This is a genomic window from Thioalkalivibrio denitrificans, assembly GCF_002000365.1.
GTDB classification, from domain to species: Bacteria; Pseudomonadota; Gammaproteobacteria; order Ectothiorhodospirales; family Ectothiorhodospiraceae; genus Thioalkalivibrio_A; species Thioalkalivibrio_A denitrificans.
In genome coordinates this window covers 17,108-59,937 of sequence record NZ_MVBK01000051.1, presented here as the reverse complement: position 1 = coordinate 59,937, position 42,830 = coordinate 17,108, and the positions used below count along the sequence as shown (strand labels likewise).

At 65.4% G+C, this 42,830-nt stretch carries 33 protein-coding genes; 15 read left to right on the top strand and 18 right to left on the bottom strand.

Going from position 1 to position 42,830, the window contains the following annotated elements:
- Positions 1-150: 150 nt before the first annotated feature.
- The 3 genes from B1C78_RS09440 (at position 151) to B1C78_RS09430 (ending at position 4,001) form a co-directional block, all read left to right on the top strand.
- Entirely contained in the window at positions 151-762 is a 612-nt protein-coding gene (locus B1C78_RS09440) for a YiiX family permuted papain-like enzyme (RefSeq protein ID WP_077278912.1), read from the top strand.
- A gap of 106 nt (positions 763-868) precedes the next feature.
- A complete protein-coding gene (locus B1C78_RS09435) occupies positions 869-3,334 on the top strand; it encodes a Lon protease family protein (RefSeq protein ID WP_077278911.1) in 2,466 nt (821 codons plus the stop codon).
- Positions 3,309-4,001: a hypothetical protein gene (locus tag B1C78_RS09430; protein WP_077278910.1), complete on the top strand. Its 693-nt coding sequence runs from the start codon at positions 3,309-3,311 to the stop codon at positions 3,999-4,001. The genes B1C78_RS09435 and B1C78_RS09430 overlap by 26 nt, the downstream gene beginning before the upstream one ends.
- 215 nt (positions 4,002-4,216) lie before the next feature.
- Here B1C78_RS09430 and B1C78_RS09425 read toward each other — a convergent pair whose 3' ends face one another.
- The 3 genes from B1C78_RS09425 to argS all read right to left on the bottom strand — a co-directional run bounded on the left by B1C78_RS09425 (position 4,217) and on the right by argS (position 7,422).
- Positions 4,217-4,894 carry a protein-L-isoaspartate(D-aspartate) O-methyltransferase gene (locus B1C78_RS09425; RefSeq protein ID WP_077278909.1) on the bottom strand — a complete coding sequence of 226 codons (678 nt, stop codon included), beginning with the start codon at positions 4,892-4,894 and terminating at the stop codon, positions 4,217-4,219.
- A 162-nt stretch (positions 4,895-5,056) separates the two neighbouring features.
- Positions 5,057-5,662 carry an SPOR domain-containing protein gene (locus tag B1C78_RS09420; protein WP_077278908.1) on the bottom strand — a complete coding sequence of 202 codons (606 nt, stop codon included), beginning with the start codon at positions 5,660-5,662 and terminating at the stop codon, positions 5,057-5,059.
- Positions 5,662-7,422 (bottom strand): arginine--tRNA ligase, encoded by a 1,761-nt coding sequence (gene argS, locus B1C78_RS09415; protein ID WP_077278907.1) that lies wholly within the window; start codon positions 7,420-7,422, stop codon positions 5,662-5,664. Before argS ends, B1C78_RS09420 begins: the two co-directional genes overlap by 1 nt.
- Positions 7,423-7,745: 323 nt before the next feature.
- On the opposite strand from argS, the gene B1C78_RS09410 reads away from it, so the two are divergent.
- The gene (locus B1C78_RS09410) at positions 7,746-10,511 is read left to right on the top strand and encodes an EAL domain-containing protein (RefSeq protein ID WP_077278906.1); all 2,766 of its coding nucleotides are present in this window, start codon (positions 7,746-7,748) and stop codon (positions 10,509-10,511) included.
- Positions 10,512-10,538: 27 nt separating this feature from the next.
- On the opposite strand, the gene B1C78_RS09405 is transcribed toward B1C78_RS09410, so the two are convergent.
- Complete coding sequence (locus tag B1C78_RS09405; protein ID WP_483887639.1) at positions 10,539-12,773, bottom strand: primosomal protein N'; 2,235 nt, start codon at positions 12,771-12,773, stop codon at positions 10,539-10,541.
- 469 nt (positions 12,774-13,242) lie between these two features.
- Between B1C78_RS09405 and B1C78_RS09400 the strand changes: the two genes are divergently transcribed.
- Positions 13,243-14,187 carry a GGDEF domain-containing protein gene (locus B1C78_RS09400; protein WP_077278905.1) on the top strand — a complete coding sequence of 315 codons (945 nt, stop codon included), beginning with the start codon at positions 13,243-13,245 and terminating at the stop codon, positions 14,185-14,187.
- Between the two features lie 111 nt (positions 14,188-14,298).
- On the opposite strand, the gene B1C78_RS09395 is transcribed toward B1C78_RS09400, so the two are convergent.
- Genes B1C78_RS09395 through B1C78_RS09385 form a run of 3 tightly spaced genes read right to left on the bottom strand, consistent with a single transcriptional unit; the run spans position 14,299 to position 17,125 of the window.
- Entirely contained in the window at positions 14,299-15,699 is a 1,401-nt protein-coding gene (locus B1C78_RS09395; RefSeq protein ID WP_077278904.1) for an NAD(P)(+) transhydrogenase (Re/Si-specific) subunit beta, read from the bottom strand.
- Positions 15,699-15,992, bottom strand: coding sequence for an NAD(P) transhydrogenase subunit alpha part 2 (locus B1C78_RS09390; protein WP_425443970.1), 294 nt, complete (start codon positions 15,990-15,992; stop codon positions 15,699-15,701). The genes B1C78_RS09395 and B1C78_RS09390 overlap by 1 nt, the downstream gene beginning before the upstream one ends.
- A complete protein-coding gene (locus tag B1C78_RS09385) occupies positions 15,992-17,125 on the bottom strand; it encodes a Re/Si-specific NAD(P)(+) transhydrogenase subunit alpha (protein WP_077278902.1) in 1,134 nt (377 codons plus the stop codon). Before B1C78_RS09385 ends, B1C78_RS09390 begins: the two co-directional genes overlap by 1 nt.
- A gap of 356 nt (positions 17,126-17,481) precedes the next feature.
- On the opposite strand from B1C78_RS09385, the gene B1C78_RS09380 reads away from it, so the two are divergent.
- The 7 genes from B1C78_RS09380 (at position 17,482) to B1C78_RS09350 (ending at position 25,297) form a co-directional block, all read left to right on the top strand.
- Positions 17,482-18,021 carry an HNH endonuclease gene (locus B1C78_RS09380; protein ID WP_077278915.1) on the top strand — a complete coding sequence of 180 codons (540 nt, stop codon included), beginning with the start codon at positions 17,482-17,484 and terminating at the stop codon, positions 18,019-18,021.
- Positions 18,022-18,348: 327 nt separating this feature from the next.
- A complete protein-coding gene (gene hemH / locus B1C78_RS09375; RefSeq protein WP_077278901.1) occupies positions 18,349-19,458 on the top strand; it encodes a ferrochelatase in 1,110 nt (369 codons plus the stop codon).
- A 160-nt stretch (positions 19,459-19,618) separates the two neighbouring features.
- Entirely contained in the window at positions 19,619-20,389 is a 771-nt protein-coding gene (locus B1C78_RS09370) for a competence/damage-inducible protein A (protein WP_077278900.1), read from the top strand.
- Positions 20,390-20,432: 43 nt separating this feature from the next.
- Positions 20,433-20,921 (top strand): hypothetical protein, encoded by a 489-nt coding sequence (locus B1C78_RS09365; RefSeq protein ID WP_077278899.1) that lies wholly within the window; start codon positions 20,433-20,435, stop codon positions 20,919-20,921.
- A gap of 427 nt (positions 20,922-21,348) precedes the next feature.
- Entirely contained in the window at positions 21,349-22,932 is a 1,584-nt protein-coding gene (locus tag B1C78_RS09360; RefSeq protein WP_077278898.1) for a thioredoxin family protein, read from the top strand.
- Positions 22,933-22,938: 6 nt separating this feature from the next.
- Positions 22,939-23,484, top strand: a complete 546-nt coding sequence (locus tag B1C78_RS17860) for a DUF123 domain-containing protein (protein ID WP_077278897.1) — start codon at positions 22,939-22,941, stop codon at positions 23,482-23,484.
- Between the two features lie 55 nt (positions 23,485-23,539).
- Positions 23,540-25,297 carry a patatin-like phospholipase family protein gene (locus B1C78_RS09350; protein WP_077278896.1) on the top strand — a complete coding sequence of 586 codons (1,758 nt, stop codon included), beginning with the start codon at positions 23,540-23,542 and terminating at the stop codon, positions 25,295-25,297.
- 162 nt (positions 25,298-25,459) lie between these two features.
- Here the strand turns inward: B1C78_RS09350 and B1C78_RS09345 are convergent, their stop codons facing one another.
- A complete protein-coding gene (locus B1C78_RS09345; RefSeq protein ID WP_077278895.1) occupies positions 25,460-26,470 on the bottom strand; it encodes a class 1 fructose-bisphosphatase in 1,011 nt (336 codons plus the stop codon).
- Positions 26,471-26,767: 297 nt separating this feature from the next.
- Between B1C78_RS09345 and B1C78_RS09340 the strand changes: the two genes are divergently transcribed.
- Positions 26,768-28,033, top strand: a complete 1,266-nt coding sequence (locus B1C78_RS09340) for a 6-phosphofructokinase (protein ID WP_077278894.1) — start codon at positions 26,768-26,770, stop codon at positions 28,031-28,033.
- A 134-nt stretch (positions 28,034-28,167) separates the two neighbouring features.
- Complete coding sequence (locus B1C78_RS09335; RefSeq protein ID WP_077278893.1) at positions 28,168-28,929, top strand: TIGR01458 family HAD-type hydrolase; 762 nt, start codon at positions 28,168-28,170, stop codon at positions 28,927-28,929.
- A 138-nt stretch (positions 28,930-29,067) separates the two neighbouring features.
- Here B1C78_RS09335 and chrA read toward each other — a convergent pair whose 3' ends face one another.
- The 3 genes from chrA to B1C78_RS09320 form a co-directional block, all read right to left on the bottom strand.
- Positions 29,068-30,429 (bottom strand): chromate efflux transporter, encoded by a 1,362-nt coding sequence (gene chrA, locus B1C78_RS09330; protein ID WP_245795386.1) that lies wholly within the window; start codon positions 30,427-30,429, stop codon positions 29,068-29,070.
- Positions 30,426-31,394, bottom strand: coding sequence for a chromate resistance protein ChrB domain-containing protein (locus B1C78_RS09325; RefSeq protein ID WP_077278892.1), 969 nt, complete (start codon positions 31,392-31,394; stop codon positions 30,426-30,428). The genes chrA and B1C78_RS09325 overlap by 4 nt, the downstream gene beginning before the upstream one ends.
- A 428-nt stretch (positions 31,395-31,822) precedes the next feature.
- Positions 31,823-32,743: a pirin family protein gene (locus B1C78_RS09320; RefSeq protein WP_077278913.1), complete on the bottom strand. Its 921-nt coding sequence runs from the start codon at positions 32,741-32,743 to the stop codon at positions 31,823-31,825.
- A gap of 112 nt (positions 32,744-32,855) precedes the next feature.
- Here B1C78_RS09320 and B1C78_RS09315 point away from each other — a divergent pair, with 112 nt between their 5' ends.
- Positions 32,856-33,428, top strand: coding sequence for a nitroreductase family protein (locus tag B1C78_RS09315; protein WP_077278891.1), 573 nt, complete (start codon positions 32,856-32,858; stop codon positions 33,426-33,428).
- 149 nt (positions 33,429-33,577) lie between these two features.
- On the opposite strand, the gene B1C78_RS09310 is transcribed toward B1C78_RS09315, so the two are convergent.
- The 7 genes from B1C78_RS09310 to B1C78_RS09280 all read right to left on the bottom strand — a co-directional run bounded on the left by B1C78_RS09310 (position 33,578) and on the right by B1C78_RS09280 (position 42,708).
- Positions 33,578-36,286, bottom strand: coding sequence for a cation-transporting P-type ATPase (locus B1C78_RS09310; protein ID WP_077278890.1), 2,709 nt, complete (start codon positions 36,284-36,286; stop codon positions 33,578-33,580).
- 257 nt (positions 36,287-36,543) lie between these two features.
- The gene (locus tag B1C78_RS09305) at positions 36,544-39,255 is read right to left on the bottom strand and encodes a cation-transporting P-type ATPase (protein ID WP_077278889.1); all 2,712 of its coding nucleotides are present in this window, start codon (positions 39,253-39,255) and stop codon (positions 36,544-36,546) included.
- A gap of 393 nt (positions 39,256-39,648) precedes the next feature.
- Complete coding sequence (locus B1C78_RS09300) at positions 39,649-40,182, bottom strand: porin family protein (protein ID WP_077278888.1); 534 nt, start codon at positions 40,180-40,182, stop codon at positions 39,649-39,651.
- A gap of 444 nt (positions 40,183-40,626) precedes the next feature.
- Positions 40,627-40,851 (bottom strand): GDCCVxC domain-containing (seleno)protein, encoded by a 225-nt coding sequence (locus tag B1C78_RS09295; RefSeq protein ID WP_077278887.1) that lies wholly within the window; start codon positions 40,849-40,851, stop codon positions 40,627-40,629.
- An 8-nt stretch (positions 40,852-40,859) separates the two neighbouring features.
- A complete protein-coding gene (locus B1C78_RS09290; RefSeq protein ID WP_425443969.1) occupies positions 40,860-41,873 on the bottom strand; it encodes a PA2778 family cysteine peptidase in 1,014 nt (337 codons plus the stop codon).
- On the bottom strand, positions 41,873-42,259 hold the full coding sequence (locus B1C78_RS09285) for a DUF6627 family protein (protein WP_077278885.1): 387 nt from the start codon (positions 42,257-42,259) through the stop codon (positions 41,873-41,875). Before B1C78_RS09285 ends, B1C78_RS09290 begins: the two co-directional genes overlap by 1 nt.
- A gap of 50 nt (positions 42,260-42,309) precedes the next feature.
- Complete coding sequence (locus tag B1C78_RS09280; protein WP_077278884.1) at positions 42,310-42,708, bottom strand: DUF6627 family protein; 399 nt, start codon at positions 42,706-42,708, stop codon at positions 42,310-42,312.
- Positions 42,709-42,830 lie beyond the last annotated feature (122 nt).

The window sequence follows — 42,830 nt, the reverse complement described above, 5'->3', positions numbered from 1 at the left end:
CCGCGATAGGACTCCGGCGGAAACAGTCTCATGCTGAGGTTGACGACCATTTCAACGTATTCCACCTATGTTTCAGCCTGCTGTGCGGCAGCCGGTGTCCGACCAGTGAGATATGCGGGCTAGCCTGTCAGGGCATAGGCAGGAGTTTTCATGAGCACACGATTGCGTCTTCTCGTCACCGTGCTGGCCGCCCTGTTGAATCTTGCGGCAGGGGGATACGAACCCCGGGACGGGGACATCGTCTTCCAGGATTCCGGGGCGCCCGAGTCCCTGGCCATCCAGCTGGCAACGGACTCTCCCTACAGTCACGTGGGCATCGTATTCATGGTGGACGGTGAGCCGGTGGTCTGGGAAGCGGTGAACCCGGTTCGAGCCACCCCGTTCGATGCGTGGGTGGCGCGCGACCCGGACGGCCATTTCGTGGTCAAACGTCTGGAGAATGCCGACGAGACCCTGGACGAAGAAGGGGCCGCGGCCCTGCGCCGGGCCGTGAAGGCGTTTGCCGGGCGTCCCTACGATTTTCGCTTCAGCTGGTCCAGCGATGCGCTGTACTGCTCCGAGCTGGTGTGGAAGGCCTACGACAAGGGGCTCGGCATCCGGCTGAGCGATCCCCGGCCCATGGGGGACTATGATCTGGGTCACCCCGAGGTGCGCGCCCAGCTTCGTGAGCGCTTCGGCGTCGACGTGCCCCTGGAGGAGCAGGTGGTCTCGCCCGCCGCGCTGTTCCATTCGCCGCAGCTGCGCAAGGTGCACGCGCCTTGACCTGTCACCCCGTAGACGCCCGCCTCCTGTATGGCGCTCATGGAGCGTCTGCTATGTTTCATAAATAGCTTGACCGTCCGAGAACCGAGCAGGGGAGCCTGGGCAGATGCCTGATCATCGCGAGGAGCACGACCGGTCCACCGGCCCGGTGCCGGAGGCACTGGCACCGGAGGCACTGGCACCGGATGCACTGTTTCATGCCTGCGATACGGCGCTGCTGAAATTTGATTCCACCGACGAACTGGAGGACCTGGAGCGGGTGATCGGCCAGGAGCGGGCGCTGGAGGCGCTCAGCTTCGGTATCGGGATGCCCCACGAGGGATACAACCTCTATGTGCTGGGGTCCACGGGGCTGGGTAAGCGCACCCTGGTCAACCGCCTGCTGTCGGAAGAGTCGGCCCGGATGCCGGTGCCGAACGACTGGTGTTACATCAACGACTTCGACTCCCCGCACCGCCCCCGCGCCCTGCGTCTGCCGGCGGGGGTCGGCCAGGCGCTGCGCCGGGACATGCAGCAAGTCATGGAGGACATCATCGGCGCCTTGGCGGCGGCCCTGCAGAGCGAGGCCTATCGCAGCCAGGCCCAGGAAATCCACGATGAATTCAAGGAGCGCGAGGAACAGGCCTTCGCGGAACTGAGGGAAAAGGCCGAGCAGCAGCATGTGGCCATGCTGCGCACGCCGGGCGGTTACACCCTGGCGCCGGTCCACGACGGCGAGATCCTCGACGCGGATGAATTCGCCAAGCTGCCGGAAGATGACCAGAAGGCCATCGAGGCGGCAGTGGAAGCGCTCAAGCGCGACCTCAAGCAGCTCATTTCCCAGATCCCGCTCTGGCAGCGCGAGATGCGCGAACGCCACAAGGAGCTGAATCTGAGCGTCTCCAGCCTGACGGTGGATCAGCATCTGGGGGAGCTGCGCACCAAGTACGGGGAGCTGCCGGCGGTGCAGGCCTTCATCGACGCGCTGCGCAAGGACATCCTGGAAAACGCCGACCAGATCCGCAGCCTCGGGGAAGAAGAGGGCGCCGGACCGAACCCGGCCGGCCAGGCCGCACGCCAGCTCAATCGCTACAAGGTCAACGTGCTGGTGGATCATGCGCACACCGAGGGCGCGCCGGTGGTCTACGAGGACAACCCCACCTACCAGAACCTCGTGGGCCGCGTGGAGCACACGGTGCAGTTCGGCACCCTGGTGACCGATTTCAGCCTGATCAAGTCGGGGGCGCTGATCAGGGCCAACGGCGGTTACCTGATCCTGGATGCGGAGAAGGTGCTCTCGCACCCCTTTGCCTGGCAGGCGCTCAAGCGCGCGCTGCGCGCCCGGGAGGTGCGCATCGAGTCGCTGGAGGCCATGCTCAGTCTTGCCAGCACGACCACGCTGGAGCCGGAGCCCATCCCCCTGGATCTCAAGGTGGTGCTGGTGGGCGACCGGCTGCTCTACTACCTCCTCCAGGAATACGATCCCGAATTCTCCCGCCTGTTCAAGGTGGCCGCCGATTTCTCGGAGGACATCCGCCGTGACGGCGACACCACGGTGCTCTACGCCCGGCTCATTGCCATGCAGCAGCGTGCGGGCGGGTTGCGGCCGCTGAGCCGGGACGCGGTGGCCCGGATCATCGAGCAGGCCGCACGCACGGTCTCCGACGGTGAGCGTCTGTCACTGCACATGGGCGGGCTCGACGACCTGCTGAGGGAGGCCGACTACTGGGCAGGGCAGGCGCAGGCGTCCCGGGTGGAGGCCGTCCACGTGGAGCAGGCGGTGGCCGCCGGCATCCGGCGTGCGAGCCGGATCAGGGAGCGGGTGCACGAGGAGATTGTGCGTGGCATCCAGCTGGTGGACCTGGATGGCGAACAGGTGGGGCAGGTCAACGGCCTGTCTGTGATCTCCCTGGGCGAGTTCAGCTTTGGCAGGCCTTCGCGCATCACCGCCACGGCGCGCCTGGGAGAAGGCGAGGTGGTGGATATCGAGCGGGAAGTGGAGCTGGGCGGTGCGATCCATTCCAAGGGCGTGCTGATCCTGGGTTCCTACCTGGCCTGGCGTTTCAGCATGAACCAGCCCCTGTCGCTGGCTGCCAGCCTGACATTCGAGCAGTCCTACGGGCCGGTGGAGGGCGACAGCGCCTCGGTGGCGGAACTGTGCGCCCTGCTCTCGGTGCTGGCCGATGCCCCGATCCGCCAGTCCCTGGCTGTCACCGGTTCGGTGAACCAGCATGGCCAGGTTCAGGCCATCGGCGGCGTCAATGAAAAGATCGAGGGATTCTTTGACGTGTGCGCGGCGCACGGACTGACCGGGCGGCAGGGGGTGATCATACCGGCAAGCAACAAGCCGCACCTGATGTTGCGCCGCGACGTGGTGGAGGCGGTGCGCGAGGGGCGTTTCCACGTGTACGCGGTCAGCCACGTGGACCAGGCGGCCGGCCTGCTGACCGGCCTGAGCGCCGGCGAACCCGATGCCGCGGGCCAGTGGCCGCCGGATGGCCTCAACGGCCGCGTCCAGGAACGGCTCGCGGCGCTGGCGCGTCTGCGCCAGGCCTATTCGAGACCCAATGATGGCGACCACCGTACTCTCTGAACGGCGCCTGCGCCGTGTCCTGCTGGCGCTGGACGTGGTCGGGGCGCCCCCGGCCATGCTCTCCTTTGCCGTCACGCTGGCGGCGCATTTCGAGGCAGAACTGGAAGCCATGCTGCTTGCGCAGTCGCAATTGAGCCGGGCAGCCACGCTGCCGTTTGCCAGCGAGGTGAGCCTGCTCGCCGGGATGGAACGGCGTCTGAGCGGGGCGTTGATGGAACGGAGCCTGCGGGGTCTGACCGCGCGCATTCAGACCATGATGGCCGAGCTGGCCGGCCCGGCACGCATTCGCTGGACGCTGCAGACGGCCGCGAAGCGGGGATGGGAGGACCTGCTCGCCGAGTTGGATGCAGGCAGTCTTCTGGTGTCGGGGCACGATGGCCGGTATGCGGCGGCGCCCGGCGCGCGAGCAAGCAGCGGCGCATGCGTCGTCTACGACGACACGCCCGCAGGGCAGGACGCGCTGGCGATTGCCGAGGCGGTCGATACGGGTGCGCAGCGCATCGAGGTGACGTCTGCGGAGCCGCAACGGATGGCCCGCGTGGCCGCCCGGTTGCTGTCCCTCAGGCCCGGTACCCTGATCCTGCCGGCCGCAGTGCTCGCCCGCCATGCGCCGATCCTGCACCCGCTGCTGGCACGCCTGGGCTGCACGGTGGTGGTGGTGGGGTAACCTGTAGGAGCCCGGCCCTCCGGGCGAATCGTTGGGTCGTTCGCCCGGAGGGCCGGGCTCCTACAGGGTGACGTTGAGGCAGGAAGTGGGGGTTAAGAAGTAGGAAGTGGGAATTTGGAAGTGCGAAGTGGAAAAGGCCCTGTCCCCAGCACTCCGCGACGCGAGCGCCAGCCGGGCTGAGAGTGGTTTTATTCCCACTTCCCAATTCCCACTTCCTACTTCCCACCCTCCTTCCCCACCAGCGGCACGAACACCACCGGGAGGACGCTGCGTGTGTCCAGTTGACCGTCTTCGGTGCGGATGCCCAGCAGCAGGTCCTGGCCATACCAGCCGGTGTCCACCGGGATGACGATGCGTCCGCCCGGGCGCAGTTGTTCCACCAGCGCAGGCGGGATGTCCTCGGCCGCTGCGGTGACGATCACCGCGTCAAAGGGGGCCGCGTCCGGCCAGCCCCGGCGGCCGTTCCCACTGCGCACGCGAATGTTGTCGTAACCCAACTCCCGCAGGCGCGTCTCGGCCTGCGCGGCAAGCTCCGGCACCACCTCGATGCTGTAGACCTCGCCGGCCAGTTCGCCGAGCAACGCCGTCTGGTAGCCCGAACCGGTGCCGATCTCCAGCACACGGCTCTCCGGCGTCAGCTCCAGGAGCTGCGTCATGAGTGCCACCACGAAGGGCTGGGAGATGGTCTGACCGTAGCCGATGGACAGCGCCGTATTCTCCCAGGCCATGCCCATATCCCGATCCGGCACGAACCGGTCCCGGGGCACCTTGCGGATGGCCTCCAGAACCCGCTCGTCCGGCGCCTCAATGCCGGTACTTCCGGCCGTCTCGCGGAAGTCCCGCTTGAGGGTCTTGATCAGGGACTGGACGTATTGGCTGCGCTTGTCGTTCATGCTTTAAGGGCAGTGGCAAGTTTCAAGTCTCAAGTGGCAAGGAAAACCACCCTCACTCCAGCCCTCTCCCTGAGGGAGAGGGGGTGAAAACCCCCTCCCCCGCTTGCGGGGGAGGGATGGGGAGGGGGCCCTTGCCACTTGAGACTTGCCACTTGCCACTGCCTACCCACTGCCCTCGGGGATTCTCATCAGCAGGGTCTGGATCTGGTTGGAGTGCAGTCGCTCGCGGACCCTGTTGAGCTCGGAGGTGTCGCTGAACGGGCCGACGCGCACGCGGTGCCATGTGTCGGCGTTGACCTGCACCCGCTGGATGTCGGCCTCGATCCCCAGCAACGCCAGGTTGGCCTTCATGCGGTCGGCCTCCTGGAACTGGCGGAATGAACCGGCTTGCAGCATGTAGGTGCCGGGCTCCTCCACCTTCTTGGGTGCGGGTGCGGGCTCGCCGGGACGGGTGGGAACGGTCTCCGGCTCCGGCACCACCACTTCCAGTTCCGGCAGCATGGTGTAGAAGTCGAAGCGCGGACGGGGCGGCGCGGGGATCTCCTCGGGGGTCTGACGGCGTACCTCGCGGGTGTCGCGCGACGCGGGTGCCGGCGCGCTGATGGCACGTGCCTCCGACGGGGCTGTGTCGCGACCGTCCAGATACACCAGAAAGGCGGCGAACAGGCCGACTGCCAGGCCCGTGATGCCCCATGCCCAGCCGGGGAAGCCGGAGCCGCCCTTCTTTCTGCGCCGGGTGCCTGAATGCTTGTAGTCCCTGGTTGCCATTACATCTCCTGCGGCGCGGACACGCCCAGCTGGGCCAGGCCGTTGGCGATCACCTGGCGCACGGCCAGGATCAGGCTCAGGCGCGCGTCGCGCATTGCCGCGTCGTCCACCAGAAACTGGTGGGCGTTGTAGTAGGTGTGAAAGTCGTTGGCCAGTTCGCGCAGGTAGTTGGCCACCTGGTGCGGTTCCTCCACCAGCGCCGCCGCTTCGATCACCTCCGGGTAACGGGCCAGCGTGGCCAGCAGCGCCTGTTCGTGATCCTCGGTGAGGCGTGTGAGGTTCGCCTCGCCGTTGACGGGATCATGCGTGAACCCCTTGGCCTCCATCTGGCGCATCACGCTGCAGACCCGCGCATGGGCGTACTGGATGTAGTACACCGGGTTGTCGGCGGACTGGGACTTGGCCAGATCCAGATCGAAGTCCAGATGCTGTTCGCAGCGGCGCATGACGTAGAAGAAGCGCGCCGCGTCCCGGCCCACCTCGTGGCGCAGTTCGCGCAGGGTCACGAAGGAGCCGGAGCGCGTCGACATCTGCACCCGTTCGCCGCCCCGGTAAAGGATGGCGAACTGCACCAGCAGCACGTCCAGGCGCGATGCGTCTTCACCCAGCGCCTGGAGTGCCGCCTTCACCCGGGGCACGTAGCCGTGATGGTCGGCGCCCCAGACGTCCACCACGCGCTCGTAGCCGCGCTCCAGCTTGTCCATGTGGTATGCGATGTCGGAGGCGAAATACGTGGTCTGGCCGTTGTCGCGCTGGACCACGCGGTCCTTCTCGTCACCGAAGTCGGTGGAGCGGAACCACAGGGCGCCGTCCTTCTCGTACAGATGACCGGCCTCGCGCAGGCGCTCGAGGGCCAGGTTCACCGAGCCCTTCTCCGTGAGCGAGCGCTCCGAGTACCAGGTGTCGTAGGTCACGCCGAAGTCGGCGAGATCGGCGCGAATGTCGTCCAGGATGACGTTGAGCCCCAGCTCGAAAACGAAGCGATAGTGATTGTCGCCGAGCAGTTCCTGTGCGCGGGCGATCATGGCGTCGATGTATGCCTCCTTGTCTCCACCGTCGGCTTCGTCCGGCGGCAGGCCGCGCAGGATCTCGTCGGCCTCGCGCTTGTAGTTGTCGCCATGTTCACGGTGCAGGGTGGCGGCGATGTCGTAGACGTAGTCGCCGCGGTAGGCGTTGGCGGGAAACGGCAGCTCCACGCCCGCCAGCTCCAGGTAACGCAGCCAGACGCTGGTGGCCAGGATATCCATCTGCCGGCCGGCGTCGTTGACGTAGTACTCACGATGCACGTCGAAGCCCACGGCTTCCAGCAGGTCGGCCACTGCGGCCCCGTAGGCGGCACCGCGCCCGTGACCCACGTGCAGGGGGCCGGTGGGATTGGCGGACACGAATTCCACCTGCACCTTGCGCCCCTTGCCCAGGTCGCTGCGGCCGTAACGCGCGCCCCGTTTGCGGATGGTGGCAATCACGGACAGCCGCGCCTGCTCGCTCAGGAACAGGTTGATGAACCCGGGGCCGGCGATTTCGGTACGCTCTACGAGGCCGGATTCGGGCAGTCGCGCGACGATGGCCTCGGCCACGTTCCGGGGCTTGGTGCGTGCCGGTTTGGCCAGTTGCAGGGCGACGTTGGTGGCAAAGTCGCCGTGTGACTTGTCCTTCGTGCGGGTGACCTGCACGTCCACCGGCGTGTCCGCGGGCAGCGTGCCGTCCTGGATGAGGGAGCCGATGGCCTGTGCAATGAGCGCCTGGAGCTGGTCTTTCAAGGTGGGGGAGTCCGGGGATCGGGTGAGAAAGATTGGTGTGCAATTCTAACGCTCTTGAAGTGAGAAGTGGGAATTGGGAGGTGGGAAGGGGGCAACACCACCACGCGACTGCTTCCCCCTTCCCAATTCCGGGTTCCCACTCCAGTCAGGGCACCCTCAAGGTTCGACCGCGTCGGCCGACTTTTAATATACCCACAAACTATCAATGGGTTAGACTTGAGCTGAATCAAGCGGCCCACCGGATACTTTGGCCACTATCTACGAAGGCACTCAAGGATGGTTTGCGCCGAACATAAAAACAGAATGCCGGGGGAGTCGCCATTTTGCCCAGCCCGATCCGCAGCTTTTTCAGCAACAACCTGATCAATGTCGCCGTCGCCATTGCAGGGGTGATGGTGTTCGGCTTGGGCGTGGCGCTGGTTCTACAGACCCTGTCGTCCTACGCGGCGACCTCCCAGGCGCGCCAGGCAAATGAGATCGTGGATGAACTGCTCCGGGCGGCGGCTTTCCAGGCGCGGGAACGGGGGCTGACCTCGGTGGCCCTGGGAGCCCGGCCCGCGCCCGGGACCGTGGAGGAACTGGGTCGGCTTCGGGCGGAGGGCGACGCCAGTCTGGATGCTGCCCTGAACCTTGCGGGGGACCCGTCTTTCGCCGGTTCGGGCCTTGATGCCCATGTCGCCCGGGTGCAAACGGCCCGGGAGGCCCTGCGCGAGGCACGGCAGCGCATTGACCCGGCCCTGGTGAACGGTGCCCCCGGCATCACGGGTTCCCAATGGCTGGCCGTCACCACCGAACTGATTGCGGCGGGTGCCGCGCTCCGCGACGAGGTCCTCATGTCGATGGACCTGCCTGCGGGCGTGGCGCGCATGAATCTGTCGGTCAAGCGCTCCGTATGGGTGATCAGCGAGAATGCGGGCCAGATCCGCGGCATGGTGGCCTTCTATGCGGGCGCCGGAGAGCCGATCACCAGGGACTATCTGGATCAGATCCACTTCAGTCGCACCATGGTCGGCAGGACCCTGGACGAACTGTTGAGGCTGCCCGATCTGCCCGAATTCCCTGAGCAACTGGTGAGCGCCATGGATACCGTGGAGGTGGCTATCAGGGGCGACTTCACGCGGGCACTGGATGCCATGCTGGCCCAGGCGGACAGCGGTTTCTATCCGCTGGATGCCCTGGCGTGGTACGAGGTGGCGACCGCCGCCATCGATACGGTGATCGACCTCTCCGAGGCCGCCTCCCGGGTCACGGTCGCGCATCTGGACCAGCTCGCGCGCCGCAATGCCACCGCGCTGGGCGCCTTCCTGGTGTTTGCCGCGGTGGCCGGGGTGTTGGCGGTGCTCAGTCTCGCGCGCGTGAGGAAGAATGCCAACGCGCTGTTCCTGCAAAAGGAGCTGGCCGAGACCACGCTGCATTCCATCGGTGATGCCGTGATCACTACGGATCGGGAGGGCCGGGTCGAATACCTGAATCCCGTCGCCGAACAGCTGACCGGCTGGACCACCGCCGAGGCGAAGGGGCGGCCCAGCAGGGAGGTGCTGCGCCTGGACAACCCCCTGCATCCCTCGGTCATGGACCCGGTGGGCACCTGCCTGCGCGACGGCCAGGTGGTCGGGCTGACCAGCGGCCACTCGCTCATGCGCCGCAACGGGCCGCCGATCCGGATTGAGGATTCGGCCGCGCCGATACGGGGGCAGGACGGGGCGATCGTCGGCTGTGTGGTGGTGTTCTACGCCACCGACAATTCCCGCCAGGCCGACCATCTGCTCTCCTACCACGCCACCCGGGATGCCCTCACCGGACTGATCAATCGCCGCGAGTTCGATCGTCGCCTTCAGGACGCCCTGGACAACGCGCGAATGTACGGCAGGCAGCACGTGCTCGCCTATATCGATCTGGACCAGTTCAAGGTCCTGAACGACACCTGCGGCCATTCCGCGGGAGACCGGATGCTGCGCCAGATCACCTTCCTGTTGCGCAAGCGCGTAAGGGAAACGGACACGCTGGCGCGCCTGGGCGGCGATGAGTTCGCCCTGCTGCTGAACAGCTGCTCCGTTGAACGGGCGATTGACGTGCTGGATGAGCTGCGCAAGGGGCTGCGGGGGTTCAGGTTCACCTGGGAGGGCAAGACGTTCGAAGTCACAATGAGCATGGGCGTCGTGCCCATCACCGCACTCAGCAGCAGCACGGCGGAACTGTTGAGCGAAGCGGACTCCGCCTGTTACGCCGCCAAGGCCAAGGGCCGCAACCGCATTCAGGTGTATCACCCGGACGACCAGGAGTTGAGCCGACGCCAGGGCGAGATGAACTGGGTCACGGAGATCACCGACGCCCTGCGCGAGAACCGCATGGAGCTTTACTGTCAGCGGCTGATGGCGTTGCGCCCCGGCCAGTGCGACGGCGCGGAGGTGCTGGTCAGGCTGCGTGAACGCGATGGGACACTGACGCCTCCCATGGCCTTCATACCCGCCGCGGAACGCTACAATCTGATGACCGACATCGACCGCTGGGTGATTCGCCACACCTGTGCCGCACTGGCGTCGTCCGGAGAGCGGTACGCGGAGACCGTCTTCAACATCAACCTCTCCGGGCTGTCGCTGTCGGACGACGATCTGGCGGGCTTCATCTGCGAACAGGCGGAGGCATTCGGCATCCCGCCACACCGGCTGCGTTTCGAGATCACGGAGACGTCGGCGGTGGCCAACATTGACACGGCGCTCGAACTCATCGGCGCCCTGAACGAGAAGGGCTTCACGTTCGCCCTGGACGACTTCGGCAGCGGCCTGTCCTCGCTGGCTTACCTGAAGACCCTGCCGGTTCAGCATCTCAAGGTGGACGGCGCCTTCGTGCGCAACATGATCGCCGATGCGGTGGATCGGACCATGGTGCAGTCCGTGGTGCACATCGCGGGTGTGCTCGGGATCACCGTCAGTGCCGAGTTCGTCGAGGATGTCGATACCCTGGAAGCCCTGCGGGAGATGGGCTTCGACTATGCCCAGGGGTACGGCATCGGCTATCCGGTGCCGCTGCGGGACTATCTGGCGGGGGACGTGTCGGGCGAGCGGCCGGTGCCGACACCGCAGTCCTGACAGGCGCGATTCTCGGGTTCGGGCCCGTCAGAGTTCGATCGCGTCCACGTCAACGGCCCAGCGCACCTTTCTCGCCCCCGGCAGGTGCGCCAACTCCGGCACCCAGGCGCGCAATGCGCGGTGCAGGGCGGGGCGCGAGGCGCTCTGCAGCATGAGCTGTGCCCGGTAGCGCCCGGCGCGCCGCTCCATCAGGGACGGCGCCGGCCCCCAGATGTCCACGGAATCCGGGCGCAGGGCCTGCAGGGCTGCGCGGGCAGCCTGGAGGAAGTCGTGGGGCGCGGCAGCGGCGGTGGCCTCGGCGCGCAGCAGGGCAATGTGCGCAAACGGCGGCAGGCCGGCGGCCCGGCGTTCGGCCAGCGCGGCCTCCGCGAATGCCTCGTATCCCCCTTCCACCAGGGTGCGCAGCAGGGGATGGTCGGGGTGATGCGTCTGGATCAAGACCTCGCCGGGGCGGTCGGCGCGTCCGGCGCGCCCCGCCACCTGGATCATGAGTTGCGCCATGCGCTCCGCGGCGCGGAAGTCTGCGCTGAACAGACCCTGGTCCGCGTCCAGGATGCCCACCAGGGAGACCTCCGGGAAGTGGTGACCCTTGGCGAGCATCTGGGTGCCCACCAGGATGCGATGCCTGCCGCTGCGCACGTCATCCAGCACGGATTCGAGGCTGCCCTTCCTGCGCGTGCTGTCCCGGTCCAGCCGGCCGATCGAGACCCCCGGAAAGTGCCGCGCCAGGGCCTGCGCCACCCGCTCGGTGCCTTCCCCGAGTCCGCCCAGCCCGCCGCCGCAGGAAGGGCACCGGGCCGGACGCGGTTTTTCGTGGCCGCAGTGATGACAGCGGATGCGCCCGTCGCCGTGGTGCCAGGTCATGCGCGCGTCGCAGCGCGGGCATTCGGCCACCCAGCCGCACACATGGCAGATCAGCGTCGGGGCATAGCCGCGCCGGTTGAGAAACAGCAGGCACTGTGCGCCGCCCGCCAGGTGCTGTTCCATGCGTTGCAGGAGGCCGGTGGACAGGCCCTCGTCCAGGGTCTGGCGGCGCAGGTCCAGCAGTTCGGCCCGTGGTGCGCTGGCACCGCCGGCGCGCGTGGTGAGCCGCGACCGGCCGTACTGCCCACGCGCCACATTGGCGAGGCTCTCCAGGGATGGCGTGGCGGAGCCCAGCAGGATCGGAATCTCCTCCATGCGCGCGCGCATCACCGCCACGTCCCGGGCGTGGTAGCGAAACCCCTCGTGTTGCTTGTATGAGGTGTCGTGCTCCTCGTCCACGATGATCAGCCCCGGCCGGACCCAGGGCACGTACACCGCAGAGCGGGTGCCGATGGCCACGCCCGCATGGCCATCGCGGACCGAGAGCCAGGCGTCGAGGCGCTCACGGTCGGTCAGCCCGGAATGCAGCACGGCCACGGGGGTGTCCAGACGCCGCCGGAATCGGCGCACCAGTTGCGGCGTCAGCGCGATCTCGGGGACCAGCACCAGCACCTGTTGGCCGGCGTCGAGCGCCAGACAGATCAGCTGCAGGTAGACCTCGGTCTTGCCGCTGCCCGTCACACCCTGCAGCAGGTGGCAGGAGAAGGACCCGAACAGCGCGCGCACCGCCTCGACGGCGGCGGTCTGGTCCAGGTTCAGTTCGGGACCGGTCTCGACGGCGGCCGTGCCGGCAGGTGCCCTCTCCCTTTCGCATGCCTCGACCCAACCCTTGTCACGCAGGGCCCGCAAGGGGCCGTGCCAGCCGCCCGGAGGAACAGACTCCAGCTCTGAGGGCGTGAGTCCCTCGGGGCAATCCTTCAGGGCGTCCAGGAGCGCAGCCTGACGCGGCGCCCGGGACAACGTGGCGGGATCCTGTTCGCGACCGGTCCCGGTCAGTCGATAGCACAGGGTTCGGCCCGGGCGTGCGGGCTTACCCTGTCGGAGCAGCACAGGCAATGCCTGTTGCACCACCTCACCGACCGGATGCTGATAATAATCGGCGCTCCAGCACAGCAGACGGAGCAGGGAGGGGTTCAGCAAAGGGGTGTCGTCCAGCACCTCGCGTACCGGGCGAAGGCGCTCCCGCGCCAGCGTGCTGGTCCCGGCGACGTCGATCACCACGCCCACCACGTCCCGCCGGCCCAGGCCGACCCTCACCCGTTGGCCAGGCCCGGGAGACGGCGAGTTCCGGGGCGGCAGATAGTCGAGCGGTTCCATGAACGGACCCGGTACCGCCACGCGGCAGATCCCGGAGGGGGCGGGCTTCGATGTTAGAGGGCGTTCTTCAAGTGATTTCACAGATTGCACTCTAACCCTCTAAATCACGTGATCTAAATGTGCTTTTCCACAAAACCTGTGGATAACTGTGTGGAAAGCGTGTCATAAACTTGCCATGAGGCGCACGACGACTGGCCGATCATTAACTTGAACAAAAAATGACCACCCCGTAAACGCGTTTAAAAGCAGATGGTTACGGGGATGAAATGATTTGGTCAGGGTGTCCGACCCCGGTCACGAACCGGGTTGCCCCGCCCTGTGAACAACTGTGTATAACACGGTTCCGGAATACCCGGGTGCCCCGTGCGTCGTTCTCATAAATGCACGTGCAAGCGTGATTTTATAGCCATTTCCGGTTCGGGTCTGTTGTGCAGGGTCGGGCCGATCCTGTACAAGAATTGTAAGCAGGCCGGAGTTTCGTATCGCCGGTCCGGGTCCACGGTGGGGAGGATTGACCGCATTGGCTTCTGGCGCCCCTGTTTCCCGTCCGATGGCGTTTCCGGATCTGGAAGGTATCCGGGGGCTGCCGCTGTTTCACGGTGTGGAGTCCGACGGTCTGGCATCCCTGCTGGCCGGGGCCTCCATCCTGGATGTCGAGGCAGGCGACACGCTGCTGGCTCCGGGGAAGTCCAACGACTGCCTGTATGTGGTCCTGAAGGGGCACCTGGCGCTCCATGGCGCCGACGAAGAAGGGCCGTCGCGAACCCTGGGGCCCGGTGATCTGGCCGGCGCGGCCTCCCTGATCGCCAACGCGCCGGTCTTTTCGCGCGTGGTGGCCGAGCGCACTACGCAGGTTCTGGAGATACCGCGCAACACCCTGTGGCGCATGGCCTACCAGGAACCGGTGTTCACCTGCAATCTCCTCCAGTACCTGGCGCGCCGGCTGGCCGGCGCGAACAGCGCCATGAGCACCGCCAGGGCGTTGCAGGAGCGTTACCGGCAGCATGCACAGACAGATCCGCTGACGGCCCTCTATAACCGGCGCTGGATGGACGAGCGCCTGACGTTCGAGATTGCCCGCAGCGAATTGCGCGGCAAGCCACTCTGCCTAATGATGATCGACATCGATCACTTCAAATCCTACAACGACACCCACGGGCACTTGGCCGGAGACCTGGTGCTGCAGACTGTGGCCGGCACCATCCAGAAGGCCCTGCGGGAGAACGATCTCGCGGTGCGTTATGGCGGGGAGGAGATGGTGGTGATCCTGCCGGGTGCGGACGAGACCGAGACCGAGGGCGTTGCCGAGCGCCTGCACCAGGCGCTGGCCGAGGTGGATTATCCGGCCATGGACGACGGTCCGCTGCCGCGGGTTACCGTGTCCATCGGTATTGCTATCCGCGAGTCGGGAGACGACACCGCGAACCTGATCCGCCGCGCCGACAGCGCCCTTTACCGGGCCAAGGCCGCGGGGCGCAACTGTACTTCGATGTGAGGGTTTGGTGTGAGGCGTCAGGCGTCAGGCGTCAGGCGATAGGCGTGATGACTGCCCACGCCTTACTCCTCACGCCTTACCCCTAACACCTCACACCTAACGCGCCAACCCCTAGCCGATCTCCTTGATGGCGGTGATCAGCTCGCCTGCCACCTTCTGGCCGTCGCCGTAGAGCATGCGGGTGTTGTCGGCGAAGAACAGGTGGTTCTCCACGCCGGAGAAGCCCGCGCCCTGGCCGCGTTTGATGACGATGACGTTCTTGGCCTGGTCGGCGTTGAGGATCGGCATGCCGTAGATGGGGCTGTCCGGGTTGGTGCGGGCCACCGGGTTCACCACGTCGTTGGCGCCGATGACCACGGCCACGTCGGCCGTCTTGAACTCGTTGTTGATCTCGTCCAGGTCGTAGATGATGTCGTAGGGCACGCCGGCCTCGGCCAGCAGCACGTTCATGTGGCCCGGCATGCGGCCCGCCACCGGATGGATGGCGAACTTCACCGTCACGCCGCGCTCCTGCAACAGCTGGGTCAGTTCCCAGATCTTGTGCTGGGCCTGGGCCACGGCCATGCCGTAGCCGGGCACGATGATGACCTTGTCGGCAAAGGCCATCATGACGCCCGCATCGGTGGCCTCGATGGACTTCATGGTGCCGGTGATCTCTTCGGCCTCACCGCCGCCGCCGGTGCCGAACTGGCTGAACAGCACGTTGCTGATGGGGCGATTCATGGCCTTGGCCATGAGCTGGGTGAGCAGCGTGCCGGCGGCACCCACCACGATGCCGGCGATCATCAGCGCCGGGTTGTCCAGGACCAGCCCCTTGAAGCCCACGGCCAGACCGGTGAGTGCGTTATAGAGCGAGATCACCACGGGCATGTCCGCGCCGCCGATGGGCAGGGTCATGAGCACGCCGAAGGCGAGCGCCAGCACGAAGAAGACCAGCAGCACGCTGCCGCTCACCTCGGTCCCGCTGAAGGCCAGGATCAGGCCGCTGATGACGGTGATCGCAAACACGGCCAGGTTGACCCACTGCTGGCCGGCGAAGTGCAGGGTCTTCTTCATGATGCCCTGCAGCTTGGCGTAGGCGATCAGCGAGCCGGAGAAGGCCACCGAGCCGATCAGCACACCCAGCACCGCGATGAACTGGATGGTGAACGACATCTCGTAGATATGGGCCTGGAGCAGGGCGATCAGACCGATGCCCGCTGCGGCGCCGCCGCCCATCCCGTTGTACAGAGCGATCATCTGCGGCATGTCCGTCATGGGCACGCGCTTGCCGCTCCACCAGGCGATGGCGCCGCCGATGCCGATGCCGAGAATGATCAGCAGGTAGTTGACCAGCCCGTGCACCTCGGGGTGCACGAAGGTGACCACCGTGGCGATGACCATGCCGACGCCGGCCCACACGATGCCGCGCCGCGCATTGACCGGCGAGGCCATCTGCTTGAGGCCGATGATGAAGAGTACGGCCGCGGCGAAGTAGGCAGAGTTGATGAAGTAGTTGAGGAACTGTTCCATCACTTGCCTCCCTTGCTGCTCTTGAACATCTCGAGCATGCGTTCGGTCACCACGTAACCGCCCACCGCGTTACCCGCGCCGAGAATCACGGCCACGAAGCCGATCAGCTGCTCCAGCGGCGTGGTTGCGTGTCCGAGTGCCACCATGGTGCCCACCAGCACGATGCCGTGGACGAAGTTGGAGCCGGACATCAGCGGCGTGTGCAGGATCACCGGCACCTTCGAGATCACCTCGTATCCGGTGAAGGCGGCCAGCATAAAGATGTAGAGCGCAACGAAACCCTCGATGCCGATCATGACTGACCTCCTTCCACCAGGCTGCGGGTCGCTTCGTGTTTGATCTCGCCGTCGTGCGTCAGGCAGCTCTTGGCGATGATCTCGTCCTCCCAGTCCGGCTTGAACTCGCCCTCGGCGATGTGCGGCGAGAGGAAGTTGAGCAGGTTCTTGGCGTACATCTCGCTCGCGTGCAGGGCCACCTGGGAGGGAATGTTGAGCGGGCCGTGGATGATCACGCCCTTGTGTTCGATGGTCTCGCCGGGTTTCGTGAGCTCACAGTTGCCGCCGCCCTCGGCGGCCAGGTCCACGATCACCGCCCCCGGCTTCATGCCCTCCACCATGGACTCGGGAATCAGCTTCGGCGACGGGCGGCCCGGGATGGCGGCCGTCGTGATCAGCACGTCGGCCTTGCTGATGAAGCCGGCAAGCGCCTCCTGCTGTTGCTGTTTTTCCTCGTCGGTCAGCTCGCGGGCATAACCACCTTCACCTTCGGCCTTGACGCCCAGGTCCAGGAACTTGGCGCCCAGGGACTCCACCTGCTCCTTGGTGGCGGAGCGCACGTCGTAGGCCTCCACCATGGCGCCCAGACGGCGGGCGGTGGCGATGGCCTGCAGGCCGGCCACGCCGGCGCCGATCACGATCACCTTGGAGGGGCGGATGGTGCCCGCGGCGGTGGTCAGCATTGGAAAGAAGCGGCAGGACAGGTCCGCGCCCATGATGGCTGCCTTGTAGCCGCCGATGGCCGCCTGGGAGGACAGCGCGTCCATGCTCTGGGCGCGGGAGATGCGGGGGATCAGTTCCATGGCGAAGCTGGTGATCTTCTTCGCCTGCATGGCCTTGACCACATCCGTGCTCTTGTGGGCGTGGAAAAAGCCCACCAGCGTGGCGCCGTCCTTCATGCGCTCGACGTCTTCGACACCTGGGGGCGCGACCCGCACCACGATGTCGGCTTCGCCGATGAGGGCACCGGCGTCGTCCACCATGCGGACGTCACCGTAGGCATCGTCGGGGAAATGCGCCGAGCCGCCGGCGTCTTTCTGGACAAGGACTTCGAGGCCCAGCTTGGTCAGCTTGGTGACAACGCTGGGATCCAGTGCGACCCGGCGCTCGCCGGGGGCTGTTTCTTTGGGCACGGCCAGTTTCATGGACATGGTTTACTCCGTCAGCCGGCATATCACCGGGGGCGTCTCAAGGGCCCTACGCCGGACGCTTGGCGGGAACAGGAATCTCGGAAAGCCATTCTTCTTGGTGGCGGAAGCCTGGCGCGGTCCGCTCAAAAAAGGCCGTTATGGTATCGGATTCCTGTACATGTTTGAAGCCAAAACCCTTGCACGGGGTGGGGTCAGGCGTCCGCCTGTGCCCCGAAAGACGGGCTTTGCGAAAGAACGGCTTGATAATTGCTTTAAAACCGGCTTCCGGATAAAGTCGATCCGGGACCGCGAGGTCCCGTGAGGATCAAACCGTGTTTGAGTTCAACCAACAGGTGCTTCGCACAGACGCGGCCGGCATGCCGCTGGAGTGGGTCGACTACCAGCAGGCGGTGCGGCTCTATCACGCCGGGCAGGTTGCCTACACCTGCGGCGTCCTGCTGTACCGTGTCCGGGGTGGCATCAATGCCCGGTCCGGCCTTCGCAGTGTGGTGGAGGTCAACTCCATCATCGCCACCTTCGGCAGCAATCGCGCCATCCATGCCGGGTACGTGCCCCCGCTCAACAATCACGCCCTGTTCAAGCGTGACGCCCACCTGTGCATGTACTGCGGGCAGCATCATCCGGGCCAGGAGCTTTCCCGGGATCACGTCACGCCCCTCAGCCAAGGGGGTGCCGATCACTGGCGCAACGTCGTGACGGCCTGCAAGCGCTGCAACAACCACAAGGCCGGTCGTACCCCGGAACAGGCCGGCCTGCAGTTGCTGGCCGTGCCCTTCGTGCCCACCCACGCCGAGTATATCTACCTCCAGGGCCGGCGCATCCTCGCCGACCAGATGGAGTTCCTGCAGTCCCACTTCCCCCGCTCCAGCCCGCTTCGCACCCGCGCACTGCAGTAGGGCCGTTGAAGTCAGAAGTGTGAATCTAGAGGTGGGAAGTCCCCCACCCCAACCCTCCCCCGCGAGGCGGGGGAGGGAGTATTAAGAGGCGATTGCGCCGTTCTCCCTCTCCCTCAGGACAAATCCGCCGGGAGCGGATTTGAACAGCCGACAGGCTGGCCCGAAGGGTGGAGGGCAGGACGCCCGGAATTTGAGGGCCGGGGTGAGGGTGGTTTCATTCCCACTTCCCAATTCACACTTCGCACTTCATATCTCACTTCCCAATTCCCACTTCCCTCTCCAATTCTGTATCCTGCGCGTTTACCCCAAGACGTCGGATCACGACCCATGCGCTATGACGGCGAATCCGATTATCGCCACGGCAGTCCCGAGTGCCTGGGAGTGCTGGTGGTCAATCTGGGCACCCCGGAGGCGCCCACCGCGGGTGCGCTGCGGCGCTACCTCAAGCAGTTTCTCTGGGACCCGCGCGTGGTCGAGATTCCCCGGCCCCTCTGGTGGCTGATACTCAACGGCATTGTCCTGAACCTGCGGCCGAAGCGCAGCGCGCGCCTGTACGAGAAGGTGTGGACGGACGACGGTTCACCGCTGCTGGCCATCAGCCGGCGGCAGGCGGCCGGTCTCGCCGAGCGCCTGGGCAAACGACTTGCGGGCCCCGTGCGGGTGGAACTGGCCATGCGCTACGGGGAGCCTTCCATTGAATCCGGCCTGAAGCGTATGCGCACCGCTGGGGCGCGGCGCATCCTGGTCCTGCCGCTCTATCCCCAGTATTCCGGCAGTACCGCGGGTTCGGCCTTTGACGCGGTCTCCCGCGTCCTGCAGGGGTGGCGCTGGGTGCCACACCTGCGTTTTCTCGGCGACTATCACGCCGACCCGGGTTACCTGGATGCGCTTGCGCGCAGCGTGAATACCTATTGGGAGACCCACGGCCGGGGAGACAGGCTGCTCATGTCCTTCCACGGCGTGCCGAAACGCTATCTGCTCGCGGGTGATCCTTACCACTGCCAGTGTCAGGCCACGGGGCGGCTGCTCGCGGAACGCCTCGGGCTGGCCGACGGGGAATGGATGGTCACTTTCCAGTCGCGATTCGGCAAGGCGGAGTGGCTCAAGCCCTACACGGATGAAACCGTATCGACACTGGCCAGGGACGGTCTCAAGCGCCTGGATGTGGTCTGCCCCGGTTTTTCCGCGGACTGTCTCGAGACGCTGGAGGAGATCGCCGGCGAGAATCGCGAGATCTTCGAGGAGGCGGGCGGCCAGGAGTTTCACTACATTCCGGCGCTCAACGACAATCCGGATCACCTGGACGCGCTGGCCGACCTCGCCATGCGCCACCTCCAGGGATGGCCCGAGGCGCAGCCGGACTACGACGCCGGCGCCCGCGAGGCCGAGGCGCAGGCAAGCCGCAACCGGGCGCTGGCGATGGGGGCCAGGGACTGATTCAGCCACAGAGGTCACAGAGGTAAAAAAGATCGTCAAGAGCGAGGGCCAAGGGGCTCCGGATCTGGCGCACCCCAGTGGATGAAGCTGCTTTCAGGGACGAAGTTTATTGCTCTGTGACCTCTGTGGCTCAAGAACATCGGTACCGACACATTTCGACATGCACATCGGCGCACTGATCATCGGGGACGAGATTCTTTCCGGAAAGCGTCTGGACAGGCACCAGACGTTCCTGATGGGGACCCTTGCGCGCCGGGGGCTGCAGCTGGACTGGGTGCGCCTGGTGGGCGATGACGAGGACCTGCTGGTGCGCAGTTTTCGCGAGACGCTGTCGGGCGGTGACCTGGTGTTCTGTTTCGGCGGCATCGGCGCCACGCCGGATGACCTGACCCGGCCCTGCTTCGCCAGGGCAGCGGGCGTGGAGCTGGCACACCATCCGGAGGCGGTGGCCTTGATCGAGAAGCGCTTCGGCGAATCCGCCTACCCCAATCGCATCCGCATGGCGGAACTGCCGTTGGGATGCGCGCTGATTCCGAATCCGGTGAACCAGGTGCCCGGCTTCAGTCTCAGGGATCACCACTGCGTGCCGGGTTTTCCGAACATGGCCTGGCCCATGGTGGAATGGGTGCTGGATACGCACTACGCGCATCTGGCGTCTTACGTGGTGCGGGTGGAGCATCTGCTGGTGTTGCACGATGCCGCGGAGAGCGAACTCGTTCCGCTGATGGAAGTCATGGTGGAACGTTTCCCGGATGTGCGCCTGTCCAGCCTGCCCAGTTCCCGCATTCCGCGCCAGATCGAGCTGGGCATTCGTGGCGTGGAAGCCCGGGTCGCCGCGGCCACGCAATGGCTGGAGCGGGAACTGTCCATGCGCCACGTGCGCTGGGAACATCGCGAGGTATCCGGCGACGACGTTCCGGGCTCGGCATAGCCCGGACATCGTGCCCTGAAAGCAACGGAGGTTCTGCACAGCCATGTCCGAAGAAAACGGCCGCCACTCACGCACTGCCGAACGCCTGGTATGGGCCGGTTTCATGGTGTTTCTCGTGGTGGTGATGTTCATCTACATGCTGCGCGGCGCGGGACTCGAGCAGGATCTGGCCGCGGCCAACGAGGAGAACCTGCGCCTGCAGATGCATCTGGCCCGCTATACCGACCGCGAGGTCCAGGTGCCGGCGCAGGTGGGCCTGACCAATGCCGATGTGCGTCGTCTGCACCGGCTCGGCCTGAGCAACCCGGCGCAACGCCTGGCGGAGGACCTGGCCGGCCAGCCGGAACTCATTCCCCATGAGCCCGTGCTGGGCGGGCAGATGTACTTCGTCCCCGAGGCCATTCACGTACTCAACGACCGCTGGGTGCTCGCCGTGTTCGAGGATGGCCACATCCGCGGCCAGGCCCTGTTCGAATACGAGGTCGCCTACGGCAACATCACCTGGCAGCTTGTCGATTCGTATCTGGATTGAGGGGCAAGACATGTTTAACCACGAAGCACACGAAGGGCACGAAGAAAAGATCTTGGGCTGTGGAGATTCGGGTTCCGGTTGATGTTGCCGATCCGCCTTTCCGATTGGTGGCCTTGTTGACAATAAATGCAGGGACTCTCGCGAAGCCGCGAAGCCCGCCAAGAAAACACAAGAATTTTGAACTTGTCTTTTCTTAGCGGGCTTCGCGGCTTTGCGAGAGACATATCTCTTGCGCCAACGAAGGCACCGAACGGCGGTGCGGGCCCGCGATGTCAGATAAGTCCCGTATCCCGACAGCCCATCATCTTTTCTTCGTGCCCTTCGTGTGCTTCGTGGTTAAACAGGTCCTTGAACTTCGAAGGCACCGGAGTGCAAGGCCGCAGGCAAACGTGAACCGATTCGGGTGATTTTTGCCTAAACTGAAAGGATGCGACGACATACCGTCATAGTGATCGTGGCCGTCCTGGTGGCCCTTGTGCTTCTGCTGTGGCCCTGGATGACCGAACACGAGGACCCGCCCGAGCCGGCGCCGGATGTCGACGAGGTGCCCCTGGATGACTACCCGCGGGGGTCGGCCATCGACTGGCAGGAATGGGGTGCCGAGGCGCGTGAGGCGGCGGCGCGCGACGGAAAGGGCCTGTTTGTCTACTTTCACGGACAGTGGTGCACCTGGTGTCGCGAGTACCAGGACGAGACGCTGGAGCACCCGGACACCGTGGTCGCCATCGAACGGGATTTCGTTCCCGTGCTCATCAACCTGGACAAGCGCCGCGACCTGTTCACGCGCCTCGGTGGGCGGGGTCTGCCCTTTACCGTTCTGATGGATTCCGAGGCTGAGCCCCTCGGGCGCTTCACGGGGCATGTCGGTCCGGGCGATCTGCAGGGGCTCCTGCGGCAGGTGGCCACCCTGACCACCGCGGGCGCCGTTCCGGAAGGGCTCGAGAGTCTGCTCGATTCCGATCCGGACTCGTTTCTCGCATTTCTCGATGAGACCTACGAGGCGCACACCGGGCGCCTGAGCGGCGCCTCGGTGGTCGGCACGCTGAGCAAGCGGCCCCAGCCCATGACGTACCGGATGCTGCTCCATGAGCCCGAGTGGGCGGAGCGCATTCCCGGAATGGTCGATGTGCTGCGCGAGGATCTATACGATCCGGTCGACGGCGGATTCTTCTTCTTCTACGACCCCGACAACCCCAATCCGGTCACGGCCGTGGAGACCTCGAAGGTGCTGGGGCTCAACGCCATGCTGGTGTGGCTGCTGTCCGATGCCCATGAGGTGCTCGGGCGCGACGTGGATGCCGCTGCCGTACGCAGTGCGTTGTCCTATCTTCGCGATCGATTGTGGGATTCCGAGCTCAATGCGTTCTGGAACAGCCAGTACTCGGATCCGGATTACTACGCCCTGCCACCCGAAGAGCGCGAAGGACTGAGCCCGCCCGCCGTGGAGCGGGTGCAGTACGCGGACGTGAGCGGCCAGGCCATCGTGGCGCTGGTGCGTGCGGCCCGTGCTCTGGACGAGCCGGAGTACCTGGCGTGGGCGGCCGAGGCGCTGGAAGGTCTCGATGAACGCCTGGCACGTGCCGACGGCGGCTATTATCACTTCCGTCCGCACGATGGCGAACCCCAACTGGCGGGGTATCTCCCTGCGCAGGTGTGGCCGGCCGCAGCCTGGTGGAGTTTCTACGAGGCCACGGGCGACGAGCAGGCGCGAGCGCGTGGGCTCGAACTGCTCGAGCGCATCGCCGAGCATCATGTGGAGGAAGTGAACGGCTTTGCCGAGCGGCTCGATCCCGAACTGGAGCCCTGGACCGAATCCCGCACCCACGCCGCCCTCGCCTGGATGCTCACCGGTCCTGCGCGGGTCGGGCAGGTTCCGCAGGAGGCCCTGTCGGACGAGCGCCGCGCACGCTGGATGGATATGGCCCTGGACCAGCTTGAGCTGGTCAGCGGCGGCGATCCCGACGACATGGCGCTTGGGGTACTGGCCCATCGCAGATGGGCCGGCAACTAACCTCAAGTGGCAAGTGGCAAGGAAAATCGTGTAGCAACCTACCAGCTACTGATCGTGGTGGATGAGGCCCTGCGGCTTCGGGTGGGGCGGCTCGGGACTTTCGAGCTTTCCGCCGGTTACTACACGTACACGGGCAGCGCGCGCCGGGGGATGGCGGCGCGTCTGAAGCGGCACCTGTCGCGGGACAAGCGCCTGCGCTGGCACATCGACTATCTGCTCGCGCATCCCCGGGTGACGGTCGTTGATGTCGCGCTGTTCGACGAGGCCGAGTGTGTCGTGAACCGGCGCGTGCCGGGCGAAGTGATCGTTCCCGGCTTCGGCGCAAGCGACTGTAGGGCAGGGTGCGGGGCACACCTTCTTAAAGTGGGAAGTGTGAATTGGGAAGGGGGGTATGAAGTGAGAAGTGGGAATTGGGAAGGGGGAAGTGAAGTGAGAAGTGGGAATTGGGAAGGGGGAAGGCCCCCTCCCCAACCCTCCCCCGCGATGCGGGGGAGGGAGCACAAAAGGCGGTTACGCCGTTCTCCCTCTCCCTCAGGGAGAGGGCCGGGGTGAGGGTGGTGTTATTCTCACTTCCCAATTCACACTTCTAACTTCAAAGGAGTGTCCCATGCGCAAACCCGAACCCGGCACTTTCGAGCTCGGCCTCGTCATGGCGGGCGCCGTTTCCGCAGGTGCGTATACCGCTGGTGTCCTGGATTTTCTGTTCGAGGCCCTGCAGGACTGGGAGGACGCGAAGGCAAAGACGCCCGGGGAGGTGCCCGACCATCGCATACAGATTCGTGCGGTGGCGGGGGCGTCGGCGGGCGGCATCGCCTCGGCGCTGACGGCCATGGTGCCGTTCACTCGCCATCATCCGGTGCGCGATCTGCACAAGGCCACCACGGCCGCGAAACCGGCCAACGCATCACGCAATCTCTTCTACCGGTGTTGGGTGCGCGACGTGGATCTCACGACGATGCTGGACACTGGGGATATCAGGGAGCGCCATGTGCCCTCGCTGCTTAACGGCGACCCGGTTGCGCGCATCGCCGACGAGGCCATCGCCACGGTGCGCCACAGCCCGCCGCTTGGCGGCATGCCCTGGTTCGCCAATCCGCTGCAGCTCTTTCTCAAGGTTACCAACCTGCGCGGCGTGCCTTACCTGATCAACATGGTCACCGACGACGGCATTCGCGGCCACCGCGTCATCAGTCACGCGGATCATGCGCACTTCGCGGTGTTCGGCACCACGGGCGGAGAGGGCGAGGGGCTGCCGCCGGGCGCCACGGCGGTGAATTTCGAAGGCACCCTGGGCACGCCCGACGACGGCTGGGAGGGCGTGCGCGACGCCGCGCTGGCCACCTCGGCGTTTCCGGTGGGTCTGCCGGCGCGGGCCCTGAAGAACGACCTGCGCTGTTACGAGGCCCGGCCGTGGGCACGACCGGCGGGCGTGTCGCTGGATGAGGAGCCGCCGAGCATCCGCCCGGACTGCCCGCCGCACCTGATGCGACCCTACGAGTTCTGGAGTGTGGACGGCGGGCTGATCAACAACGAGCCTCTGGAGGCCGCACGGGTGGCCCTGTCGGGTGCGCCGGATGTGCACAACGAGCGCCACCCGGAGAAAGCCGATCGGGCCGTACTCATGATCGATCCCTTCCCGGACGACATCGGTCCCAGTGTGCCGGAGCACGGTGAAATGCCCGACATCCTGGGCTCTGCCTTCGCGTTGCTGCCGACGCTCAAGAATCAGGCCCGGTTCAAGCCCGAGGAAGTGATGCTGGCCATGCACGAGGACATCTACAGCCGGTTTCTCATCGCGCCGCGCCGGGGCGACCGCAAGGGAATGGAGACCCATATCGCCTCGGGTGGACTGGGCGGGTTTGCCGGCTTCGTGGATGCGCAACTGCGCATGCATGACTTCCAGCTGGGCCGGCGCAACGCCCAGAAGTTCCTGCGCGACCACCTGGTCATCCACCGCAACAATCCCATCGTGCGGGACTGGGTGGTGCGCATGGAGGCCGACGGTCGGCTGGAGGACTACCAGCCGCGACGGCGCGGACCGGGCGGCACGGAGAAGGTGGACCGGGACTTCGTGCAACTCGTTCCGCTGGTGGGCAATGCCCGCCGGGCGGTGCCCGAACGCCCCTGGCCGCAACTCAAGTGGAATGACGTGAAAGCGCGCCTTCAGGACGGCATGGACGCGCGCGCCGAGGTCCTGGCGAGGGCGATGGTGCATCGGGGTCTGGACTTCCTCGGGCTCAAGGACAGACGCCTGCTCAGCCGCCTCATCGACGCCATCGTCACCCGGCAGATCCGCAATGCGAGCCGCAACAAGGCTCTGAGCGCCATCCAGGAGGACCTGCGCACACGGGGCCTGTTGCGCTGACGATCCGGGGAATCGTGTTCAACCACGAAGCAGACGTAAGGCTTCTTTGACAAGACACGACATTCTTCTCTCGCAAAGCCGCGAAGCACGCAGAGAAAGACGAAGTTATTCTCGATCTTTTGAGTTCTTGGCGGGCTTCGCGTCTTCGCGAGAGAACATTGATCAGCTCCGGTGGTAGGCCGTAACCAGGTCCACCTCGTTCTTCGACCCGAGCACCACCGGGACGCGCTGGTGGATGTGCTCGGGCTTCATGTCCATGATGCGCTCGCGCCCGGTGGTGCTGGCACCGCCGGCCTGCTCGATGATGAAACTCATGGGGTTGGCCTCGTACATGAGGCGCAGCTTGCCGCCCTGGCCCTTGGCCTTGATCTTCTCGTCCATGGGATACATGAAGATGCCGCCGCGGGTCAGGATGCGATGCACCTCGGCCACCATGGAGGCCACCCAGCGCATGTTGAAGTCCTTGCCTCGCGGGCCCTCCTTGCCCTGCAGGCACTCGTCGATGTAGCGCTTCACCGGGGCCTCCCAGAAACGCATGTTGGAGGCGTTGATGGCGAACTCCTTCGTGTCTTCCGGGATGGTGATGTTCTCGTGGGTGAGCAGGAACTCGCCGAAGTGGCGGTCCAGAGTGAACATGTTCACGCCCTGCCCGGTGGTCAGCACCATCATGGTGGAAGGGCCGTACAGGCAGTAGCCCGCCGCCACCTGCTCGGTGCCGGGGCGCAGGAAGTCCTCGGTGGTCGGGTCGCCGGGGTGCGGCGAGGCCTTGAGGATGGAGAAGATGGTGCCGACGGAGACGTTCACGTCGATGTTGGATGATCCGTCCAGCGGGTCGAACAGCACCAGGTAGTGGCCCCGGGGTGCGTCCTTGGGCATCCGGCAGATGTCGTCCACCTCTTCGGAGGCCAGTCCGGCCACGTGACCGTTGTGCTGCAGGGCCTCCATGAAGATCTCGTTGGAGATCACGTCCATCTTCTTCTGGGTCTCGCCCTGTACGTTCTCCGAGTCGGCGCTGCCCAGGATGTCCACCAGATCGCCCTTGTTGACCAGGTCGGAGATCTTCTTGCAGGCCACGGCGATGTCGTTGAGCAGGCCGGTGAACTCACCCGTGGCGCCCTTGAAGTTGCGCTGGGTCTCGATGATGTAGTTGGTTAACGTGGTGCCGATATGCATGGTTGCAGACTTCCTAATGTTTAAGGGTAATCCGGGCCTCGCCTGATCGATGGCGGTGCACGTAGCACCTTAGCGGGGCAGGACGGGTGGCGCGATGCCCCGGCTTGCCCGGGACCCGCAAGCTGTTAACCTGAGGGGGCAAGCACTGACATTGCGCCAAGGCGGCCGTCAAATCAGGGCGCGTATCATAGCAAAACGCCCTGACCGGCGCGCATCCCCCTACCGCGGCCCGGATTTTGCCTCGGGAAGCATTGCCGGCGGCGTTCTCCCGCATCACCAACATGGAACCGGATACCGATGCCCAACAACGTGTTGTATGCCCAGTCCGGCGGGGTCACCGCCGTCATCAACGCCAGCGCCTGTGGTGTAATCCAGACCGTACGCCGCTACCCGGAGACCTTCGGCCGCATCTTCGCCGCCCGGGACGGCATCCTGGGCGTGCTCAAGGAGGAACTGATCGATCTTGAACGGGAGAGCGACGCGACCATCGCCGGCCTGCGCCATACGCCCGGCGGCGCGTTCGGCTCATGCCGCTTTGACCTGGGCAATCCCGACACCCACCCCGAACAGTACCGGCGTCTGGTGGAGGTGTTCCGGGCCCATGACGTCGGCTACTTCTTCTACAACGGCGGCGGAGGGTCCATGGACACCGCGCTCAAGGTGGCGCGTATCGCCGACGAGATGGACTACCCCATTCGCAGCATCGGCGTGCCCAAGACCATCGACAACGATCTGGCCTGCACCGACACCAGCCCCGGGTTCGGCTCCGCCGCCAAGTTCATCGCCACCGTGGTGCGCGAGGCCAGCATGGATGTGGAATCCATGGCCAGTTCCGGCACCAAGGTGTTCATCATGGAGGTGATGGGGCGCCATGCCGGGTGGCTGGCCGCGGCCGCGGCGCTTGCCCAGCAGGCGGAGAACACGCCGCCCATGCTGATCCTGTTCGCCGAGATCCCGTTCAATCAGGAGGATTTCCTGAAGCGCCTGAACACGATCATCAAGGCCCACGGCTATTGCGTGGTGGTGGCCTCCGAGGGCCTCAAGGGCCCCGACGGCAAGCTGCTCACCGTGGCCCAGGAACACGAGGTGTTCGCCTACACGCAGCTCGGTGGCGTGGCGCCCATCCTGGCGCGCATGGTCAAGGAAGAGACCGGCCACAAGGTCCACTGGGCGGTGGCCGATTACATCCAGCGCGCCGCACGCCACATCGCCTCGCGCCTGGACGTGGAGCAGGCCTACGCCGCCGGTGCCATGGCGGTTCGTTTCGCGGTGGAAGGGCACACGGGCTTCATGCCCGTGATCAAACGCCTGTGCGATGAGCCCTATCTCTGGACCGTGGACCGGGTGCCGCTGGAGCAGGTGGCCGACATCGAGCAGGGCCTGCCCCGCGAGTACATCACCGAGGACGGTTACGGCATCTCTGCCGCCTGCCGCCGGCACCTCGCCCCGCTCATCGACGGTGAGGACTACCCCCCCTACGAGAACGGCCTGCCCAGTTACGTGCGCATTCGGGGCGAACTGCTGGAGAAGAAGCTGCCTGCGTTTGAAAGCGAGTCGTCGTGAGCTCGCTGTCAACGCAGAGGACGCGGAGACGCGGAGTTCGCAGAGGTTTTCTGGTTCTGGATCTTGCGGCCTCTGCGTCTCCGCGTCCTCTGCGTTGAATGCCTGTAGCCCAATGGGAAGAGGAAGGCGACGGAATGACGACGATCCGAGGTGTCCTGCTGGATCTGAGTGGTGTGCTGTACGTGGGCGATCAGGCCCTGCCTGGGGCGCTGGATGCGGTGGTGCGGTTGCAGGGGTCGGGGATGCCGGTGCGCTACATTACCAACACCACGCGCAGCCCGCGCCGCGCGATTCACGAGAAGCTTGTGCGCATGGGATTCTCCATCCCGGAGGCGGAGATCTTCACTGCTCCCGGTGCCGTGCGGGCCGTGCTGGAGCGCGAGAAGCTCACACCCTTGCTGATCATCCATCCGGGCCTCGAGCCTGAGTTCGCGGACCTTCCCGCGGGCGAACCCGATGCAGTCGTGCTCGGGGACGCGGGAGACAGCTTTACCTACGAGCGGCTGAACCGCGCGTTCCGTCTGCTCATGGAGGGCGCGCCGCTGCTCGCCATGGGCAACAACCGCTACTTCAGGGAGGCCGATGGCCTGAGCCTGGACATCGGGCCGTTCCTCAGGGCCCTGGAATATGCCGCCGGCATGCAGGGCACGGTGCTTGGAAAGCCGTCCGCGGACTTCTTCCAAGCTGCGGTGTCGGACATGGGTCTTGAGCCTGCCGAGGTACTCATGGTGGGCGACGACGTGGAGGCCGACGTGGAGGGTGCCCTCGACGCCGGCCTTCAGGCCTGCCTGGTCAGGACCGGCAAATACCGCCCCAGCGACGAGGGGCGTATCGAAGCCGGTCGTTCCCGAGTGGTGGATGATCTGTCGGCTGTGGTTGATGGTCTGGCTATCTGAACCGGTTAGCCACAGAGGTCACAGAGGTCACAGAGAAGGATCGAAACCAACCTTACTCGACTTCTGGCTCGCCTTGGCGAGCGAGCTCGGATTTTGAAATTCTCTGTGACCTCTGTGCTCTCTGTGGCAAAACGATCTTCAGAGAAGCAGTTGGTAACCGGCCCCCACGGTCGCGCAGGTGATGAGAAGGGGGATGATGCCGACCTTGTACCGGAACAGCGCAATGAAGGCGGCAATGCCGAGCAGCGCCGAGAACCACTCGAAGTCACCTTCGAAGCCCTCCGGCCAGAGCACGTGGTACGCGAAAAACACGGCGAGGTTCAGGATCACCCCCACGACCGCGGCGGTGATGCCGGTCAGCGGCGCGGTGAAGTGAAGTTCATGGCGCGTCGCCTCCACGGCCGGGGCGCCTACCAGGATGAACAGGAAGGAGGGCAGGAAGGTGAAGAAGGTGGCCACCACCGCCCCCAGGACGCCGGCCATCACCAGGGATTCCGTGCCCAGGAATGCGTGCGTCCAGCCGCCCACGAAGCCCACGAAGGTGACGATCATGATCAGCGGCCCGGGCGTGGATTCGCCCAGCGCGAGGCCGTCGATCATCTGGTGCGCCGTGAGCCACTGATAGGTCTCCACACCGCCCTGATAGACATAGGGCAGCACGGCGTAGGCGCCGCCAAAGGTGACCAGCGCGGCCTGGGTGAAAAACACGCCCATGCGCGTGAGGGTGCCGTCCCAGCCGTACAGGGCCAGGAGCATCCCCAGCACGCCCACCCAGAGCAGCAGGCCGATCACCGCGAAAAGTATCACCCGCGGCCAGCGGAACCGCATCCAGGGCTGCACAGGCGTGTCGTCGTCAATGAGCGCGGGGCCGTACCCTGCCTTTCCGGCCGATCCGTGCCCGCCGCCCAGCTTGAAACGATGCGGTGACAGGCGCCCGCCGATCCAGCCTATGATGCCTGCGCCGATGACGATGTAGGGAAAGGGGATGTTCAGGGCGAAGATGGCCACGAACGCCGCCGCCGCCATGGCCCATAGCGCTCCGTTCTTCAGGGCCCGGCTGCCGATGCGCCAGGCGGCGTGCACGACGATGGCGGTCACCGCCGGCTTGATGCCGTAGAGAATCGCCTGAATGACGGGCACGTCACCGAAGGCCAGATAGATCCAGGTCAGCCCGATCAGGATGAAGAGCGACGGCAACACGAACAGCGTACCGGCGATGACGCCGCCCAGGGTGCCGTGCATGAGCCAGCCGATGTAGGTGGCCAGCTGCTGCGCCTCGGGTCCCGGCAGCACCATGGTGTAGTTGAGGGCGTGCAGGAAGCGGTGCTCGGAGATCCAGCGCCGCCGCTCCACCAGCTCCTGGTGCATGATGCTGATCTGTCCGGCGGGTCCACCGAAGCTGATGAATCCCAGTTTCAGCCACCAGCGGAAGGCCTCCAGCAGGCCGACAGGTGCCGGTTTTTCGGCGGGTGATGGTCGCGTGCCGGTGTCGTTGCTCATGGGTTCCGTTCCTGTGTGGGAGAGAAGCTGCGGTGCATGTCGTCCAGCACCGGTGATGCAGCGTCCAGCAGGGCATCATCGTCGGGGCAGCGTTGCTTGGCGCCCGTGAGAACGGCCTCGAAACCGGCAGCTTCGGCGATCGGTGCGCCGCCGATATCGAGAAAGCGCACCAGTTCGCCCAGGCGCACCAGGCCGGGGTCGTCCTCCAGGGAAAATGCCGCTGTCAGGACCTGAAACGTGACGCGGTCGCCCACGTGCGTGAAGGCGGCCCCGTCGAAGTCGAAACCCAGCGCGTCAGCAGGGCAGTCCGCCGGACGGGCCAGCCACAGGAACCGGGCCTCGGGATCGATGAATCTCCTGATCAGCCAGGCACTGGCCACCCGGTCCACCCACAGGGAGGCGCGCGTGGCCCAGGTCCGGTTCCGATACTCACGCACGTTGAGACGAGCGATGGCTTGTTCCGGCGCCTGAGACGGTTCATCAGGAGACAGCCGTCCCTGGACTGCGCCTTCCAGAGCCGCAAGCTGTTCGCTCATGGCGTCACGTTCCGGCCCAGGAAAATAGTCGATTCGGTGCAGGTGATCGGCATCCCGCCGAATCTGTCGCAGTTGCTTGAGCAGCTCCGGCTCGGGCAGGTCATCGATCCGGCCGCACAGCGCCGTTGCGGCTTCCGTGACGGCGCGGTATTCCTCCGTGCGGTCGAACAGTTTTTTGTAGCGGTCGTCTTCGTCGGAGGGCACCGCAAACACCAGGTGGTGGGCCTGCCCGCCCGCGGCACGGATATCCTCCGCAAGGCCCCCCAAGGCCTCGTGCAGATCGGCCCGTTCCGGCAGGACATACACCCCGTCGCGCAGGGTCCCTGCGCCCAGCGCTTTGAGGGCACGCCAAAGCCGCACCCGACTGGTATTCCGGCCTCCGGGGAAGGACAGGATCAGCATTTGCCAGCGGGGCGGCACAGAAGTCATGTAACGAACATTACATTACAGGTAATACCTGTGACAATATGCTGTGTGGCGGGTCAGATCGGCGAAGCGCGATCCGGGGTCACAGAAAATGCTGTTTGAACCACGAAGCACACGAAGGGCACGAAGAAAAAGGGACTTGTGCTGTGGGGGTCAAGGGCTTACCCGGCTCTGCTGACAGACCGCCTGTCCGGTTGCTTCGATGACAAGATGCAGGGACTCTCGCAAAGCCGCGAAGCCCGCAAAGAGGAAATCAGTTCATTGCTCTTAGGCCTTCTTTGCGGGCTTTGCGGCTTCGCGAGAGATATTTCCTTTCCGGCCGACGAAGCAACCGGACCATGGGTCGGAGGCAAGCTCGGATATACCCCGATCCGAACAGCAACAATCTGTTCTTCGTGCCCTTCGTGCGCTTCGTGGTTCAAACAGCCCGGCTATCGCTCCGGCAGGGGAATGAACTCCACTTCGTCCCCCGGCACCTTGGGGAAGGCGCCGTTCTTCCAGTCCGCCTTGGCCTGTTCAATGCGCTCCCTGCGGCTGGAGACGAAGTTCCACCAGATGTAGCGCTCGCCCAGCGCCTCGCCCCCGATAAGCGCCAGTTGGGTGTCCTCCTCGGCCTGGACCGTCACGGTGTGGCCCTTGTGCAGAACGGCCATGCTGTATTGATCGATCAGGCTGCCCAGGGCCCTGAGCTTTCCCTTGACCACGTAGAGCGCCCGTTCATCGACACCGTCGGGCAGTGTCAGGCTCTGACCGGCCTTGAGGGCGGCTTCCACATAGAGCGTTTGGGCGAAGGTCCTGACGGGCGACTGTACGCCATACGCAGCACCGATGAGCACGCGCACCGCAACCCCGTCCACCGTCACCGAGGGGATATGCGCGCGGTCGTAGTGATGGAACGCCGGATCGATCTCTTCATCGGCCTCCGGCAGGGCCAGCCAGAGCTGCAGCCCGTCCAGCATATTGTTGGCGGCCTTCACCTCCTCGCGCTGGCGCTCGGAATGGACGATGCCCTTGCCGGCCACCATGAGGTTGATTGCGCCCGGCGTGATGGTCAGCTCATTGCCCAGGGAATCCCGGTGCAGCATCTCGCCTTTGAACAGGTAGGTCACCGTGGCCAGGTTGATGTGGGGGTGGGGTCTCACATCAATGCCCTTACCCGGTTCGAACATGGCCGGCCCCATGTGATCGAAGAATATCCAGGGCCCGACCATGCGCCGCCTGCCGGACGGCAGCGCGCGGCGCACGGAGAAGCCGCCCAGATCATGTTCTTTGGGGTAAATCATCAGATCAATGGCGGTACATGGGCCCGGCTGCTCGATCTGTTCTTCGTCGACGGTGGTTTCTATGCTCATGGCGGACCCTGCATCACAGTTGACGGCGTTTCTCATCATACACCCGCGCCATCCCTGCGGCCGGATGCCTGATCATGACATGATGTCGGTTCACCCGTACGAGGCCTGATCCATGCGACAGACAACATTTTCCAGACTCGATACGCGCTTTATCGAACGGTGGTCTCCGAGGGCCTTTCTGCCGGACAAGCTCAGCCACGAGGAGCTGATGACCTTGTTCGAGGCGGCCCGGTGGAGCCCATCCTGCTTCAACGAACAACCCTGGCATTTCGTTTATGCGGTGTCGGAGGAAGATCTTAAGCGTTTCCAATCCGTACTCACCGACAAGAACAGGTCATGGGCCAGCCGGGCGCCGGTACTGATCATCGCGTTCAGTCGCAGGCAGTTCAGGAAGAACGGCAAGCCCAACCGCTGGGCGGATTTCGATACCGGGTCTGCGTGGATGGCGCTGGCACTGCAAGCCAACCGGCTGGGCCTGCATTGTCATGCCATGGGCGGCTTTGATCAGGACAAGGCCTACGAAGTCACCGGCGTCGATCCGGATGAGTACAACGCCATCTGCGTGATCGCGCTGGGCCGACGGGCCGATGCCGATGTGCTGCCCGAGGACCTGCGCGAGCGCGAAACCCCCTCGGATCGCAATCCCCTCGATGACATGATCACCGAAGGAAGCATGTCCCGTTGACCAGATGCGGGGCTCGACTGAAAAAAGCCTCGACGCAAAGACGCGAAGACGCAAAGGAACGCAAAGAGTCTGTTGGTCTTTAACCCGAAAAGCTTTGCGCCCCTTTGCGTCTTTGCGCCTTTGCGTCGAAGGCTTTTGACGTTCGAAGCCTACCGATCCGCCCCCACCTCGCGCCATTTGAGGAACGCTTTCTCCAGTTCCACCAGCACGAACAGGGCCACGCCGAAGGCGAGGATGCGGCCCCACTCCTCGAGCCCGAGGGCGGCGGTGCCGAACAGGAACTGCACGGGCGGTGCATAGGTGAACAGGCCCTGCAGTACGATGAGCACGCCGATGGCGATCAGCACAGCGCGGCTGCCGAACAGGCCCGCCCGGTTGAACACGGGCTCCAGGATGTAGCGGCTGTTGAACAGGTAGAAGAGCTGCCCCATGACCAGGGTGTTGATGGCTGCAGTGCGGGCTATCTCCACGGCCACGCCCTGCTGCTCCATCCACAGGAAGTGGCCGAAGGTGCCCGCCACCAGCAGGGCCGAGACGAACGCCACCCGCCAGATGAGAAAACCCGAAAGGATGGGCGTCTCGGGTGGGCGAGGCGGGCGTTCCATTACGCCGGGCTCGGTGGGCTCGAAGGCCAGTGCCAGCGCCAGCGTGACCGCGGTCACCATGTTCACCCACAGCACCTGCACGGGGGTCAGCGGCAGGGTCAGACCCAGCAGGATGGCGGCCACGATGGTGAAGGCCTGGCCGCCGTTGGTGGGCAGCAGGAAGAGGATCGCCTTGCGCAGGTTGTCGTAGACCGTGCGCCCTTCCTCCACGGCGTGGGCGATGGAGGCGAAATTGTCATCGGCCAGCACCATCTCCGCGGCCTCCTTGGAAGCCTCGGTGCCCTTGATGCCCATGGCCACGCCCACGTCGGCGCGCTTCAGCGCCGGTGCGTCGTTGACGCCGTCGCCTGTCATGGCCACCACGTGGCCGTTGGCCTGGATGGCCTTCACCAGCCGCAGCTTGTGTTCCGGTGTGGCGCGGGCAAACACGTCCACCTCGCGCACCGTCTGCTTCATCTCCTCGTCGGAGATCTTCTCCAGTTCGTGGCCGGTGAGCACGCCGCCCGCCGTGTCGATGCCGAGATTGTCGGCAATGGCCCGGGCGGTGACGCCGTGATCGCCGGTGATCATCTTGACCACGATGCCCGCCGACTGGCATTCCGCCACCGACTCGATGGCCTCGTCCCTGGGCGGATCGATGATGCCGCACAAGGCCACCATCGTGAGTCCGCCGTCCTCGATGTCGGGAAACTCCAGCGTGCGCTTGTCCGCTTCCACGTCGTTGACGGCCAGCGCCAGCAGGCGCTGCCCCTTCGCGGCGATCTCGTCCATCTGCTGTTGCCAGCGATCGTTGTCGATCTCCCGGTCGCCGTCCACGGTGCGTTCGCGATCGCACACGGCCAGCACCCGTTCCGGCGCACCCTTGAGATACACGAAGCTGTGGTTCCCCTCGTGGTGATGGTGCAGGGTGGCCATGAACTTGTAGGAGGACTCGAAGGGGATCACGTCGTCCCGGGGATAGAGTTCGTTGGTCTCCTTGTGATCCAGCCCGCCCTTGAGGGCCGCAGTGACCAGGGCACCTTCCGTCGGGTCCCCCTCCAGACGCCATTCGCCGTCGCGCTGGCGCACCTCCGCATCGTTGCAAAGCAGGATTCCGCGCAGCGCCTCGGAGAGCACCGGGTGCTCGTCCGGTTCCAGGTCCTGACCGTCGCGCGAGAACCCGCCGTGGGGCTCGTAACCCACGCCGCCCACTTCGAAGACGTCCTCTGCGGTGACGATGGATTTCACCGTCATCTCGTTGCGTGTGAGCGTGCCGGTCTTGTCGGAACAGATGGTGGTGACGGAACCCAGGGTCTCGACGGCCGGGAGCCGCCGGATGATGGCGTTGCGTGCCGCCATGCGCTGCACGCCGATGGCCAGCGTGATGGTCATGATGGCGGGCAGACCCTCGGGGATGGCCGCCACGGCCAGGCTGACGGCCGCCAGGAAGGTCTCCAGGATGTCGTAATCCCGGAACCAGTAGCCGAAGACGAAGGTGAAGCCGGCAAGCAGCACGATGGCCACGGACAGCCAGCGTCCGAACACGGCAATGTCCCGAAGCAACGGTGTGGTGAGCTGCTCCACCTCGCCCAGCATGGTGGAGATCCGGCCGATCTGGGTCTCGGCGCCGGTGCCCACTACCACCCCGCGTGCCTGGCCGTAGGCGACCAGCGTTCCGGAGAAGGCCATGCTGGCGCGATCGCCCAGGTCCGCGTCCTCGTCCACGGGGTCGGCCTGCTTGTCCACGGCCACTGATTCCCCGGTCAGCACCGCCTCGTCGATGCGCATGTTGTGGACACGCAGCAGTCTGAGGTCCGCGGGCACCTTGTCGCCGGCCTGCAGGAACACGATGTCGCCGGGCACCAGGTCCTCGGCGGGCACGGTATGACGCTCGCCGTCGCGCAGCACCAGCGCCTTGGGCGAGAGCATGCTGCGGATGGCGTCCAGGGCCTGTTCCGCCTTGCCCTCCTGGATGAAGCCGATGACGGCGTTGATCAGCACCACGCCGAGGATCACGCCGGTGTCCACCCAGTGCTGAAGGAAGGCGGTGCCCACCGCGGCCGCGATCAGGATGTAGATCAGCACGTTGTGGAACTGGAGCAGGAAACGCTTCAGCGGTCCGGCCCGTTCCGGCGGCGGCAGTCGGTTGGGGCCGTAACGCTCCAGGCGCGCCTTCACGTCCTCCGTGCCCAGCCCCTTGTCGGAGACCTCCAGCGCCTCCAGTACGTCCTCCACCCCCCGGCTGTGCCAGGCGGTGTCCTGCTTAGCCCGCATATCTCACCGGGATCGCGGGAGCAGGCGAAGGATTCGCGTTCGTAGGCGCCGCTCTGGAGCGAAACCCATAGCCGTAGCTATGGGTTGAGTGAAGAGCAAGCATACGGGCGCGAAGACGAGCCTGAACCGCGATAGGACACCGGCGGGAACAGTCTGTCATGCTGAGGTTGGCGACCATTTCAACGTATTCCACTTATGTTTCCGCCTCTTGTGCGCCAGCCGGTGTCCGACCGGTGAGATATGCGGGCTAGTTTCGTTCATGGAAAGAACTTCCGGATGACGACCTTCTCGGTCTCCACGATGATGAACACCAACAGCCCGAACAGAAGGATACGCCACCAGTGTTCCAGTGGCACCGGGGTGGTGCCGAACAGGGTGTTCATGACCGGTGCGAAGGTGAACGTAAACTGCAGGACGATAAGCACCCCGATGGCGATCCACATGGCCCGGGAGCGGAACACCTCCCAGCCGATGAGCACCGGCTGGTGGATGAGCCGCAGGTTCAGGAGGTAGAAGGCCTGGCCGGCGACCAGCGTGTTGATGGCCACGGTACGTGCGAGTTCGTCGGAGACACCCAGGACCTCTTCCATGTACACGAAGTGTCCGAAGGTGCCGGCCCACAGCAGGATGGCCACGAACGGGATGCGCCAGAGCAGGAAGCCCGAGAGCAGCGGCGCGTCGGGGCGCCGGGGGGGACGCTTCATCACTCCCGGCTCCGCCGGCTCGAAGGCCAGCGCCATGGCCAGCGTCACCGAGGTCACCATGTTTACCCACAGCACCTGCACCGGCGTGAGCGGCAGGGCCAGCCCCATGAGGATGGCCATCATGATGGTGAGCGACTGGCCCGCGTTGGTGGGCAGGGTGTGCAGGATGGCCTTGCGGATGTTGTCGTAGACGGTGCGCCCTTCCTCCACGGCGTGGGCGATGGAGGCGAAGTTGTCGTCGGCCAGCACCATCTCGGCCGCCTCCTTGGCGGCCTCGGTGCCCTTCATTCCCATGGCCACGCCCACGTCGGCGCGTTTCAGCGCCGGGGCATCGTTCACGCCGTCGCCGGTCATGGCCACGATCCGCCCGTCCGCCTGGAGGGCCTGCACCAGGCGCAGCTTGTGCTCCGGCGTGGTGCGGGCGAACACGTCGGCCTCCTGCACCGCCCGGCGCAGGGCCTCCTCGTCCATGTCTTCCAGCTCATGGCCCGAGAGCGCGGCGATGCCGTTGCCCATACCCAGCTGTTCGCCGATGGCCCGGGCGGTGACCAGGTGATCGCCGGTGATCATCTTCACGCCGATGCCCGCTTCCCGGCATTCCTTCACGGCCGCGATGGCCTCGTCCCGGGGCGGATCAATGATGCCCAGCAGCGCCAGCAGAGTGAAGTCGCCTTCCTCGATGTGCGCGTAGGTGAGGTCGCGTTGCTTCGGCGCGGCGTCGCGCACCGCCACCGCCAGAAGCCGCTGGCCCCTTGCCGCGATCTCCTCCATGTGCCGGTGCCAGGCCTCCCGGTCGACGGGCGCGTTCCTGCCTCCTTCCCGCTGGCTTTCGCACAGGGACAGCACCCGCTCCGGCGCCCCCTTCAGGAACACTCGCCCGTGACCTTCGTGGTCGTGGTGCAGGGTGGCCATGTACTTGTGGTCCGACTCGAAGGGGATCACGTCGGTGCGCAGCAGCCGCTCGTGCTGCTGGTGCGGATCGAGCCCCGCCTTGCAGGCGGCGGTGATCAGGGCGCCCTCGGTGGGGTCGCCTTCCATCACCCACTGGCCCGCACGTTCGTAGAGCACCGCGTCGTTGCACAGCAGTCCCGCGAGCAGGGTCTCGTTGAGCGCCGGATGGTCGTCGGGATCCACGTCGTCATCGTCCAGCAGGAATCCCCCGCGGGGTTCGTAGCCCACCCCGGTGACATCGAATCGCTGTTTCGCCGTGACAACCGTCTGCACGGTCATCTCGTTGCGGGTAAGCGTCCCGGTCTTGTCCGAACAGATGGCGGAGACCGATCCCAGGGTCTCCACTGCCGGCAGACGGCGGATGATGGCGTTACGCCTGGCCATCTTCTGCACGCCGATGGCCAGCGCGATGGTCATGATGGCCGGGAGGCCTTCCGGTATGGTGGACACCGCGAGGCTGACCGCCGCCAGGAACATCTCGTCCAGGGGATAGGTGCGCACCCAGTAGCCGAAGGCGAAGGTGGCAGCGGAGATGAAGATGATCACCACGGCCAGCCAGCGGCCGAACTGCTCCATCTGGCGCACCAGGGGCGTCTGCAGGCTCTGCACCTCGCCCAGCATCTCGGAGATGCGCCCGATCTCCGTGTGGGCGCCGGTCCCCACCACCACACCCGCACCCCGCCCGAACGCCACCAGGGTGCCGGAGAATGCCATGCAGGTGCGATCGCCCAGCGGGGCGTCCGCGGCCACGGGATCAACGGCCTTCTCCACCGGCACCGACTCACCGGTGAGCACCGCCTCCTCCACGCGCAGGTTCTTCACCTCCAGCAGACGCAGGTCGGCGGGTACCCGGTCCCCCGCCTGCAGGTACACGATGTCACCGGGCACCAGTTCGTTGGCGGGCACCTCGCGACGCTTGGCGTCGCGCATCACTGCCGCCTTGGGGGAGAGCATCTCACGGATGGCATCCAGGGCCTTTTCCGCCTTGCCCTCCTGGATGAACCCGATCATGGTGTTGATCAGCACCACGGCGAGGATCACGCCCGTGTCCACCCAATGGCCCAGCAACGCCGTGCCCAGCGCCGCCACCAGCAGGATGTAGATCAGGACGTTGTGGAAGTGACGCAGAAAGCGCAGCAGCGGCCCCGCCTTTTCGGGGGCGGGCAGGCTGTTCGGTCCGTAGCGGGAAAGGCGTTCCTTCGCCGCCTCCGCGCTCAGCCCCTGGCGGTCGCTCTGCCAGTGTGACAGCGCGTCCTCGGCGGAGAGGGTGTGCCAGTCCCGGGAGGAGGGTGTCTCACCGTTTGCAGTGTCCATGAATCCCGATTGTTCTGGTTTGCCTTCCGGGGTGATGGTCGGGAATCCGGTGCCTCGGTGCAAGCTGCGGACTTACGCGAGACCCGTAGTTCGACCACGAAGCACACGAAGGATCGTAATGAGAAAAGACATTTCTCTCGCAAAGAGCGCCAAGGACGCCAAGAAGACACAAGTTCTTGATATTGGACCTGTGCGTTCAGGGGCCACAGGGCGGCCCTGGCTGCCGCCGCAGGTGACGCCGTGCGGCAAGGCGGGCGCAGCCCGCCCCACCCATTCATTCACGCCTTCCTTTGCGTGCTTCGCGCCTTTGCGAGAGACATACTTCTTTGGAAGTTCTTCGTGCCCTTCGTGTGCTTCGTGGTGAATGGGGCCTGAAAGTTCCCCGGCGCGGGCTCAGAAATGGATGCCGATCTTGCCGAGGATGCGCAGGTTGTCCGCGTCCTGGTTGCGTCCCTCGAAGCGGGCGCTCTCGGTGAACTGGTAGCGGGCCTCGCCGCCCAGGAACAGGTTGTTGGGGAGGCGCAGGTGCATGTGGGCGCCCAACTGGAACGACCACAGGCCGTGGTCATCGTCGCCGATGTCGGTGCGCGCGTAGCCGATGCCGGGGCCGAAACCGAGGGCCAGGTCGGGCGTGAGGTCCATGGTGTAATGGGAATTGAGTTCCGCGCTGGTCATCCTGAGCGGGCTGTCATCGTAGCGGGTGACGCTTACGAAATGACGCACGCGGCCCTGTGCCGGCCGGAGGATGTGGCAATTCCAGGACAGTTCGAGGCCGTAGATGAAGTCGTCGTCGGCCCCGCGGACGTCCGGGAACATCATGCCGCCGAGCACGGCCACGGCGGGATCCACGGTGGTCTGTTGCGCGAGGGCGGGGCCGCTGGCCAGCAGGGCGGCAGCGAGTGGGATGAAGGTGCGACGCAGTTTCATGGGACGCCTCCTGTGCGTGGCATGGGGATTACCCTCCAAGTCTGGTCAACGCCTGGCCAGGTTTCCGTGAACGGTTCTCGGAAATCGGGAGGGCTGCAGGAAAAATCAAAAGAAGGGTTCTCTCGCAAAGGCGCGAAGCACGCCAGGAAAACATAAGTTCCTGCTGTTGGCCCCGCGTGTTCCGGGGCTACCGGATCCATGGGTGCCGCTGCCGGTAGCGTGGCGTCTGCACGGCGGGCGCAGCCCGCCCCATCATATTTCACGCTTCTCTTTGCGAGCTTCGCGCCTTTGCGAGAGACATGTCCGCATCAAGTGGACGAAGCCACCGGACGAGGAATCGACCGGCATCGGCCAGGCGAGACCCCAATCCCGACAGCAATCATTTTCCTTCGTGCCCTTCGTGTGCTTCGTGGTTAACAAACGCCCATGTATCCCCAGGCACCGTCAGGACGTGCAGCAGGGTGCGCCGGGGCCGGCCTGTTGGACCGGTGGGCAAGGGACGTCGCCGTAAGAGCAGAACACGCAGCAGTCGCCCGGTTTGGGGCGCAGGAGGGTGTGGCATTCCATACACTCGTAGTACCACTGGCAGGCATCCACGGGCATGCGTTCCGTCTTGCGGTGGCCGCATTGCGGGCAGGTGAGGGTGGAGTCGAGGATGGTGTCTGCCATGGCCGCAGTCACTCCACGGGGCAGGTCACCGGTGCGCAGGCGTGCTCCGAGGGTGCGTCGCTCATTGTGTCGCCGGTCTGCCGGTAACGGGCGTTGTCCGGGTCCAGGGCGATGGCGCATCGGGCGGCGGCACGGGCCTCGTCGCCGCAACCCCGGGCCTTCAACACGTGCGCGAGGTTGTTCCATCCGGCGTGTGCATCGGGTTGATGCTCCAGGAGGCCGCGAAAGGCCTCTTCCGAGCCTTCCAGGTCCCGGGCTGCGTAGCGTGTGTTGCCGAGGCCGATCCAGCCCACGGGGTGCTCGGGCCACTCGCGCGTGGCGGTTTCGTAGGCAGTGGCGGCGGGATTGATCAGTCCCGTTGTCTCAAGCGCGTTGGCGGAGCGCAGCCAGGGCAGGGCGCTGGCGGTGGCCGGAGGGGTGTCCGGCGGCACCGTCACGAACGCCCAGCGGTTTCCGCGCAGCCAGGTGCGCTCGAAGCGGCTGAAGCTGTTCACATGCCGTTCGATGGTTCCCGAGCGAAGGTAGATCTCGCGGTCCGCGAGGTCATATCCGATCACCACGGCGTAGTGCCAGCGAGGGATGATGTTGATGCCCAGGTTCTGGAACACCAGCACCGGGTTGCCCGCGGCGACCTCGGCCAGCACATCCTCCAGCTCGGGTTCGAGCACATAGGCCACCAGGCCCCGCGCCCGGGCCGCCGCCAGCATCTCCGTCTGCAGGCTGCCGCGCCGCTCGGGTATGTACACCTCGCCCACCAGCGCGTCCGGGCCGATGTCGATACCCCGATCCGTAAGCAGGGTGGCCAGCGCCGCAGGCCCGCACTGGTAGTCCTCCTGCGGGAAGAAGTCCACGTGGGAAAGCTCGACGCGCTCGGGCAGCCCGGCGGGCGCGCTGCGGGCGATCTCGCGGGTCTGGGTGGGTGTGGCGCAGCCGGCGATGGCCAGCAGTGACACCAGCAGAATGGTCCAGGTGAAAAAAAAAGGGACGCCCGCCGACCGGCGGGCGTCCGGGCTGGCACTCATCATCGAACCGGACGGACGAAGGCGAAGATGTCGGTCACGCCCAGGGCGTCCAGCAGCACGAGCACCAGGAAGATGATGGCCACCACTTCCAGTGTGCCCGCACCGGCCGGCAGTTCGCCGAGGCGCTCGTTGATGGCGGCGACTTCCTCGTCGGTCATGCGTGCCACGCGTTCCTCGGCCAGTTCAGGCGTCACGCCCATACGTTCCATCTGTCGACGCATGTCTTCCCGTGACAGAGTCTTGAGCAGCTGGGCACGATCCGCGTGCGCCTGCTCGGCGGCAAGTATCTCGCCCGTGCCCACCATCGAGGCATGAAGCGGGGACGTCACCAACGCGAACAGGAGCAGGGTGGCGGCCATCACGGTCAGTCGACGCACTGAAATCATCGGTCTGTCTCCTTATGAGTTGTTGTGTCGCGGGACGACCAGGGTCAGGCTCAGTTGACCGGCCGGATGAACGGGAAGATGTCCGTGGCGCCGATCGCGTCGGTAATGACGAACACGATGAAGATGATCAGCAGCGCGCCAAGCAGGGCATTGCCGCCGGCCGGCAGTTCATCCAGGCGTTCGTTGAGCGCGGCCACTTCCGCATCGGTCATGCGCATCACGCGTGCTTCGGCCTGAGCGGGATCGACACCCATGGCAGTGAGCTGATTGCGCACGTCGTCACGGGAGAGGGTCTCCAGCAGGCGTTCACGATCCACCTGTGCCTGTTCCGCGGCGATCATCTGGTCAGTGCCCACCATGCTCGCGATGGCGGGGCTCAGGCTCGCGCCCACGAGGGCAAAGACACACAGCAGGGCGATGAAACGCTTGGTGATTTCTCTTGTTCTCATGTTCTTGCTCCGGGCCGTATGGATGGATAGTCACTCAATTGTCAGCACCCCCGGTGCGGGCGTCAATGATCGGTTTCGCGTTTTCGTGCGCGGGTTCCGGTGTCTAGCAGCCTGTCGGACTT

Bases quoted from the DNA above. Each gene is read 5' to 3' on its own strand.
- B1C78_RS09440 (WP_077278912.1), top strand. From the start codon at position 151: ATGAGCACACGATTGCGTCTTCTCGTCACCGTGCTGGCCGCCCTGTTG.
- B1C78_RS09435 (WP_077278911.1), top strand. From the start codon at position 869: ATGCCTGATCATCGCGAGGAGCACGACCGGTCCACCGGCCCGGTGCCG.
- B1C78_RS09430 (WP_077278910.1), top strand. From the start codon at position 3,309: ATGATGGCGACCACCGTACTCTCTGAACGGCGCCTGCGCCGTGTCCTG.
- B1C78_RS09425 (WP_077278909.1), bottom strand. From the start codon at position 4,894: ATGAACGACAAGCGCAGCCAATACGTCCAGTCCCTGATCAAGACCCTC.
- B1C78_RS09420 (WP_077278908.1), bottom strand. From the start codon at position 5,662: ATGGCAACCAGGGACTACAAGCATTCAGGCACCCGGCGCAGAAAGAAG.
- B1C78_RS09400 (WP_077278905.1), top strand. From the start codon at position 13,243: ATGGCGTTTCCGGATCTGGAAGGTATCCGGGGGCTGCCGCTGTTTCAC.
- B1C78_RS09395 (WP_077278904.1), bottom strand. From the start codon at position 15,699: ATGGAACAGTTCCTCAACTACTTCATCAACTCTGCCTACTTCGCCGCG.
- B1C78_RS09385 (WP_077278902.1), bottom strand. From the start codon at position 17,125: ATGTCCATGAAACTGGCCGTGCCCAAAGAAACAGCCCCCGGCGAGCGC.
- B1C78_RS09380 (WP_077278915.1), top strand. From the start codon at position 17,482: ATGCCGCTGGAGTGGGTCGACTACCAGCAGGCGGTGCGGCTCTATCAC.
- hemH (WP_077278901.1), top strand. From the start codon at position 18,349: ATGCGCTATGACGGCGAATCCGATTATCGCCACGGCAGTCCCGAGTGC.
- B1C78_RS09370 (WP_077278900.1), top strand. From the start codon at position 19,619: ATGCACATCGGCGCACTGATCATCGGGGACGAGATTCTTTCCGGAAAG.
- B1C78_RS09365 (WP_077278899.1), top strand. From the start codon at position 20,433: ATGTCCGAAGAAAACGGCCGCCACTCACGCACTGCCGAACGCCTGGTA.
- B1C78_RS09360 (WP_077278898.1), top strand. From the start codon at position 21,349: ATGCGACGACATACCGTCATAGTGATCGTGGCCGTCCTGGTGGCCCTT.
- B1C78_RS09350 (WP_077278896.1), top strand. From the start codon at position 23,540: ATGCGCAAACCCGAACCCGGCACTTTCGAGCTCGGCCTCGTCATGGCG.
- B1C78_RS09345 (WP_077278895.1), bottom strand. From the start codon at position 26,470: ATGCATATCGGCACCACGTTAACCAACTACATCATCGAGACCCAGCGC.
- B1C78_RS09340 (WP_077278894.1), top strand. From the start codon at position 26,768: ATGCCCAACAACGTGTTGTATGCCCAGTCCGGCGGGGTCACCGCCGTC.
- B1C78_RS09335 (WP_077278893.1), top strand. From the start codon at position 28,168: ATGACGACGATCCGAGGTGTCCTGCTGGATCTGAGTGGTGTGCTGTAC.
- chrA (WP_245795386.1), bottom strand. From the start codon at position 30,429: ATGAGCAACGACACCGGCACGCGACCATCACCCGCCGAAAAACCGGCA.
- B1C78_RS09325 (WP_077278892.1), bottom strand. From the start codon at position 31,394: ATGACTTCTGTGCCGCCCCGCTGGCAAATGCTGATCCTGTCCTTCCCC.
- B1C78_RS09320 (WP_077278913.1), bottom strand. From the start codon at position 32,743: ATGAGCATAGAAACCACCGTCGACGAAGAACAGATCGAGCAGCCGGGC.
- B1C78_RS09315 (WP_077278891.1), top strand. From the start codon at position 32,856: ATGCGACAGACAACATTTTCCAGACTCGATACGCGCTTTATCGAACGG.
- B1C78_RS09310 (WP_077278890.1), bottom strand. From the start codon at position 36,286: ATGCGGGCTAAGCAGGACACCGCCTGGCACAGCCGGGGGGTGGAGGAC.
- B1C78_RS09305 (WP_077278889.1), bottom strand. From the start codon at position 39,255: ATGGACACTGCAAACGGTGAGACACCCTCCTCCCGGGACTGGCACACC.
- B1C78_RS09300 (WP_077278888.1), bottom strand. From the start codon at position 40,182: ATGAAACTGCGTCGCACCTTCATCCCACTCGCTGCCGCCCTGCTGGCC.
- B1C78_RS09295 (WP_077278887.1), bottom strand. From the start codon at position 40,851: ATGGCAGACACCATCCTCGACTCCACCCTCACCTGCCCGCAATGCGGC.
- B1C78_RS09290 (WP_425443969.1), bottom strand. From the start codon at position 41,873: ATGAGTGCCAGCCCGGACGCCCGCCGGTCGGCGGGCGTCCCTTTTTTT.
- B1C78_RS09285 (WP_077278885.1), bottom strand. From the start codon at position 42,259: ATGATTTCAGTGCGTCGACTGACCGTGATGGCCGCCACCCTGCTCCTG.
- B1C78_RS09280 (WP_077278884.1), bottom strand. From the start codon at position 42,708: ATGAGAACAAGAGAAATCACCAAGCGTTTCATCGCCCTGCTGTGTGTC.